Raw genomic sequence first — 56,172 nt, 5'->3', positions numbered from 1 at the left:
GATAGCAAGAGACTTAAAGAGGCAAAAGATGATCCTCCAGTATGCTAATAAGCGTAAAGAATTATTAGCTGCAGGAGACCGTGAAGGCCTCGCTAAACTACCAAGAAATGCTAGTCCAACACGATGGAAAAACCGTTGTGCTAAGACTGGTCGACCTCGAAGTTATATGCGCAAATTCGGTCTAAGCCGTATTGCCTTTAGAGAAGAGGCGGCTGAGGCAAGAATACCAGGAATAAAAAAAGCCAGCTGGTAATAATTAAAAAAAGAGTAAATTAAAGAGAGATATCATGACAGATCCAATCGCAGACATGCTCACAAGAATAAGGAATGCACTTGCTGTAAACAAGCAAAGCGTTACTATTCCATATAGCAAATTAAAAAATACAATCTTACAGCAATTTTTAAATCACGGTTTCGTCCTAGGTGTCGAAATTCAAGGTGAAGGAATTCAAAAACAAATTGTCGTTACTCTGCAGTCAGAAACTCAAGCTCCTCGTATCACATCTCTCTCTCGCATATCTCGTCCTGGTCAACGTGTTTATGCAAAGTCTACAAAAATTCCAAAGTCAAAGTCTGGACGTGGTGTAGTTTTAGTCTCTACTTCTAAGGGTATCGTCTCTGATTCTGAGGCTAGAAGCCAAAAACTAGGCGGTGAGTTAATCTGTCAAATTTATTAATCATTAACAAAAAAAGAAAGGAGAAAGTCGTATGAGTAGAATCGGAAAAATGCCAATCGAAATGCCAGGTGGTGTCAGTGCCTCTTTGGAAGGTCGTACTTTAACTGTCAAAGGCCCAAAGGGTGAGCAGAGTATGGAAGTGCCTCCACTTTCTTCTGTAAAAGTTGATGGTCAAATGATCCAAGTCGAGCGAGCCAATGATGAAAAAATGCAAAAAGCTCAACACGGTTTAACTCGTTCTTTAATTAATAATTTAGTTATTGGAGTTACAGAAGGATTCTCAAAAGAACTCGAAGTAAATGGTGTTGGTTTTAAAATCCGATTGGAGGGTAAAGATTTAGTCATGAGCCTTGGCTTTTCCCATGAAATACGCTATACTATACCTGAAGACGTAGATGTCAAAATCGAAAAGATGGACATCACAGTAAGTGGAATTAATAAGCAAAGAGTTGGGCGAATTGCAGCAGAAATCCGCGAGTTTAAAAAGCCAGAGCCATACAAAGGTAAAGGTATAAAGTACAAAACTGAAAGAGTTGTCAGAAAAGCAGGCAAATCAGGTAAATAATTCAGGTAAGTAGTTCAAATGAATAAAGAAGTAAAAAAGAAGGTCCATAACCTAGAACAAAGAAAGGCTCGAATTAGAAGTCGAGTTTCTGGCACTTCAGAAAAGCCTCGTCTATCTTTAACAATTTCTAATCTTCATATCTCTGCTCAAGTTATTGATGACTCTACTTCAAAAACTCTTGCTTCAGCTAGCACAGTAGGTAAAAAATCATCTGGATCACTTGCTGAAAAAGCCAAAAAGATTGGCGAAGAAATTGCAAAAACTGCGTCATCTAAAAAAGTTACTGAAGTTGTCTTCGATCGAAATGGAAAAAAATACCATGGTCGAGTTAAAGCTTTTGCAGATGCAGCTAGAAAAGGTGGACTAAAATTCTAGATTTATATATTTAAGCTTATGACAGAAGTAACAAACGCCACAAAAGTAATCGAAAAAGAAGCTCAGGATTTTTCTGAGGACAAAGAAGTACTTATTAACGTAAATCGTGTAACTCGTGTAGTTAAAGGTGGAAGACGCTTCCGTATGCAGGCCCTTGTTGTAGTAGGCAATGGTGATGACATGGTTGGTATTGGTATTGGAAAGGCGGGTGATGTACCAACTGCAGCTGCAAAAGCTGCAAAAGCTGCTCGCAAGAACATGATGAAGATCCAATTAAGCAATAAAAACCAATCAATCCCACACGAAGTTACTGCTAAAAAAGCAGGAGCTCAGATTTTATTAAAGCCAGCCTCACTTGGTACTGGATTAATTGCCGGTGGTACAGTACGTGCTGTTCTTTCTGTAACTGGGATTAATAACATTCTCTCAAAATCATTAGGATCATCAAATAAAATTAACTGTGCTTACGCAACTGTTGATGCCTTAACTCAATTAGTTCCACAAGAAGAATGGCAAACTACTAAAAAGAAGTAAATAATAACATTATGAAGATTCATGAACTAAACTTAACAGCTAAAAAAGATCGCAAAAGAGTTGGTCGTGGTATTTCTGCTGGTGGTGGTAAAACTGCCGGACGTGGCACAAAAGGTCAAAAAGCTAGAACTGGTAAAAAACTTCGACTTAACTTTGAAGGAGGTCAAACTCCATGGATTCAAAAAGTTCCTAAAAACAAAGGATTCAACTCAAAGAGATTAAGACCACAAGTTGTATATACTTCCGACCTAAATAATTTCACAGGTTCAGTTGATAACTTTAAATTATTCGAAGCTGGATTAATTACAACTCCATATAACAACGTCAAAGTCATCAAAAAAGGTGAACTTACAAAAAAAGTAGAGCTTAAAGTCCAAAAAATTACAGCTGGAGCTCAAAAAGATCTCGAGGTAGCCGGAGGTAAATTCACCTTCACTGAACTCACAAGTAAAAACCAGTAATTTTACTAACTATCCTATAGGGAATTATAATAGGATAGTTAGTTTTACTCCACTTCACCTCTTTACTTTACAGGGTGCGGTTAAAAAAGATAAACTAAAGAGATCTAATGGAAAATCGATTTTTAATATTTAAATCTCTCAAGAGCAAAGAGATGCGTAGAAGTATCTTAGCAGTCCTTGGTATTTTTGTTATCTACAGATTCTTAGCGCACGTTCCGATTCCTTTAGCCGAGACATCTCAGCTGAAGCAACTAGTAGAGGGTCTACTTCAGAACCAAGAAAGTCTAGGATTCTTAAATGTGCTATCAGGTGGTGCTCTAGCAAGCTTCTCAATTATGCTACTTGGTCTTGGGCCGTACATTAATGCCTCAATTATCATGCAGATTCTGACCAAAGCTATCCCTAGCCTAGAAGAGAGACAAAAGGAGGGTGAGCACGCCAGGCGCAGAATAAACCAGTATACAAGAATGCTTTCTGTTCCACTCGCAGCAGTACAATCAGTCGGAATTTTAATTATTCTTCGACAACAGTCTGTAGCCAGTAGCCTAGGAATAGATATCGCTTCTAATGCCAGCGCAAACCAGTGGGTGTTAATGATACTCTCACTTACTGCCGGTTCAGTTCTCTTAATGTGGCTAGGTGAGATAATTACCGAAAAGGGTATAGGGAATGGCATAAGCTTAGTGATTTTCGCTGGGGTTGCCTCGAGCCTACCCACAACCGCTGTAACTCTATGGAATACAGTAAGAGGTCAAGCTGCTGACCACATTGACTTGATCGGGAGAACACTGCCTATAAGTTTAAATGGCTTATTAACAGTTTCAGCAATAGTCGGTTTTATAATTTTCTTAACCTATTGGGTTGTTAAACTTAACGAAGCTCAACGTATAGTTACAGTCCATTATGCAAAAAGAGTTCGTGGTTCCCGCGAATACGGAGGTATTACAACAATAATTCCCTTAAAAGTAATAGTTGCAGGAGTGATACCTATTATTTTTGCCTTCTCGGTTTTACAAGGTCTTCAGCTAGTAGGAGGAGTTCTAAAAAATGTCTCAAGTGAAACTTTAAGTAGTATAGGTCAAAATCTATCTACTTGGTTTGCGGGTGGGCAGCTTTCGAGCTCTGTGCCTACAACTAACATATATATAGCAGTCTACTTCACTTTAATTATGTTCTTTACCTACTTCTATACAAGATTCATTTTTGACCCACATGAGATATCTGAACAGCTTCAGCAACAAGGAGGCTTTATTGAAGGGGTTAAGCCAGGTGAGAATACGGAAAGGTATCTAAATAAGATCATGCAAAGGTTAAACTTAACCGGAGCAATATCAATCGGTGTTTTAGCTGTTATTCCGTTAATAGCAGAAAGATTCATAGATTCTAGAGCATTAAGTTTTGGTGGAACAAGCTTAATTATTACTGTGTCAGTCGCGCTTGAGACATTGCGCCAAGTTCGCTCTAAAGCTCTAATGTACAGTTATGATATACAAGATCAAAATCTAGAGAAATCTTTAGCCGGAGAAAATGAGGAAGAGAGCAGAAAGAGTAGATTAAAAGATATTAAATTAAGCTTAATCAAGTCATCCAAATCAAAAAAGCGTAGTAAAGTTAACAATAAATCACCAAAATAAGGCTTTTACAGGGTTAAGGACTTACAAATTTGTTCAAAGTAGTATATAATTCATCTGTAGTTTAAATAAATGTCTAGCAGTAAACAAGTAATCCAGGTCAAGGGTGTTATAGAGGAGGCTCTCCCTGGCATTAAGTTTAGAGTTAGACTTGAAAACGATCTAACCATTGTAGCTCAAATTTCCGGAAAAATGCGCAAAGGTCGTATTAGACTGGTACGAGGAGATGAGGTTAGTGTAGAGCTTAGCCCTTACGATCTAACTAAGGGGCGCATAGTCTACAGAAAAAACTAAGAGTAAATATAAATTAATACAAGTAATTTATCCCATGAAGGTTAGAACCGGAGTCAAAAAGATCTGCGCAAACTGCCAAATTATCCGACGTAATGGTAAAGTTGCCGTTATTTGCTCGAGTAAAAAGAAACACAAGCAAATCCAAGGTTAATTAAATAATTAGATTTTATTAAAATATGGCAAGAATCGAAGGAGTAGCAATACCAGACAATAAAAAAATTCTTTACAGTCTAACTTATGTGCACGGAATTGGGTTGACTAGTTCTAGAAAGATTTTAGAAGCAGCTGGAGTTGACCCTGAAGTAAGAGTTAAAGATATCGATGAAGCAAGTCTTAATAAAGTCCGAGATGTCATTAGTCAAGCCTATGTAACTGAAGGTGAACTTAAAAGAATGGTTGCTGCGAACATTAAACGCCTAAAAGATATTGGTGCTTACCGTGGCCAAAGACATAAGTTAGGACTCCCATCAAAAGGCCAAAGGACTAGAACTAATGCTAGAACTCGTCGTGGCAAAAGACTCGCAGTAGGTGGAGCTCAAAAGAAATAGTTAAATAAATAATTAGATAAATAGATTTATGGCAACTCCAGCAGCTACAACAACAAAAAAGAAGAAATCCAAAAGGACCGTCTCAAAAGGCGTTCTTTGTGTAAAAGCAACTTATAATAATACTATTGTTACTGTCACTGATGAGGCCGGGAATGTGTTAACTTCTGCAAGCGCTGGATCCTGTGGATTTAGAGGAGCTCGTAAAAATACAGCTTATGCTGCTCAAGTTGCGGCAGAAAAAGCACTAAATGGAGCATCACAAACTTTTGGACTTAAATCAGTTGTCGCTAAAGTCTCTGGAGTAGGTCAAGGTCGAGATTCTGCACTCCGAGCTGCTATGGGAGCAGGTATTGATATTGTCTCAATCAGTGATGTAACTGCTCTCAGATTCGGCGGTTGCCGTCCTCGAAAGGCTCCGGTAAAGTAGTAAAGATTTTTATAAAATAGATTATGGCAAGAGATAATACACCAGTCGGAAAACAAAGTCGTCGCGAAGGAGTCGCCCTTCATCCAAAAGCTCATAAGCTATTGGTAAAGAAACCTTATGTTCCAGGCCAACACGGGAGAAATAGTCGCGCAAGACTTAGTGAATACGGAACTCAGCTACGTGAGAAACAAAAGATCCGAAGAACTTACGGACTACTTGAAAAACAATTTAGAAATATAATTACTGAAGCTCAAAAATCAAAAGGACAAACTGGTGAATCAATTTTAAAGCTTTTAGAGCTCCGAGCTGACAACATAGTGTATCGAGCTGGGTTTGCTAACTCTCGCCGATCTGCTCGACAATTAGTGAACCACGGACACTTTTTATTAGATGGAAAAAAAGTAGATATCCCATCAATCAGACTAAAAGAAGGACAAGTATTAGAAGTATCAACTAAAGCCAAATCTAACTCTTATTTCAAAGAACTCCTCAACAATCCTACTGCGGGCTCTCCACCAAAGTGGCTCAAAGTAGATGCTAAGGGGCTGAAGATCTCGGTCTTAGCAATGCCATCGAGAGATGACGTAACCGAAGACTTTAACGAGCAGGCAGTGGTGGAGTTCTACTCACGTTAAGTTTAAGGTCAAGTTAAGATTAAGAAAAAGAGCAGATAGCAAAAGGAAGTTAAAAAATAATATATGAGCAAATTAATCATTCCAGCAGTAAAAAGCATTAAATCAGAAAACAAAAATTCATCAACTATTACTATTGCTCCTTTGCAAGGTGGATACGGTAGAACTTTAGCTAATAGCATCAGAAGAGTTCTTCTTTCATCAATTCCTGGCGCTGGTGCAACAGGATTTAGAATCGAAGGAGTTAGTAACGAGTTTAGTACTATCGATGGAGTACTAGAAGATGTCGTTGAGATTACTCTTGCTCTAAAGCAACTACGTGTAGCAGTAACATCTGATGAGCCAATAATTCTAGCTCTTAATAAAAAAGGTAAGGGAGAAGTTTCTGCTGCTGACTTTGCCAAGGTTGCCGGAGTCGAGATTGTAAATCCAGAATTAGTTATCTGTAATCTAACTGACAGCAAATCTACAATTTCTCTAGAGCTACAAGTTGAACAGGGAGCTGACTACATTAGAGCTTCTGAACAAAAAAATCTACCTGCAAACATGATTCCTTTAGATACTGTCTTTAGCCCAGTTTCTCGTGTTAGATACACAGTTCGCGACACTCGTGAAGGTCAAAATACTGATCTAGATGAAGTCAGTATTGTTATCGATACAGACGGAAGTGTGTCTGCTGAAACAGCCTTTGAGTCAGCTTGCGGAATTCTAATGCAACAGTACCAAATTCTAGCAGGTAAGTCTGCTGATGCTTTTGACCTCAGTGAGCAGATTAAAGAGGACACTCTATCTCCTGCTAGCGACGAAGAAAACGAGCACTTAACAAAGAGTATCGAAGATATCGATCTAAAGGCTCGTACTATGAAAGCTCTACAAGATGCCGGTGTACAAACTGTTGCTGATCTGTTACAATATAGCGATAGCGATCTATTAGCTCTTAGCGGGTTCGGAAAAGGCGCTCTAGACGAAGTAAAAGAAGTCTTAAGCGGACTAGGATTCTAATTCTCAAAAAATAGTAACTAAAAATAATAATTAAGTAGATATGGCCAACGCATTCAAAGGAAGAAAATTTGGTAGAAAGCGCGATCAGCGTGCCGCTCTTCTTGCTGGCCTTTCTACTCAGCTTATTCTTAACCACTCTATTAAGACTACTCTTGGCAAGGCTAAAGAGCTCCGACCTCATGTCGAAAAGCTAGTAACTCTTGCTAAAAAGAATACTCTTGCCTCTCGTCGTTTAGTTATCTCCCGTTTAGATAACAATGTTGAGGCAGCTCACTACTTAGTTGATGTAATCGTTCCTTCAGTCTCAGAAAGAAACAGCGGTTACTTAAGAATCACTAGAGAAGAAAACAGAAGAGGCGACAATGCCGAGATGGCCAGAATCAGTTTTGCAGATGAGATTAAAGAAGTCGTAACTCCAACTCCAGCTAAAAAAGAAGTCAAAAAGCCTGCAGTTGCAGCAAAGACTTCATCTAAAAAAGCCCCATCTAAAAAGAAAGTGAGTACTAAGTAAATATTATGGCAGCTCAAGTACAAAAAAAGCAGAAAAGATCAATTAAGACTTTTGTCCAAAATCCTAATGACGTCACAAGAGATTGGTATATCGTTGATGCATCAGAAATTAGCCTTGGACGTTTAGCTACAATAGTTGCCAAAACCTTAAGTGGTAAAAATAAAGTAACATACACTCCTCATGTTGATGGTGGTGACAACGTAGTAGTAATAAATGCGAGAAATTTAAAAGTTACTGGAGCAAAGCTGAACAATAAACGATATTATAATTATTCTGGATATCCAGGAGGTCTTCGCGAGCAAACTCTTGCTCAGGTTCTAGAAAAAGATCCATCTAAGGCTATCCAAAACGCCGTTTATGGCATGCTTCCTAAAAATAAATTAAGGCCAGCTATGATGCAAAGACTTCGCATTTACCCAGGTATGGAGCACAAACAAGAGGCTCAAAAACCAACTAAACTAAAGTTAAAATAAAGCAGGATAGGGTAAAATAATCATATGGCAACAGCAAAACAATATTATTACGGACTAGGTAGGCGCAAAAGCTCAACTGCTACTTCTCGTCTTTATGCTAAAGGTAAAGGAGATATGACAGTAAATGGTCAACCCGCTCTTGAGTATTTTGACGGTAATGAATATATTTTCTCTCGTCTTCAAAAACCATTTGCTACTATCTCTGCCGAGGGTCAATTCGATGTTACTATTTTAACTAAAGGTGGCGGTCATAGTTCACAAGCTGATGCAATCATCTTAGCTGTTTCTAGATCTTTAGCTGAGTTTAATGAAGATTACCGATCAACTCTTAAGCGCTCTGGTCTTGTTAAGCGTGATCCTCGTGAAAAAGAGCGTAAGAAGCCGGGTCTTAAAAGAGCTCGCCGAGCAGAGCAGTTCTCTAAGCGTTAAGATCTTATCTATGCCCTACTTGTAGTATCGCTGGAAAAGAATGTCCGGTTAAATGGGGCTTAATGTCTTTAAGGAACGGTATCCCTGTTGAAGAAGTTGAGCAATCAGAGAGAGGTAGACAGTTTGCTTCGGATCCAGAGTTACGCAGGAGACTGGCTGATTTAGTTGAGCACCTTATAAATATAGGCGATTGCATCAAAGGTCCAGATATCGATCCTGCCGGAGAGGATGCGCACCATGTTCTGTGTCAGCACGAACTCTTGAGCGAGATAACAGACGTTACAGATACCGCGTTTGACATCTTGATAGCTATCACAGAGAATCCTACCGAGGCATAGTAGGGTCTAGCTGTGTTAAAATAGTAGTATTAAGGTGTATTTATACTCCTTGAAGCGAAAAGATTAACTTTCGTGATCTGATACATATCCACCCAGTTATCCTGAAATTCCACATCCTATAATTTACATTCAACAAAACTCCTGATATTCTACAAATTCCCATTTCTGTTTTAGATCCGATCCTAAATCTCCCGATGAAAGGGGAGTCTAAACCATACAAACAAATGGAACCAATAACATTATTACTCGCAGTTGCTGGAGCATCTTTTGGCTATGCGGGTTCTCAGTATTTAACAAAACAAAGAGCCTCTAGCGCAGATAAAAAAGCTTTAGAAAAACTCGACCAAGCAGAAAAAGAAGCTGAAGAATTAAAGCTTCAAGCAGAAAAAGAAGCTGTCAAAGTAAAAGAACAAGCCCAAAAAGAAGTTCAAGAAAATCAGAAGGAGCTTAAAGATTTACAGAAGAGACTGCAAGAGCGCGAGAGTTCTTTAGATAAAAAACTCGAAGATCTTGATAAAAGAAATCAGGACTTAAGAAAGTCCGAAGAAGACTTGGTAGTTCTAAAAGAGGAGATTAAACAAATTAGAGTTCGCCAGCAAGAAAAGCTGGAGGGAATCGCTAAGCTTAGTAAAAAAGAGGCCGAATCTCAGCTCTTCCAAATGGTAGAAAAAGATATCTCAGCAGACCTTGTGAACTTAATATCTAAACTCCAAAAAGAAGCTGTACTGACTGCTGAAGGTAGGGCTCAAGAATCTATCTTGGCTGCCATGGAGCGCATAGCTGGTGATGTCACGGCAGAAAGAACCGTGACGACAATAAAGATTGATGATGACCAAGTTAAGGGCAGAATCATTGGAAAAGAGGGTAGAAACATCCAGGCTCTTCAAAAAGCTACTGGAGTAGATATTCTCATGGATGAATCTCCCGGCTATATTGTTCTCTCTTCATTTGATCCAATTAGACGTCAGGTTGCCAGAGTGGCTCTAGAAAACTTAATTAAAGATGGACGCATTCAACCAGCTAAGATTGAAGAGGCAGTACAAAAGGCCGAGAAGAATATTAATAAGGATATTATGCTCGCAGCAGAGGATGCTTGTAGAGAAGTTGGTTTGGCAGGTTTACCTCCAGAGATTATGAAGCATCTTGGAGAACTTAAGTTTAGAACCTCATACGGACAAAACGTCCTTAAGCACTCAACCGAAATGGCACATATTGCCTCTATCATCGCAGAAGAAGTAGGCGCAGATGTCCGCATTACAAAAACTGCTGCTTTACTCCACGATTTAGGTAAAGCATTATCACACAAGATTGAAGGGAAGCACCATCATATTTCTGGAGAACTTTTGCGTAAGTTCGGGATGGGAGAGGAAATTGCCCATGCGGCCGAGGCTCATCACGAAGATATCGATGCAACAACTCCAGAGGCTATGGTCGTAAGAGTGGTAGACTCACTATCTGCTGCCCGTCCTGGAGCTCGCAATATCTCTGCTGAGAACTTCTCCCAAAGAATGAAAGAACTCGAAAACATTGCCAACGGTTTTAAAGGTGTAGATAAAGCCTACGCGATAACTGCAGGACGCGAAGTTAGAGTAATTGTAGAAAGCAAAATTGTTGATGACTTAACTGCAATCAAGCTCGCTAAAGAGATAGCTAATAAAATTGAAAGCACTATGAGTTACCCTGGTACAATTAAGGTAAATGTAGTCCGCGAAACTCGCGCAGTAGAATACGCTAAGTAAACATGTCAAAAGAAAAGATCGTATACGAAGGTAAGACTTTCTGGATAGTCCAGACGCTAAGCCCAGATGGGACTGAGACTTGGGAGACTGCTCGTCGGACTCCTGGCGTTAGGCTAATTATTAAAAATCCAGACGGCACCTATAAGCTTAGTAGAGAATTCCGCCATGAACATCAAAGCGAAGGCTACAGACTCCCCGGCGGGAAAGTATTCAGAACTCTAAAAGAGTATTCTCTATTCTTAGAGTCTGGCAATAGCTTAGAGGATGAAATTAAACGGTCAGTTATCCAAGAGGCAGAAGAAGAGTTGGGGGTTTTGAACCCTAAACAAACTAAGTTGATAGAAAAAGCCGTACTTGGCGCTACTGTAGAGTGGGACTTATATGTCTTTGAGGTGTCAGATTTTCAAGTTGGTAAGCAGAATTTGCATGGTTCAGAGATTGTAAAGCCAGTAGATTTAACTAAAGAGCAAATTCTAGAAGCTATTGATACCGGAGAGTTCAACGAAGATAGAATAGTCCCCGTACTTATGCGCTATCTCAAAAACAACTAGTTGGTAGCTCAGTTTTTTGCTAGGTTATTGTCTAATTTTGAACCTATATGTATAATCCTTGATTAAACAGATAGTCATGTAGGATTTATCCTAGCTTCGAACTACTTAAACCATTTAACAAGTTCGGAGCTTTTATGTTTGCTTACAAAAGATTATCAAATCTTACCAAAAGATTACTTTTTTTAAGTTTTTCTCTACTGCTAGTCAGTTCATCATTCCAGAAAACTACTAATGCAACCAGCGCTTATAATCAATATAACGGTCGTTTTGTGTGGTATAGTGCAGATATAAATGACCCTGAGTCAGATCTTTGGACCTCAAACTTTGACGGGACAAACCCAAGAAAGCTTACTGATGATGATCGACACGATGGTAACCCCCAATGGCATCCAAGTGGAACAAAAGTGATCTTTGATAGCCCAAGCCCAGATCAAGCCGGTAACAGCACCGCTCACTCACTTTACACAACAAACAGTGATGGAACAGGTAGACAGCTGCTTATGGACAATACGAGTAGCGCACTCGGTACAAGCATCTGTACGGATAACGACAACAGATGTCCTTTATTTGACGCGTCGTTTAGCCCTGACGGAACAAAAGTAGCATTTCTTATGCTAGATGGAGATGTAGGGTCAGAAATTGTTACTGCTGATTATAATTTAGCCAATAATCAGGTTAGTAACTTAAGTATTCTGGCACTAGCTGGTAGCGGAGAACCATACTGGAACCACGATAGTACAAAGATAGTATTTACTGATGGCGGTACAAGTGGAAGCGGAGATAGTGTAGTTAAAGTTTATGAGGTAACTAGCAAGCAACTCATCTGGCAGTCCCCTCAAAGTAATTTTGGTGCATCTCCCCAATTTGGACCCCACCCAGACAAGGACTTAGTTGCTGTAAGCGCGGGTAGTGGAGCAGTTCTATTTATTTTTGATATATCTCAACCAGCCCCTACACAGATGCCAGCCCCCTTTAAAAGCTTCACCACTACTAACCCATCATGGACGTGGTCGCCAAACGGTAAGAAATTAGCAGTTGGGAACAGCTCTGGAAATGAAATAACTATTATTGATTACGAAACTAAAGAAACTAACGTCTTTAAGATTGAAGGATATCCAGCAAAATCAATAGCAGAGCTAGACTGGACTTTTGGTACAGCCGAAGAAGTTAACCTTCCAGATGTCTACGTTGAGTGCCATACTAAGGTTGGGCAACCCTGTACAATCAATAATATTCCAGAGATGTGCAAGAGTAAGCTATTAACTAACCCAGTAAGGGGTACATCAACTCTTGATGAAGCTGGTAAAAGAATTGTCTATACCCCCACGCAAAATAGTGATAAAGAAGAGAACTATGTCTTCTTAAGAGAAGATGACCTAGGTAATAGTGCTAAATGTTTTGTAAAGATAACTTTTGATAAGCCAACAGTCGGCATACCTGCAACTGGAGTTACGGCCGGGTTTATTACCCTGCTAGTTGCCGGAGGCATATTCTCTACATTCTACCTAATAAAATCTAGAAGGCGTTCTAGCCACAATACGGGTGACAAATAAACTACTGTTGCAACTACCGAAGCTTGTTTTAGTGCTATAATTAAAGCTTAAGCTTTAATATCTAAATTATGAATCCTTTGGGTGGGGCATCAATAGTAGGCAATCAACAAAGAGACGAACAGCGTTTCCGCGAGGGTGACGAGGCTGCCACTAAGCGCCGTGCGAGTCTTCTTGGCTATCAGTATCTAGATACTCGTGGCTATAAACTGCCTAATGGTCCATCCAAAGACATCCTAACAGTGTCAGAGATGTATAAAGACTATATCACTATTCTTTCTGGTGATGTAGGCACATATACTTTTGCTATTACTAATCGAACTCCTCAGAGTGTTATTAGTACTTTGAAGAGTCGTTTTCAAGATCACCGTATTGTAATTAATATGATTTCAGAATCTGGTTGGCGAGAGCTAATGCAGGTTTATGATCCACCAAAAGTTATTAATTACGAAGACATTGATATTAGTAACTACGGTTCTAGTGATAATATGATGCAGGTCTCTAAAACCCTGCAAGAAGTTAATAGTGATGATCTTCTAAGCTACATAATTAACCAAGCCTATAAGCTCTCAGCGTCTGATATCCACTTCGAAAATGCTCGAGATTTTGTAAGAGTACGATTCCGTATTGATGGCATGCTGCATGTTATCGCAGTATTAACCCACCAAAAGTACTATCATGTGCAACAGAGTATTGCAGTTAGGGCAGGCATCTCTTCAAGCTCAAACGATGCTCAAACTAGTCACCTTTCAGAGAGAGTCACTTCTCCAGAAGGTCAAGAAGACATTCTAAACATGCGTATAGAAACGGTTCCTACTGTTTATGGCCAGGATGCAGTCCTGCGTCTTTTTAACTTTGATGTCGACTTACTCGACCTGGATAAGCTTGGTCTCGACTCAAGGGAGCGTGCACCAATTGATAACGTTATATCTCACCCTCACGGAATGGTCCTAGTAGTAGGCCCAACTGGGTCTGGTAAGACAACCACGCTGTACTCTGTGTTGATGAGGCTTAATACTCCAGAGAAGAAATTAATGACCCTGGAAGACCCTGTCGAATACGGCCTAGATGGGATGAGTCAAATCCCGGTAGACACAAGAAGTGGTGATAGCTTTGCCAGTAAGCTTAGGGCAGTCTTACGCCTTGACCCTGATGTCATTATGGTCGGTGAGATCCGTGACGAGGACACTGCCCATACTGCCCTACAAGCATCCATCACTGGGCATCTAGTATTATCAACTTTCCACGCTTCCTCAGCTTCAGCTGCTATGAGCAGAATGCTAGGTCTTGTGGGAAGAAACCCTATATTTGCTTCTGCAGTAAAGCTAATAATTTCTCAGCGCTTAGTAAGAAGTTTGGATCCCGCTACTCGCACTCCTTATCAGCCAGAGCCTAATATAATAAAACACTTCCAAGAGCATTTAAAAGATTTGCCAGCAGACATTAAGCCAGCTCAAGATCTTAATAACTTTCAATTGTATAAACCAGGTAAATCAGAAGAAAATCCTTTTGGCTATAAAGGCAGGACCTCGATCATAGAGGAGCTAACTATCGGTGACGAAATAAGAGCTTTGTTAAACGAAGAAGTATTACCAACATCCCAGCAGCTTGAAGATGCCGCGAAGAGGCAAGGGATGATAACCATGTATCAAGCTGGACTCTTAAAATGCCTTGCCGGCGAGACAACTATTGAAGAGATTAATAGAGTAATTTAATTGTTGTATTAAATTACTCTATTATGATTATTATACTTAGCTAGATATTGTTAGTCTAAAGATTATTAGCATCAACACATATCTCAACTAATCTATTACTGTAGCCCCACTCGTTGTCGTACCAAGCAACAACTTTAACCAGGTCTCCATCAACTACGTCAGTAAGGGGTAGGTCGACAATGGCTGAATGGCTATTCCCAATAAAATCACTAGAAACTAGCTCCTCATCTGTAGTTGTAACAATTCCTTGCCATCTAGCTTGACTAGCCGCTTTTATAAGTGTCTCGTTAACTTCTTCTTTAGTAACTTTCTTTTTAGTAATTAAAGTTAAGTCAATTAAACTTACTACTGGATTCGGAACTCTGATGCTTAAGCCATTAAATAATCCATTAGTCTCTGGCATTGCGGCCCCGACTGCTTTTGATGCTCCAGTAGAAGTCGGAACAATATTTTCACTAGCAGCTCTTGATTCTCTTAAATCTTTTTTAGCACCATCTTGTAGACTCTGCGAGTTGGTATAACTATGAACAGTAGTCATCATTGACTTCTTAACTCCAAAAGCATCTTCTAAAATCTTTAAGACGGGAGCGACGCAGTTAGTAGTGCAGCTGCCATTTGAGATAACCACATCATCTTTTCTAAGATCACCATCGTTAACTCCTAGTATGACAGTCTTAGCTCCCTCACCTTTGCAGGGAGCAGAAATAATAACTTTTTTGGCCCCAGCTTTTAAATGAGATTTTGCTTTTTTGGGCTCTGTAAAAAAGCCAGTGCTTTCTATAACGATATCAACTTCAAGCTTCTTCCAAGGTAAATTATTAGGGTCTTTTTCGCTATAAACCGGAATCTTTAAACCATCTACAATAATCTCTTTTTCGCCAGCTTCAATAGTTTTGTACCAACTATAGTTATGATAAGTCGAGTCGTGCTTTAGCAAATGAGCTAGAGCATTAGGATCTCCAAGATCATTAATAGCAACTATCTCAATATCGCTCCTTCGATGAGCAATTTTAAAAGCCGTTCTACCAATTCGGCCAAATCCGTTAATAGCAATTCGAGTCTTCATCTATTCCCACCAATCAGATAAATCTTATACACCCTTAAGTATAACGCTTAAGCTGATAAGTTATCAAGCGAGAGATTAATAAAGGTACTAGAGGTATGGTCTATGATCAGATAGCTTTAAGTTAGTATTTTTATCTTTAATATCTACTGGTTGTTCTGATGCTGTGAGGCCGAGAGGGCATCCTATTTCCATATTTGGCTGAAACTTAAGCTGTGACATACTTACTGAATGGCCACAACCTTCTGCAATACAACTATTAGGGGTAAGTGAGTTAACTCCATTGTTTCTTATACTTAGTGCTAAACATTTAGTTGCTGCGTGCTCTAATCTTTCTCTATGGTACTGTGACACAGCTTCTTCATAATCCCAACTAGTAGCGAATTCCCCTTTTTTTGGGACAGGTCTACTTATAATAGCGTGTTCATTATCTCCTATATCTTGTACTACACCAGGTGCCTTTATGTATGGATAGAATTCTTGGTTACTCATAATACTATTATTATATCATATTAGTATTATATTATGCAAGTAGAGTTACTTATTGTTCCAGCGTTCGATGCTCTCAGCAATTATTTTTTTTGCTTCTTCAGCATCTCCGTAACCTAAAACTTTTGTTGTACCTGGTTTCTTTAGGTCTTTATAGTGGTTAAAATGGAATTCAACCTCCTTCTTCCATTGTTCACCAAGATCATCAAGAGATTCTAACCTCTTATTCTCAGTTCTATCATCACTTGCTACACAAATAATCTTGTAGTCCATCTCTCCATCGTCTTCGAAGTTAAGTACTCCTAGAATCTTAACTTCCATAACAGCACCAGTTGGGACAGGTTCTACTGTGACAACTAAAGTATCAAGGGCATCTCCGTCCTCATCAAGGGTCTTTGGGATAAAACCATAGTTGGCTGGTTTAGGAAAAATACTCGGCTCAACTCTATCCACAAAGAAGCACCCTCTCTCAGCTTCGTACTCAAGCTTTAAAACACTACCTTTAGGAATCTCGATAACAGTATTAACGATACCATTTTGATAATCTCCAGTTTCTAAAATATCGTGGAAATTCATTATTTTAGTTCACTTCCTCTTTTGGCTCCTCAACTTTTTCTACTGGCTTCTCTGGCAGAGTATTTACAGCGGTGTGATCGAACTTAGTGGCGCTCTTGAGACGAGTATTCTTACCAGCGCGCTCACGCATATAAGTTAGGTAGTTTCTTCTAACTTTTTGACGTCTAACAACCTCTACTTTTTCTACACTAGGAGCATTTAGCATAAAGCCTTTTTCGACCCAGACTCCACTAGCGAGTTTTCTTACTAGAATTGAGTTTGCAATTCCATTCTTGTTTCTAACTCGAATAACTAGACCTTCAAAAACCTGGACACGCTCTTTTGAGCCTTCTTTAATCCTTTGGCTGACCCTAACAACGTCACCAGTTCTAACATCCACAACAGCATGTTTTTTAAATTTATTGGCAACTTCTAATACTTTTTGGTTCATCTTCTTAACTCTTCTTTTTTATATAAGATATTTATTTTTTTATTATCCTTTAGCAAGCTCAGGACTTTTAAAAAACTTTGTTTCTTGATTATACCAATAATCTCTACCCTGTTGCAACCCATGGGTGACAAGTATTAAACTATATAGTAATAACGTGGAGAAAAAATCTATTTTGGTGGGCAAAAAAAATAATACAAATCAGTCTGAAACTTCTTTAGGATCTAAAAGAGTAGTATCTTCTGATCCTATTGAAGCTCTAATATTAAACTTAATTAGTACATCCCAAAAAGCTGATGCCTCTTCTATTCATATCTATTCAAACAATAAATCATACGGCTGCTTTTTTGAGATATCCAGTAAGCTACAACCAACAGGCAAAAACTTTAATAATAATATTCTAGAAGAATTACTAGATTTTATTAAAACCTCATCTAATCTAGAAAAATCAGACTTAAACCCAGTCCAAACTGCTAGTTTAAGTATTGATAGTCAAAAATTAAATTTAACTTACATTCAAAACATTGAAGACGGTAATTCCCATTTAATTATCAACTTAAGCTCTAACTCATCTCATAAAACCCTAGAGGATAGCGGTTTTTGGGGTAAATCATTAGAAGATCTTGAAGAAGTACTAGATTATAGAAAAGGAATTATTTTAATAGACTCAAAAGATTCGTATAATCTTAGAGTTTTAATAAACTCATGTCTAAACTATTTAAAACAACAAAACAATATCGCATCAGTAAGTTTTGATTCTAGTTATATGAATCTACCCGAGGTTAAAAATCACGATAGAATATTTACAAAAGTTAGTTCTTTAACTAAAAAGTTTATAGAGCAAGTAATAACTTCTAACCCTCGGGTAGTTTGCTTAGTCGATGTACTCACAAAAGATACTCTAGAAATTGCACATGAGCTTTCTGTATCTGGAAAATTAGTAGTTATAGCTATGTCAGAGGGATCAGTCGCTGGATCTCTAAAAAGAGTAATAAACTTAATTCCTGAAGATGTAAAAAATGAATTTTTACTTGAGTTAAAAACGGTAGCATCTATTTCACCAATCCAGACAATTGCCAGCTCAAATGGGAATCATCAGCTAGACAATAGTATAATCTCTCAATTAGAAAACTTTTTTGGCTTAGAATTACCAGAGTCTTGGAAGATAATATACTCACATGCTGGTATCAAAAGTCCAGAAGAGTTATTACATCTAGAACTCCCAGTAGTATCAGAATATGGCGGAGTGACGAATTTAGTTGAAGTACTTAAACTAAACGATTACCTCAAAAGAACTTTTGCCAGAAACACTAATCTCTCAGCTGAGACATTAAATCGTCTTGCTCTACAGTCCGGAATGATGAGCAAAAGAGAAGATGGGCTAATAAAAGCACTCAGAAAAGAAGTTGATCTATCTGACGTAATCGATATTTGTAAGTAAAAACTCTCTAGCTAGAGAGTCTTTACTTATTATCGCTTAGGAGCTTCGTTACGACCTAAGTTCTTTTTGGTCTCTAAGTACCAGGTCATTTTTCTAAGAACGGGGTTATATTTACGTAGCCTAAGTTTTTCAGTTACATTCGGTCCTTTAGTAGTGTAGTAATGTCGGTGTCCGCTTTCTTCACAGACTAAACCAACAATCTTTCTTTTACTAGACTTCTTACCTTTACTCTTCTTTGCCATCTTTAATAATTTTTTAAGCTTTAATACTCTATTATAACAGATCAGAAGCCCATTTTCTACTACTTCTATAAAAATTCAAATTGGAGCCGCCTACGAGGATTGAACTCGTGACCTCATCCTTACCATGGATGCGCTCTACCACTGAGCTAAGGCGGCAAATAAGGGGCTATTTTTAGCTGATTATAACAAAAATGATAGCTTATTATTTAATGATTAGTTTGACTGCAGATGAAATATGACCAGAGAACTTAGTTTCAGGCAGCTCCTCAAGATTAAAATATCTAGCTTCTGCCACCTCTTCTGTCTGTATTATTGAACTCTCATCAACTTCGTTAATTAAAAAAATATGTCTGATATTTTCACTGTCTGGAATATTAGCAGATACGTAGTTAACAATCATTTCTCGAGTGGGTTTAAATCCAAGCTCCTCTTCAATCTCTCTTTCAAAAGCTTCAAATATTGTCTCAGCCTCATGTATTTTTCCACCTGGGAGCTTCCAGTTGATATCATCAACTTCTTGCACTAACAAAACCTCACTTGAGTTATTCCTTAAAGAAACAACTCTTACAACGTCAAGTTCAGGAGTATTAACTATCTTGTTCAATTCGTGAGAATTCATAAATGCTATGCTTTAAACTTTCCCATAAAATAGCTCTAAGAACTTAAACACAACATAGGCCGGCCAAACTAGTGCCTTAAATATGCCCGAAATTACATCACCAAAACTTGTTGCTGCTTGCATAAAATAAACAAGAGCACCGATTACACCTAGTCCGTAAACTGCTCCACTAGAGCCACTACTTGCTTTTGCCATAATTAAAGTATAATCCTTTTTATTTTAGTTATTTCAAACTGAATGGAGGATACTCGTCAGTTGTTAATAAAAAGGCATAGGCATTTACGCGCATTATCCACCGTCCTACCCCCACTACATAATCAAATAAACCCCTAGGGTATCTACCGGTAAATAGTATTACAAACCAGGCAATTAAGGTTGAGAAGAATACACCGATTAATAAAAATATTAAAACTACGTAATGCGGAATAGCCAATAACCACTTAACTAAGGGTAACCAGCGATTTAATTCTTTTTCAACATTAGGATAGTCTACATCTAAATATACTGACTGGTTTTCATCTGTAGAGGGATACTTATCTGTAAGTAAAAGCAAATAAGCGCCAACTCTTGCCATAAACCTATTTAGCTCCAGTGCAAAGTTATACCACCACTTAGGGTATTTCTGTCGAAAGACTATCATAAGAGCGGTTGCGGCCGATAACCCCCCAGCAATACTACCCCCACTAGTGGTCATTTGCTTACCTGCCTCATTTACAAAGACTTCTCTGCCTGAAGAAGTTAAAATAGATAAAAGGATTAAAATTGGTACACTCCACAATATTCTAAAGAAGGTTGTAAATCTATCTAATTGAACTGGATAGTCAATATTAAACTTAACAGGATATTTTTTCGCTTTTCATAAATCATCTCCTTTAACATGTATTCTTATGAACTTATCATACACTTAGATTGTTATTTATAACGCCTACCCTTCAACTGCACTCTCAAATCCACCATAGGCCATTTTACTCATCTCAAAAGGGCTTACAAAATCACTCTTAACTTTGTAGGCTTCATCCATCTCGGCCAATACTTTTTTATTTATCTCATCTCTTTGTGCCTTTGATTCAAAAACGATAAAAGAAAACCATACGTCATCATCGTCTCCAGCTCCTGCCATTTCTTTAAAAGAGCGTGATTTTTCTGTACCCATCTCTTGCTGTCCCAAATCATCGCCAATACACTCAAAATAGTGGAGAGCCCCATGCTTCATCCAAGATTCTCGACCTTCCTCTGCCATCTTCTTATACTCTTTTCTTTTATCTTTAGGGACAACTAATACGAAACCATCAACATACTTAGACATAAAAACCTTTCTAGCTTAATAACCTAACTAGAGTTAATACTAACAGAAAAGTAATAGAAGTCGTTTAACAGTATTCGATACAATATCTATAACTCTACAAAATATACTTAAACTTGTTGTATGGGTTATTCAAGGTGGTAGTTTTATAGTGCCAAATTCAAAAAGCAAATATACAATTATCCAGAATATTATCTATTAAGATGCTTGCTTAAGCAGGCTGAGGGACTTCACTGTGGTTGGGAAATTTAACGGTAATCAAGTTGCCGGCAGTAACCGCGCATTCTTCTGCGGCCACGAACTTAAATTCTTCTGCTTCTGCGTCAAACCACACATCTACCCTTAAGCCTTTACTCATTAGACTCAGAGTGCCGCCAAGTCCCTGTACTGCCGTGGTCACTGCATGCACGACCATAGGTCCACTATAGTCGGGAGCTACTTCCCGGTCTCTCCTACCTATCGGTTCACCGAGTATTCTGTACCTATCTGTAGATAAAGCTTCGATCATGGCTTGCGGATCATCATACTTTTCGCCATCTTCCCAAACGGCAGCCTCTAAATGTCCCGCTTCCTCTTGGTCTAGTACTATGCGCACTGCAGTAACTGCAGTTCTTGCAGAACGATCAATCCCCGCTCTAAGAATTAGCTCGCTGAATATAGAAGAACTTAGTCTCATTGCGTGTGGTCCTAGGTAGCTTGAGACCACGCCTTTGAAATGTTCGCTATCAGTAAAGTCTCTATTGCTCTGTCTCATTGCAAGCTGCACGTCAGAGAGATCGTAGCCCATAGGCATAAAATGCCTAGCTTCAATAATTCCCTCTCTGCCATGTGGGTGGTTTGTAATTCTGACCAGCTTATCTCCATCAACCTCATCAAGCAAAGGGAATCCAACTGATCTTAGATCCGCTACTGCTGCTTCAGGTACTTCTGCTCTTCCGCTCATCATAAGTTGATAATACCACTAAGGCGGTAAAAAAACACCTCGGAAGGCGTTTATATATTATGCAATAAATTGGTGCAATACTACTCATTATTTTTACACGAGATCAGAGAAGAAATGGCTTTATGGAGAATACTCCTAGCTGTACCCTACAGGGAGTACTTAATTAATAAGGGGAGTGTAGAGACTTACATACATAACAGATCCCTATGCTAAGATTTAGTTATGTTAACCAAACCACAAGCTAACTATTTAAAGACTATCCCAGAAGACAGGTTGGTCCATATCAAACCTTATACTGAAGAGTTACAAAGAGTAGCAGATCAGATAATCTCTGCCATCAAAGCCATCTCCGAAGATATAGACATAAGGCTAATGGGGGCTACTGGACTTGGTATATCTGGTCAGGGTGACTTAGACATGTATATGCTCCATCCTAAAGAAGACTTCAATATGTATCTAGATAGACTGATAGAGTTATTTGGAGAACCAACCCATAAACACGAAGATAACGTTGAGTGGATGTTTGAAAGAGAGGGTGTTGAGGTAGAGCTTTATCTAACTGACCCTTCTACTCCTTCCATGGCTGAGCAGATAAGAGTATTCGAACTGCTCAAGAATAATAGTGAATTAAAAGATGAATACGAAAAGCTAAAGTCAGATGCAAACGGCAAGCCTTTCAGGGAATACCAAGCCGCTAAGTATGAGTTTTATAACAAGATATTAGCCTAAACCTTAGGCTCGAACTTGTTCCTACTCCAGTTCCATAATGCTGGGTGAACCCGAGAAGGATTAATCGCCGTATCTTTTAACAATTCTTTCCAGGTAGCCTCAACCTGTTTAGAGTTCGCGCCTGGCGCAACTATCCCTAGAACGACACTTCCCTGCAAAACGTGCGTGTCTGGGATTATCGATATCTCTTGTGGGCTAGAAAGCTCTACATCTGTATATTGGGATAATATATACGGCCAATAGTTTGAAAGTTTTGGTCCACTCAAGTACGGAAAGCGCTTCTTATGAGTAACTTGTAATAGTTCGATTAGCTTACCAGCATCTCCTTCTGCTTCCTTTAGTATGTCTCGTGGATCATCATTGTAATGTTCATGAAGTGTTCGAGCGATAGTGGTCCATATTAGGACGTGTTTATTGGGCTGCAACCCCAGACGATGCTTCAAAAGGTCATCTCTTACTTTTTCAATTGGCGTGACAGCTAACTTCTCAGGAAAGAATAAGTATCTAGTGGACTCATCTTCCCAAGTCTTTAAGGCTGCTGCCCACATGGCTGGTGAATTACGTTGAAAGTTTATGCAAACCGGTAACGTAAAATACAAATAATTTTCTCGGCTATCGATTGGTACATCAGGATGGACTTCATGTTGAGACAATACTGGGATAGCTCCACCTTCATAGTATTCTAGGAGTTTCTTTACTTTAGTAAGCGACATATAAGGATTATCATAACAGACCCCTGTGTTAATATCTTATTAATAATAACCCTAAATTCCATCTTTGAAGATCCTTCACAAGTAAACTACGAAGTAGAATTGATCGATGGTCCAGCATTGGCAGTAAGACCCTTGGTCAATGAAGATATTGAGATGCTAGGAGAGTTCTTAGCCAACCTTTCTAGTGATACTAGAGAATTCAGTACTTTTGATACTTATGACGAAGTGATGGCAAAGGAGCTGTGCGATGCCATAAATAAATATGACAAACTAAGACTAGTGGTAGAATCGGACCAAGAGACCGTAGGACTTCTTGAGTTTAGTTTTGGTCTTCCAGGAGGAGATTTAACACGATTTAAAGAAGCTGGGTACGAGTTAACCGAAGAAAGAGATTGTAGGTTTGGTATAACTCTTTCTGATAAGTATCAGGACCTTGGTCTAGGAGGAAAGTTAATGCCAATCATCAAAGACGTTGCTAAAAAGTTTGGCAAGGAAAGAATTATTCTCTGGGGAGGAGTATTCGAAAGTAACAAAAGGGCAGTTCACTACTATGAGAAGCATGGCTTCAAGCGGGTTACTACTAGCTCGGATGATGACGGCAAAGTAAGAGTAGATATTGATCCTGAATATAAAAAAAGACCCCTGGGCCTCAGATAAATAAGCATAAGCAGACTGGTGTAACTCTACAGAATGTACTTAAACTTTTTGTGTGGGTGATTGAGGGCGGTAGTTTTACGATACACGACATCGGAAAGAGCCGAGTAGATATAAACAAGGTTATCTACTAGCTAAATGTTGCTGGACCTAACGCATCCGTGTAAAGCCATTTTCATCAACCCAGAGCTTAGCCCTGCCTCACGAACTTCCACCGTGGTACTCACCATGACCTATTCAACGAATACAGCTGAGGCAGCTGTCATGCCTGTACCACAAGCAGTGTTTCACCATCCTCGTTCCATGTTCTGGATGATATTGTTCTGGTCAACACTTGGACAAAACTCAACATTCGTCTTATTTGGGAAGTTATCTACTTCAACCTTAGGTCGAAGTTGTAACTAGCGCTGACTCTAAGTCATCCACAAACGTCACCGCATGTGGGTTGCCAACATTTGCAGTGAAACTTCTCACACGTGGATATTTATCGGCTTATCAGAAACTGCTACTTTGCCAGCCTGCGCCTCGACCAGATTCTTCGTCGCTATCATCGCAGCGAACCTCAATTGTCCCGCATCAGTCTGAACAACAAAACTAGCTTTATTAACAAGTCCTTCAGGCCCTGGCAAACTTTGCAAGACACCGTAGCCCATTGCCGCACATCTCGGCTGGCGAACCATCAGTATTCAGTATTGCGTTCTCACAGCACTAGAATTGATTGTGTTGCGACAAGAAGACCGTCAGCAGGCTTTTCACCGTAACCACGACAGAGGTTGATAAACCTCCTGTTCTGTAGGCGAAAGTGGCCCAGAACCACCACAAATGTGTTTCCCAGTCCTTCCATTTTGCCAGCTCTGTTTTCACTCCTCAATAGCAGAAAATCCACCCGAAAAAGGTGCAAGTTTATACTGTTATGCAATAAATTGGTGCAGGATAGTTGACGTATTTCAAACATCTGCAATTGAACAATTTGATAATCAAAAGTTAATAAATCTGGCGAAGGTGTTTAATCTATCTGCTGATTTGATCTAAATCGTTGCTGCCCTAAGACGAGGAGGATATAATAACACTCATGAGTACGGTTCAGAACAATGAAGAAGCTATTCAACTTTTTCACGATATGGAATTATTAGGTGGTACAGAAGAGCCTAACGGTTTTGACAGAAGCGCTGCTGTAGCGAAGTTCAAGTTGTACGTGAAAGATCTAGAGGAAAAGACAGGGCAAGAGTTTAATACCGATACTGGAGGAGAAGTACAGGATGCCAGTTTCCATTCACAGGTATATTTTTATAACCCATACGCATGGTTGAAGTTTAGCAGCTACGGAAATATGGTATGTCTTTTTGAGACTGAAGATGGATTAGATAAGTCACTGCGCTCCATAATTTTAGAGCTTCTAGACGAACATGGTTATAAATATGTGCCGCAAGAATATGTTGAGCTAGAGTATGATGGTGACAATCCAGGTGTGAGTGGATTTAGAGATTGGTCATATAGATTTTTTGACTGGATTTAAGGACTTAGATTTACTTCAAACAAAAAGAGACCGTTTGGTCTCTAATGTTTGAAAATCTATATTGGTGCGGGTACCGGGACTCTAACCCGGGACCTCTTCCTTGGCAAGGAAGCGCTCTAACAGCTGAGCTACACCCGCATAGCAAAAAGAACTTGGTGGCGCCACCTGGACTTGAACCAGGGACACAAGGCTCTTCAGGCCTCTGCTCTACCAACTGAGCTATAGCGCCTCATCAAGTTCTAACCCTTAAGATTATACCAAAAGCTATGTTAGACTTAAAATTACCATGATTGCACTACTCGAGGGAAAGGTCGTAAAGAAAGATATTGACTCACTTGTCTTATTTAACGATGGAGTTGGCTATAAGATCTTCTCGACAGAAGCTCAAATAAATCAACTTAATTTAGAAGATGGTGTTAAACTTTGGATTCACGAAAACATCAAAGAAGATAAACACGATTTATTTGGATTTGCGGATGTAGCAGAATTAGAACTTTTTGAAAAACTTTTAAGTGTAAACGGAGCCGGCCCCAAGGCCGCTCTTGCTGTTTTAAATATCGGTAGCATATCTGATCTTAAAACTGCTCTTGTTAATTCTAATGCTAAATATATTCAACAAGCTTCTGGTGTAGGCAAAAAACTGGCCGAAAGATTAATCTTAGAGCTTTCTGGAAGGCTAAGCGACACAGCTCTTATCGATAATGCAGGTAAAGCCAGCTCTCATGAAGATGACGAAGCTTATCAAGCTTTAATCTCACTTGGTTACTCACCAAAAGATGCTGCTAAAGCTATAGAAGGAATTGATCTAAGCTTAAGCGCCGAAGAGAGAATTAAGATAGCTCTACAGAACTGATATCTATTACAAATATCTTATCCCATGAATATTTGTTTCTTTATAATCTAAAGTATCCGCCATATCTGGATGCATTTCAGAGAAGGATTCATGTGGCACAGGGTATCCGTCTCCAAAATATCTGCTTAATACTATTCCGAGAACCACCCTTTGGTCGGTAATTGACCTTACGCTACTTACCATTTCTTTAACGCATGCATTTGCATAACTTCCGTGCACAACTATAAGTTTAGGGCACAGTGTTTCAATATGCTCACTCAGTGATTCATGTGATGAATGGTCATACGGTTCGCCGGAGCCTTTTTTAGTAGGAATACATAACCTTTCAGGTGTCGAAAACAAATCTGTATACTCTTTATCAGTATCTGGGTGTTTTGGATCTCCCATATAGGGATTGTAAGCTAAAACACCAAATTGAGCTGCTTTCATTTTCTCTTTTATACTTTTTAAGTACGCTAGATAAAATGGGTTAGTATTCTCATCAATTTCTTTGTTTCTGACACGATTTAAAAAGTCTGGATGCACAAAAATGTCAGCTTTTTCATCCTCTGCCATAGGCTACCTTATCTTAAATACTCTATAATCCTCACCTTGTAGGATCTCTCGACCGTTTAGCTCAACACTTCTTATGCGTGGGTTGTCTAGTACAGTGCCCAGCTCGATTCTAGTATCAACGTCTTTTCTCTTAAGGATCGTTATGTCGCCATAGGTGGTATGTTGAGCCAAGTAAGCAGGCTTTTGGTAGGCCATCGCGTTAGCCAGGCCCGCTACAAATCCACCTACACATCCGTTAAAGTAACTACCACTTACAACTATTCTTTGCGGGTTAGATCTTTGTATGATGTCCCATAGCTTTTCACATTGAGCGGAGTTTGCGAGCGAGCCATCTCCCTGGGCGGTCATAACCTTCATGTCGTCTTCGAATTTTCCCCAGAATACACCGTTCTTAGGGCTACTCGGCACTAGGCCTAGGACATCGTGCAACAGAACTGCTCGGTTATTATCATCGGCTTCATCGATCAAGCCTAGAAGTCGGTTTTCGTAACGCGATACAATTGCTGGTATCTCGTCCTCTGCTCTAAGTCGGAAGAAATCAGGATGTAAGAGTATGTTTAGTTTATCAATCGATGTATTCGGCATACTAATATAATTCTAACATATATAGGTACAGCCAGTCAATATAAGAAGAGTTTAGAGTATAATAAAACCCATATGAAACTTTATTCTTGGAATGTTAATGGGATTCGGGCCGGGCTTACCAAAGGCACTTTTTTGAAGTTCATTGAAGAGCACCAACCAGATATTTTATGCTTGCAAGAGACTAAAGCCTCACAAGATCAAGTTGAGATTGATTTACCAGATTACTTTGAGGTTTGGAACTCCGCAAAGAAGAAGGGGTATTCTGGTACAGCAATTTTCTCTAAAACAGAACCACTTAACGTTATCTTAAATTTTCCAGATGAAATATTAAAGAAGTACCCAGAGTTAATCGATGGATATGGGCATACAAATGAAGAAGGCAGGGTTACTGTTGCTGAGTTTGAAGAGTTTTTTGTCGCCACTGTCTACACACCAAACTCAAAGGGAGATTTAACTCGTCTAGAACTGAGACGTAAGTCTTGGGATCCAGCGTTCTTAGAGTATATGCAAATGTTAGAAAAAAAGAAGCCTGTTTTATTTTGTGGAGACCTAAATGTTGCCCATGAAGAGATAGATTTAGCTAATCCAAAACCAAATGTCGGTAAACACGGATTCACAAACGAAGAGCGTGAAGGCTTTTCAGAATTCTTAGCTGCAGGATTTGTAGATACTCTACGTCACTTTAATCCAGAAACACCAGAACTTTACACATGGTGGACACATTGGCAAAATGCTCGAGCCCGCAACGTTGGTTGGCGCATAGATTACTGGCTAATCTCAAAATCATTTTTACCTAAACTAAAAGATGCAAAAATTCATCCAGATGTAATGGGCTCAGACCACTGTCCCGTCTCAATCGAAATAGAAGATTAATATGCCTGGCCTACATCCACTTGATACCACTAACTTAAGCTCAAAATTAAGTTGGGAGAAGCCAGAAAGAAAAGATCAAGCAGGATCGATAGTTATTCTGGGGGGCGTAAGCTTAAAGCTAAAAGAGGTTGATACGATATTTAAGTCAGCTAATAAAGCTGGAATTGGTAACATACAAACTTTAGTCCCAGAATCTCTTGCAAGAGTTTTTAAAAGAGAGGAGCAATTACTCACAGGGTTGATCTTTGATAATTACTATGGCTTAACAGATGTAGGTCAAAAATTGCTACTAGAAGAGTTAGCAATGTCGGATGGATTAATCTTAGCTGATATCGGTAGTAGCTCTGCAACTGAGTATAAACTTGCCCTAGCTATTTCAAAAACATATAAACCAGTCGTAATAACAGATTCTGCAATAAACTTAGTACTACATTATCCTGATGAGATCTTAAACAATGAAAAAATATCTTTAGTAATAAACTTTAAAAATCTGCAAAAAATAATAAAAATTTCAGATGTTAAGTTGACTAAACCTCTCTTATCCAGCTCTTCTTTTAACCAAATAACTGAAGTATTATCAATATTAGATAAACATATTCAGGCAAATATTGTATTGCATGATGAAAATAGAATAATAGCTACCGAAGATAACTTTTATTATTCTCAAAAAACTAACGAATTAAGCTTAGAAGTCGCTGCGCTACTTTTGTGCTGGCAGATTTGGACCCCAAGATTTAAGTTATTAGAACAGCTATACGGAGTAGGCATTAATCAATAAAGCAACATTGATTGTGAATTGCTAGTTTTGATATAACTTCTTCTTTTGACCCTTTATCTGATTAAATAGATCAAAAGCATCTGTGAAGCCGCTGACATAGGTCTGCTGATTAACATCAGGCTGAACCGACCCTGACCTATACATTACTTTTAGACTTGGCACATAAAGAGCAGCGGCAGGTACATCCTCTTTCCATCTTTTTACAAATCTCTCTAGCCTTACATTTCTTTCTGCTGGATTAAGTTTAGATCTAGCTACATCAAGATCGGCGTCATTTGCCGGCGATTTATAATTACTGAAGTTTAAACCTTTAGGGTTGGCCGCATCACTCGACCAGTAAGCATAAGGTTCGGTCGCTTGATTAAGTGATATACCATACACAAGAATGTCGTATCCTTTATTAACAAAATAATTAGACTGCAAATCACTTGATTTAGCTTTTATGATCTCAAGGCTAACTCCAATTTCCTTCCAAGTTTTTGCAAGCTCGTCAACGACTCTAGAGTATTCATCTGAGTCGCCAGTAACAAGATTAAGCCTAAGGGGCTGCCCATCTTTAATAAATTGATTTGAGTTTGTGTCAAGAGTATATCCGGCTTCTGCTATAAGTTTTTTTGCTTCCTCAATATTAATGACAGGCTGTTCAGTATCACCTACTTCTAAAATTGGGGAATAAAGTGGTTTAACTCCACTATTTAAAATACTCAATGATTTTCTATTAATATATCCCGAAAGAGCTCTGCGCAATTTTATGTCCGATAAATAGGGGCTTTTTAAGTTAAAAAAACTAAATACACCAGAACTTAATTTTATTTCAGCTTCTTCTGAATCCTCATTCTTATTAATTTGATTCCCGCTACCGATATACATCTCGATTGAGCCATTATTAAAGGCAGAGTTTAGGTCTTCTCGAGTATTAAAAACTCTAAAAGTTAGTTTTGCTTGAGCAGAATTATCATAGTAGCTCATATTGGGTACTAAACTTACTTGCTGAAAACTTCCGGGTCCATTAATACCCAATGTCGTTTTTGCACTTGATGTTACATCTCCAGCGATTTCAAAGGAACCACTCCCCACGGGGATCTTATTGTAATTTACGGTTGATATCTTATCGCTGTCTACTCATTCAAAAATATGTTTGGGAGCGATCCTGATTTTTGTTAGCAAGTCATCTAAACCACTCACCACTCTAGGGCTAGTGATCTCAAAATTTTTGTTATCAAGAGCAACAACATCAACACCATTGAGAGAATCTCTAAGACTGCTATTTACTCTAATATCTTTAAGCTTAGTAAAAGTAAAAACAATATCGTCAGCAACAATACTCTTTTTGTCATGCCATTTTATATTATCTTTTAGTCTAACTCTAATCTTCTTGCCAGAATCCTCAATAGAATAGCTTTTTGCTAAATCTCCTTTCAGCTTTCCTTCTTGGTCGTACTTTAAAATAGAGCTGTAAATTAATCTGCCAACTGCGGATTCTGCAGGAGTACTTAGTGTCAACGGGTTCAAATTAATTTGTTCGTTCGGATCTTCTATGCCAGCAATAACTTCTCCCCCGCCAACAAATCCTGTGAACCTTCCAGCAGAATTAAGTTTAGAGTAACTTAATAAGCCAAGTACTAAAACAATTAAAAATTTTGCGCTCCAAGAAAATACTAATTTTCTAGCCCTTAGATTCTTAATCGAGTCAGCTTTGCCTACAATATGTCTTCTCGTAGATGTTAGACTTCTTCTATGTATATTCTTGTGTGCTTTATCAACACTTTTTTTAAAGTCAAAATTTTGTGCTAAATTCTTCGGTTTTTGTAACTTTATCTTCATTTTATAAATAGAGAAGTTATGCCATTAAGTTTAAGCTTTTTTGCGAGCTTTAAGCAAGGAAGCTCCTTAAAGGAATACTTTTTAACCCAACAAAATACTTAACATTATGCTACTAACAAATATGACAGCGACAATTATTGTAATTTGGAAGATGTTTTTCTCTACCCCGCGCCTAGCTGTATAGAGTTCACCAGATCCTCCAAAGCCGGCTCCAAGGCTCGCTCCACGAGTTTGCACTAAGATTAAGATAATCATTATAATAGCACTGGCAATTATTGTAATCTCAAATATATTCATAAATTAAGTCTATAATTCTTAAACAATTTTATCATATTTAAGAAGTCACCTCGACCGTATTTAAACAGAGCGTAAAGATCGAGAGAATTAAGAGTGAACTTTACCCTCTTGTTTTATCTTTATGTTTTCTTCCGATGCCAACATTCCCGCACTTTATACACTTAAAACCTTTTTTTTGACAATCAATACAAATAACCTGAAGCTCATTACAATCGGTCGCTTTACAATTTATTTGCTCACTCGTCTTTTTTCCGCATGATTTGCATTCAGCAATGTCATCTGCAAAGTCTAACTTCATTCTATTATCAAAGGTAAAGCATTTACCATTCCAAAATCCTTTGTCTCCAAACTGCTGCCCATACTTTACTATTCCTCCCTCAAGGTGATAAACCTCTTCAAATCCTTTGTCTTTCATATAAGCACTTAAGTACTCGCATCTTACGTCTCCAGTACAATAAGTTAAAACCGGCTTATCTTTCGGGATATCATCTAAATGCTCTTTAATCTCTCTAAATGCATTAATCTTAGGAGCAATTAAATTTTTTGATCCTGCCTTAAATACACCAATTTCACTTTCGTAAACATTTCTTGCATCAAGAAGAGTCACATCTGGATGATTTTCTAAATACTCATGCCATTGCTGGGGACTTAAGCCTTTACTTTTGTTATAAACATCAAACTCTTTTTCGGGATCTAGTGTTACCAACTCTTTTCTAACTTTTACACTAAGCTTAGGGAAGTCATCACCAGTTCCCTCACTCCACTTAAACTGAGTATCTCTAAACTTAGAGCTCTTCTTCATGGCTTTTACATAGAGTTTACAGGCTTCTAAACTTCCGCCAAGAGTTCCATTAATTCCGTGAGGAGCTACTATTATTCTCCCCTTTAAATCTAAATTTTCACAAAGTGTTTTTTGCCAAAGCAGTACAGATTCCGGATCTTCAACCGGAACAAACTTATAATAGAGAAGAACTTTGTATTCTCCTTTTTTATTTTTTTGTTGAGACATAATCTTATAACCTTATTTTAGCAAAAATTATGTACTATCTCGAGCTAAACTTAACTTTTACTAAGAGTATGTGTTACAATATCTTAATATGTCAAAAAGAACTTTCCAACCAAAAAGAAAAAAAGCTAAGCGTAAATTCGGTTTCCGAAAAAGAATGTCTACAGCTGGTGGACGTGCAGTCTTAAAAGCTCGCCGTCTAAAAGGTCGCAAAAAACTCAGCTACTAATATCTCTAATCTGTTAGACTAGAGTTGAATGGTACAAAAACAATTAAGATTCAAGAGTTGGGACGGTTTTATACAGATCGTCTTAAAAAAAGGCTTACCAGCAAGGAGTGAGTCATTTAGCCTTAGAACTTTGCCCAGTGAACACGATTTTATTCAATCACGCTATAAAAAACTAGTTAATACCCGACCTAAGCTTAATTCTGAAATGAAGCTAGCTCCTAAGTTTGCAGTTGTTGTGAGCAAAAAAGTCTCCAAATCAGCTGTAGTGCGTAACCGAATTAGAAGACGTGTATTTGAGTGGATTAGAATTAACCAATCCGATTTTAAAGATGATCAGTTGACGATGGTTTTTGTACATACGGATACGGTTGCAAAAATAAGTTATAAAGAACTGGATTCACAGCTTAATGAATTATTTAAAAAAGCTAAACTATATAACTAGATAAAAGACTAGTCAAATAACTGGAAAACATATCCTGCTTATGCCATAATCATATGGTATAAATCAGTGGAATATAAGCTGCTGAGGCTAGAGGGTAGATGGCCTAGCCAAAAATAATATTAGATACAAAAAGCTAAGCATGAATCCGGTTGGCCCACAAAGCAATCAAACAAACACAAGCCAAAGCAACCAGGGTGGTAATAACTCTGGCGGAGGTCTAAAGGGAGTATTTAATCCACAAAAAAAAGGTCCAAGCGACATTGATAGTTACTTAGCTGATCACGAGGCCCAATTCGATAAAGCAGTAAAAGATAAGTCTAATCGGTATAGCTCTCAAAACTTACTGAAGTTCGCAGAGATTAGAGACGGTTTAGTTATTATGAACGATGGCAGTTTTCGTGCCGTAGTTAAAGCCAAGTCAATAAATTACGATCTAATGAGCATTGCTGAACAAGAGTCAGTCGAGTATGCTTATCAATCTTTCTTGAACTCACTATATTTTAATGTCCAGATTTTAGTTAGATCTAGAAAAATCGACATGGGCCCATACCTCGAAAAACTCGCTAAAATTAGAGGAGAGACAGACAATATGCTCTTAGGGTTATTAATGGAAGATTATATTTACTTTATTTCGAATCTTGTTTCGCAAACGAACATTATGAGTAAAGAGTTCTATGTAGTTGTGCCTTTAGTCCCTGGAGAAGATGACAGAACTAAAGATAAAAATGTTACAGCAACCGCATTTTCTAAACTATTTAAAAAAGAATCCCACGGGCCAATTAGAATGGACGAAGAGAAGCTGGAGAAATCGAAAGTTGAGCTTAGAAATCGTGTACAAGGAGTTGTTAATGGATTACTCCAAATGGGAGTTACTGCTGCCCCATTAAGTACTTCTGAGCTAATCGAGTTATTTTACAATTATTACAACCCTGATACTGCCACACGACAAACACTGCTTGATATGGAAAGCTTAAGTAGCCCAGTCGTCTCAAAAGGAGAAGGCTCAGCACGCCAAGTGCATCTCGAGAAAGCAAGCGAACAATGAAATAAATAGAGTTATGGCATTATTTAATAAAAATCAAGAACGGAATGACCCAATCGACATTGCTCAACAGCAAAGAATAAGAGAACAACAAGAAGTTGAAGCAGCTTTTTTAAGAGGAATTACCGAACTTAGAGATTTCGTGGCTCCAAGCAGCCTAGAGTTCTCCTCTAGTGAATTTAAGCTTGGTACTTATTTTGCCAGAACGATGTACGTCTTTGGCTATCCTAGACAAATTTTTACCGGCTGGTTGTCTCCGATAGTTAATATAGACGAAGAACTTGATCTAAGTATGTTTATATATCCCGTTGCAAGTCAGATCGTATTAGAAAACTTAAGAAAAAAAGTCACACAACTCGAAGCTGGGATTATGATTGACCAAGAAAAAGGTCGAACGCGTGATCCGGGCAAGCAAGCAGCAATCTCAGATGCTGAGCAACTTCGGGACGCTCTTCAAGTTGGCGAAGAGCGCTTTTTCCGTTTTGGTTTATATCTAACGATTTACGGCAAAAGTTTAGAAGAACTAGATTTTATACAGCATAAGGTTGAGACAATCTTAGGCCAACAATTAGTTTACTCAAAAGTTGCAAGCTCCCAAATGGAGGCTGGCTTTAACTCATCACTTCCTCAAAACACTGATGATTTACAAGTAAGACGCAACATGAATACCGGAGCACTCTCTACCAGCTTCCCATTCACCTCTGCCGATCTTACCCAAGAAAACGGAATCTTGTATGGAATTAATATGCATAATAACGGTCTAGTTATCTTTGATAGATTCTCATTAGAAAATGCCAATATGGTAGTCTTTGCAAAATCAGGAGCAGGTAAATCCTTCGCTGTAAAACTCGAAGCCCTTAGAAGCATGATGATGGGAACGGAAGTAGTTATTATCGATCCGGAGAACGAGTATCAAAAGCTAGCCGAGGCTGTAGGCGGTACATATATCCGCTTAAGCCTAAGTTCTACTACTAGAATTAATCCTTTTGATTTACCAAGAGTCGTTGATGTAGAAGAAGCCGATAACGCCCTAAGGGCAAACTTAATCATGCTTCACGGATTATTTAGATTGATGATGGGTGGGCAAGTTAACCCAGTAATGGAAGCAGATCTAGACCAAGCTTTAATTGATACTTACGCTCGTGCAGGTATAACTGCAGATCCACTAACTCACCAATCTCGGCCTCCAACCATATCAGATCTCTACGAGACGCTTGCTCATATGCAAGGTACTGGTCCGGCTATGGCCCAAATGATTCGTAAATACATTACAGGTACATTTGCAGGGATCTTCTCCCAACAGAGCAATATTGATATTAATAATAACTTAGTCGTATTTAATATTAGAGACTTAGAAGAAGAATTACGTCCGGTAGCGATGTATATTGTCTTGAACCACATCTGGAACAAAACTAAGAGCGATAAAAAGAGAAGAAACTTAATTGTTGATGAAGCTTGGCAGTTGTTAAAATATAAAGATTCTGCAGACTTTATGTTCTCTTTGGCAAAAAGAGCCCGTAAGTATTACTTAGGCTTAACTACCGTAACTCAGGATGTTGAGGATATGATGACCGATCAAGCTGGTCGTGCTATTGTCTCTAACGCATCGATGCAACTACTTCTTAAACAGTCTACATCTGCAGTAGATATCCTTCAGCAGGTCTTCAAGCTAACTGACGAAGAGAAGAAAAGGTTAACACAGTTCCCTGTCGGTCAAGGTTTACTGTTTGCTGGCTCCAACCATGTACATGTAAAGGTAGAGGCTAGCCCAACAGAGACTGAGATTATTACAACTGATCCAGCACAGCTTGCCAAAGCAAAAGAAATATCTGCTATGGCAGATGCATCATATCAGCTTCAGCAAGATAACCCAGAACAAAGGTTTGAGGCTGTTAATAGTAATGCTTCAATACAATCTCCAAACCAAGGAGTTTCACCTCAAAACTAAAATTAATAGAGTCAATTTATTAGATGGCTAAACAACAGACTAATAACCGTAACCTACCTGGTGTAAAACCTAAGAGACCAATGCCATTTACCAATGCGCCAGATGGTGACACTTCTATAACCCCAAAAGAATTGGCCGAATTAGATCAAATGGAAGCTGGCTTAAGAGATGGCGTTCTCGCAGTTAAAGATCTAGCCGAAGCCGAATCTAGTAGCTCTAATGTTAATCCTGTTGATGATTTTTATAATGATAATTTTGGTACAGCAAAACAAACAAGTCCAAGCACTAAACAATCAGGCTTTAGGCCGACAATAGGTTCATCGTCGCAAGAAGCGGATGGAGAATCAAGTAAAAAAAAGAGTACTAAAACAAAAACTATCTCGAGTAATTCAGAAGCGCAAAAATTAAGTGATACCATCGATAAATATAATCAACAGTGGATTAAAGATATCGGAGAAAGGATTGATCAAGTAGAAAGTCAGAAAGTTAGTAGACTTAATATTCGTGGTAGAGCAAGAAAGCGAGTTAGAATGCTGGCTCTCGGTGCAGTTTTTGCTATAGCTGTGGCAGTGCCAATAGGAATACTTGGGGTTATTCCTCATGCAATGCAAAGTTGGATACAAAACAAAGTTTCTGCCTATACCGAACGTGCTGTCGATAAGATGGGCCAAAAAGTCCTCTATTCTTATATGAAGAATAGGGTAGCTGTAGAAAAATGTAAAACCGCTTATAATCTTGCCGGAAATGTCGCCGGAATCAATGCATGTAGGCCTAGAATCGAAGAAAGAGACACTCGTTTATCTCAGCTTTTTAACGACTGGCAAGCCGCCAAAATAGAAGATTCTCTCTCTAGAAATGGTGTTAATGTTGAGTATGATTACTCACAAAGAGATTCTGGTAGACCCTATAAGGTCACAATAAACAGGCCAGAATCTGAAGGCGGAAATTTTCAAGCGTCTGGAAAATTTGGTGTCCCAGACTTAGACACTGCAGAGTTTGTTGGCAGAAGGGAGGCATCTTTAATTATAAGAAAGGAGATGAAAGCATCACTTAAAAACGACACTAAGTGGCATCAGTACTTAAAGCGAAGGAACTTAAAAGCGGGCTATTTAAGAGATCTTGGCTTACCCGGCCGAGTCTTTACTCCACAAAAAGTTGCTAAAAAGCTTGACGACATAACAGCGCTAAAGAAAACGGCAACTTCTGATTTTAGAAAATACCTAACTAAATTTGTAGTAAATAAAGGTAATGCGAGGGTCGGTTTGCTTCTTGAGATACTGCTAAGTGGAGAATCTTCAAGGGCAAGTCCTAGTAACCTAATTAAAGAGAATAGGGCGATCGCAGCTGCTGCTGATAGATTGGGCGTTGAAAAAGTAACTGAACTTTTAGATAAATATGGTGGTAAAAGCCTTCAAGAGATTGAAGTACAGATCGTCAAAGATCTAATTAATAAGCTAAATGAGACTTTAGCAGAAAAATTCGGAGAAACTGCAACAAAAGCGATCCCTGTAATTGGTTGGGTTATGTTAGCTCTGACTGTACTGGATGCCTTAGATCTTGCAACAGACGGAACACTGCAGCACTTTATTAGCTCGCAGAACGCTCAATCGATGCTTGATGTTGCAAATCTTTTAGATACAACAATTAGTGAAGAAAAAAGAAGTTATGTAGATCTTCAGTCAGCTGGAGATATGAGACTAAGTTTAATTAATGGACTTGGTAGTAGCAGATTATTTGCAGATATGGTCGGCTACAAGTCAATAAACGGAAAAAAGCCTGCAGGGTATAACTGTAAGCCTAATATATCCATCTCTGATCCTGCGAGTCTTGGCTCCGGAATCGAAGAGATTTTTTCTAAGGGGGATCCATCAAATTTAAAACAAGTTGGTATGGCGGACGACCAAAATACTTGCGAAAATCACAGAGTAGATTACGATCCCTTAAACCCATTAAGTTCATTATTCTCATTCGTACAGAACGGCGCGGGAGCATACCAGGGCTTAAGTACTTACACTAGCGGATGTATTCTATCTTTAGTTGCAAGCGGAGGAATTAATAGTCAACCAGACCTTCCATTTTGTCCAAGTCTTCAAGAAACATATCACGGTGCTCAAGGTGGATTCTCAAGATTAATTAGCTTGTTAAGCTTAGATAGAGTTGCTAATTTTATAGCAGAGATTCCGCCTATAAAAGCACTTATGCAAAATGTTACAGGCTGGATATCAAACGGCCTCACTATTTTGATCACGGGGCAAAGCTTAGCTGGACCAGAGTTACTACAAGGCGGATTAAAAACTGACACAAAATCGGGTGCAAGAATGGTTGATGCTTGGATCGGTGGAGGCGAAGTACAACAATCTGCTTTTGCCAAGGGAGTCGGAGACGGCGGGGGTCTTGGTGGTATACCTCTTACTCCAGATCAAGCAGCAAGCCTTAACCAATCTATAGCTGCCGAAAGGCGGGAGGAGTTAGCTTCAAGTTCATTCTTTGATAGGATGTTCGATATATCTCATTCGGATACTTTAGCTTCAGGATTCATCGGTATGGCTGTAACTGAAGGTGGATATAATAACTTTATAAATCCATTTAATAACATAGCACTTGCATTTAGCGGGGGGTCAAAAACTGCATTTGCAGATTCTAACTCAGATACATGTACCCAAGAAAATAAAAAAGGCCAGGCTATTACAGACTTTGGGGTTATTTGCTATGGCATACCAGATTCATATATTGATGGACTTACGGAAGAGCAGATTCAAGACCTGTCTGATGCAGAAAGATGCGAAGATCAGACTTCTGCTATTGATGCCAAAAGAAAGGCTGCTGAGGACGGAACCGATCCTAATTTGAAAGATCCAGATGGGTCAGGTACATCTACTGAGATAGACGGCTGCAGGCTACTTTGCACGGTTACGGATACAATGGGTACAAACTTCAGAATAGATGACAAAATATGTGGATTCGAGAACTTTGATACAACCAGTTCAGATAACGGTGGTACATCAGATGTTAATGATCAGCCTCTCGAAGGTGCTCTTGGCAAGTGTGAGTCTGTAGCGGTTACGAGACCAAATTCTGGCAAGCCAAAAAACGATATAGAAGTGCAGGTTGTTCCGGGCACTTCAATTGATATACGTGCTGAGTACTGTACTAATGTAGATAACATGGTTAAAGCTGCCGCTGCAGATGGTGTTAAGCTGGACGGTAATGCATTTAGGTCCTACGATGAGCAAGTAGACTTAAGACGAAGAAATTGTGGATCTTCTAATTACGCAATAATTGAAAGACCTCCAGGAGAATGCAGCCCACCAACAGCTCGACCAGGAACTTCAAATCATGAAGGGGGAGTCGCTATTGACTTTAAGGGCTGTAGTACTAGGCAAACTTCTTGCTACAAATGGTTAGCGGGAAACGCTGCTAAATATGGATTTAAGAACTACCCTAAAGAAGCTTGGCATTGGTCAATAAATGGAAGATAGCACTATGATGATAAAAAAAATACTTAAGTTCCCGCTATTATTCGCACTGCTAGTAGTAGCCATACTACCTGAGATGTCAGTGTATGCAGCTACAAAAAACGAAAAAAATGACATACTTAGGAGCTCGGAATGGACAAATGCAGACGGTGAGAGTATTTGCGTATCTAATAATAACGGCAATCAAATAGATTCAGGGGACAAAACAGTTGTACTTGACCCCGGCCATGATGGGACTAATGGTGAGTCAATCGATCCCGCCAGCGGCCTTCTTACTACTACAACAACAAACAATACTGGAGCCAATGGAGGGGAAAGAGCAATTGTATTTAGAGTAGCGACAAAAGCAAAATCTCTTTTAGAACAAAAAGGATATTCAGTGCTGCTTACAAAACAAACCGAGACAGATACAGTAAGCCATCAGGATCGTGCAAAAATTGCGAATGATGCCAGCGCGGATTTAGCAGTGAGCATACATACAATGGGCACTGATACAAATTGGGGCGAAGTTGGAGAGATATACCCTCAACGAGTCGGACTTTACAGAGAAAAGCCAAACGGAGAAAAAGTAGCCTTTTCTTTGAATGATATTGCCTTAAAAAGCCAGCTTTACTCAGAAGTATTTAAGAATGAAAGAAACAAAACTGAAAATAACAAAGTTGTAGTAAAGGATAACGATTTTAATAGCAGGACAGATGAAGGTAAATCGGGTGGTAATATATCGAATGTCCAATTACTCTCAAAAGTACCATGGGTATATTTAGAAGCAGGACAGAATAATATATCAGAAGATGACTATGCAAACTCAATAGTTAACGCAACACTCGCATCTATACCTATAAATACACAGAGCAATCCAACCGATGCTCAGAATAACATCAATAATAACGACTCGAATAATACAACCACTCCAGCTCCTGGGCAATCAAATCCATATTACGAGATTGTCTATCCTACTGCTTTAAATAATTTCTCAAATGAGCAGCTCTCGGGTGCCATTAATAAATTAATATCTGAGAAAGAAAAAGAAAAAAACTCCACCTCACCTTTTAGCGGGCTTGGGTCCTCTTTTATTGAAGGAGGTAAGGCTTCAAATATAAATCCATTTTTAGCTATAGCACACTTAAGCGTAGAGAATAACTTTGCAATGAACAATGATAATCCAAAAGCTTGGCACTTAATACCTGGTAGTAACAATGCCTTTGGAAGAACGGCAACTTCACAACAACCGCATGTCCTCTCTTCAGGAGGGAGGCTAGTTTACGCTTGGTCGTCATGGCAAGATAGCCTCTCAGGAGAAGACAGTTGGTTTGTTTATACTCGGCGAAAAATTGATAATGGTAGTTGGCCTGGAAACCTCAGAGACTACATATATGCTTATGCTCCGCCTGTAGAAAATAATACAGAGCAATATTTCAGTGACGTAAAAAACATGATTAATAAGCTTGCTGGTTATGCCGGGGATGAAAATATTGAGAGTTATGCAGACTATTCATCGAGTGGTGGATTAGGTGATTGCAATTCATCTGGATCCGGAGGCACAGTGGTTCAGATCGCTGAGGCAGAAGTAGGTAGAAAAGAAGAAGGATCATCAAATTGTGGTGATGAAATCGAAAAATATTTTAGCGAAACAAATCAATCTTGTGGCATTCCTTGGTGCGCAGTTTTTGTAAACTGGGTATTTAAAGAGGCTGGGCAGCCTATTGGTGGGGGCGCCCTAGCCAAAGGAGTAGGTCAGTGGTTCGAAGATAATAAATTCTTTTTTTCGTGGAAAGAGCAATTTAGGCCTCAGCCTGGGGACATATTCGTTAAAGGCAGAGGCAGTTCTGGTGCGCAACTGGACGGAGGCATTGGCCATATAGGTATTGTTGTTGCTGTAAACGGATACCAGATATCTACTGTTGAAGGTAACTCAAGTAACTCAGTTAGCAAAAGAACATATCAAGACTACAGGGCCATACCAAGTTTAGTCGGTTTTGGTAGATATGTAGACGCATCAACTGTACAGCCAGAAAACGATTTTAACCCTTTAACAGATGCTCCTACAGAACAAGATAGTGGAGTAACTGAAGACTAATTAATAAATGATAATATATATACATGATCAAGCTTAATAGTACTTACAAAAAGATATACATATCAATGGGTCTATTACTCACACTAGTATTAGTCATTTTCTACATTAATATGTCATCGAAACCTAGACTTACAGGATCGACCCCAAATGATGGAGATATAGCTGAGTTCTCGGCCATTAGACTTAACTTTAATAAAGTTATTACAAACAAAGATGAAGTTATCAAAGAAATTAAAATTGAACCCTTGGTAAATATAGATGTGCTAGTAGACGAAAAACAAATAATAATTGTACCACTTGAATACTTTAATAAATCTGCAAAATATAATATTTTAATACCTAATCTAAAATTTGGAGAAAAAGAAATAAATAATTTTGTATTTAACTTTACCGTTTTGGATGAACCAAATAATAACTCTTCAGATGCAAATATTGATGAGAGTGATTTTATACAAAAAAAGTATCCAGGTTTAGTCAAACTTGCTTCAGAGAATAATGAGCACTACAAAATTAGTTATGAGTTGGGGGATACGCTAATAATATCCATCAATCTTCTTGATATAAAAAAAATTGATGAAGAGTTGCCAGATTATTTAAAAAAGCTCGATAAATATAATGCAGAAGTAAAAGAAAAGATAACTAAAGCAGGAATAAATCTTGATGAAGTTGTTTTGTCTTATCCTAATGAGCTCCAAAGAAGTAGGTATATTTCCAGTCAAGAAGACCAACTTGATGGTGATGGAGGTGTTTATCCTTATTCCGATTAATATTAATTCAAATAGAATTTTTCTTATCACTCCACGCCGCTCATAATAACCTGAGCATCTTTAAAGAATGCTAATAACTCCTGCCTTCTTGTAGAGTCGAGCTCGCTCATTACATCATCAAGTAATATCAAAGGAGTTATCCCAAAACTATCTCTTAGATGTTCAAACTCATATAATTTTAGGCTGAGGACTATAGTTCTTATTTCTCCCCGACTAGCTCCAGTACTCGCACTCTGACCATTAAGCTTAATCTCCCAATCATCCCTATGAGGTCCTCTTCTTGTAAAGCCAGCATGTATATCAACTTCAATATCTGCCTCAAGCTTATTAAAGAGCTCACTACTCAATTTGGCAGAACTTTCTTTTTCGAAACTTGGTAAATACTCTAAGGATACTAAATCCTTTTTCTTACTAATCTTTCTGTAATCATTCTGGAGTTTTTCGTTTAATTCTTTTAAATACCTTCTTCTTGCCAGTACAATAGGTGCAGCTAGCTCACTTAGCTTAACATGCCAAATAAATAGATCTTCTTTTTTTGCCTCGTTCCTCTTAATGAGTTTTAGTAATTTATTTCTTTGAGAAATTACTCGTTTATAATCAGCAATATTCTTAGAGTATTCAAAGTCCAAAAAAGAAATTCGCTCATCTAGATAACTTCTTCTTAAGTCAGGACCTTCGGTTACTATTCTCATTTGATCGGGTTCAAAAACTACTACGGGTAAAAGATGTTTGCTGGCGATTCTGTTAGTATCATCAATCTCTAGTTTCTTAGATATTCTACCCTCATCATTTAAGCTTAGCTTTAATATTCTTTTTTCTTTTCTACCATCTAGATCTAAATTTGCTTCTATTCTTGCCCACTTTGCACCCTTCTTTATAAGTTCAAGATCTCTTCTTAATCTAAAACTAGAGCCCCCGCAGATTAGATGAATCGCCTCTAGTATGTTAGTTTTACCAATTCCATTTGGTCCTATAATCATTTCTAAACTATCATTAGGTCTAAAAACTTTATCAGGATAGTTTCTGAAGTTAACTAATCTTAAATTTTCTAAAATCATTTCTTTAAATTCTACTAAAAATAATTCTCTACTAACAGTTAGTGGTAGGAGTTTTTGTGTTAGAATTAGCTATATAAACATAAGCACTAAACTTATTTAAACTTTTAAATGCCAAGTCTAAACGTTACAAAATTAATGCCCAACCTTAAACTTGAGGAGACCAAGCGAGTAAAGATTCTAGCGACAGTTGGTCCAGCTACTCTATCAGAAGAAAAAATTAAGGGCATGATCGAATCAGGTACAGATGGTTTTCGACTTAACTTTAGTCATGGTTCTCATTCAGAAAAACTAAAAGCCATTAAGCTCATTAGAGAGGCTTCTAAAAAAAGAGGTAAGCCAGTTGCAATCGTCCAAGATCTACACGGCCCTAAAATAGCACTCAGTCAGTTCGAAGGACAGGGAGTTTCTCTCGATGAGGGCTCTATTTGGGAGTTAAAATTTGATGCCGAATTAAGCCTAATAGGTAAAGTCTTACCAGTAGAGTTTGATCTTTCTAAGACTGCCCAAACTGGTCAACCGGTATATATAGCAGATGGAAGGATGAAAGGGGAAATAATTGCAGTTGATCCAGAGAAGAAAAGTATTCAAGTAAAAATAATTAATGGTGGAGTTGTCTTATCGGGCAAAGGATTAAACTTACCAGAAACAGATTTTACGGGACATATTATTACCGAAAAAGATATCAAAGATGTAAAGTTTGGAGCTGACAAAGGATTTGATTATGTTGCGTTAAGCTTTGTCCAAACAGCCGATGATGTTAGGTATTTTAAAAATCTTCTTAAACAGTTAGGTTCAGATTCAAAAGTTATTGCAAAAGTAGAAACAAAGAAAGCTGTAGAGAATCTCGAAGAAATAATTATAGAATGCGATGGAGCGATGGTAGCAAGAGGTGACCTAGCGACAGAGGTTGGACCAGAAAGCGTACCAGTCCTTCAAAGAAGAATAATTGGGCTATGCATACAGAATCATAAGTTTTCTATTGTTGCTACTCAGATGCTCGCAAGCATGACGGCTTCACCAGAACCCACAAGGGCAGAAGTTAGTGACGTAGCAACTGCAGTAGTTATTGGTACAGACTGTGTGATGCTCTCTGAAGAGACAGCAATAGGCTCATATCCACTTGAGTCAATTGCAACGATGAAGAGGATTATCCTTCATACTCAAAAACATAACAATGTAAAAGCAGTATTTAAAAGCGCACCTCATCAAGAAACTATTGCCGAAGCGATTGCGTCAACTGTCATCGGTCTTGCTAATATTGTGGGAGCGGTAGCTATTGTAGTAGAAACATCAACAGGCAAAAGCGCAATTAATGTAGCTAGTCATAGACCAGAAAGAACCATTATTGCTGTAACTCAAAACTCATCAACCGCACAACAGCTGGCAATAGTTTACGGTGTAAAAAGTTTTGTCAGACCAGTAGACAAATCTGCTTCAACTAAATTAACCAATTGGTTGAACAGAGGGGGAGTTTTGAGCTCTGGAGATGTAGTTGTAACGGCAAGCGGGCATTACCCTGGCAAAGTTGGAGGCACAGACACAATTAAAGTTAGAGTCATCTAATATGAATTTAGTTCAGCAAGTTGATATTACAGCAAAAAGTCGAATAATACTAAGATGCGATTTAAATTTACCACAAAATAATAGAGGTGAGTTTACTGACTTTTTTCGCCTAGAATCATCACTTCCAACAATTGAATATCTTAAAGAATCCGGAGCTACTATTTTTATTACATCTCATTTAGGTAGCCCTGAAGGTAAGGTTAACCAAAAGCTATCACTTAAGTATCTTACAGGTATACTTAGTGATCAACTAAACAAAAAAGTTAAGTTTATCTCAGACCCCTTTGATACAAATGAAGGATTAGAAAAACAAAAAGGTATATTTTTGATTGAGAACCTAAGATTCTGGCCAGAAGAAGAGGCTTCTGACCTTGAGTTCGCCATGAACTTAGTTAAAGTAACAGGTGCTGAATTTTTTGTTCAAGATGCCTTTGGTGCAATCCACCGCGATCACGCCAGTATCACAAAGTTACCCAAAGTTCTTCCGTCTGCAGCTGGATTCTTACTCCAAAAAGAAATTTCATCACTCCAAAATATAGAAGAAACTAATTTAGTTCTGTTAGTTGGAGGAGCTAAAGTCGAGAGCAAACTGCCTGTTATATCAAATTTTCTAAACACAGCAGATTCTGTACTTACAGGAGGAGTGGTAGCAAATACATTTTTAAAAGCTTTAGAAAAGAATATAGCCGCGAGTTTATTTGATGATAACTGTTTAAGTTTAGCTAATCAGATTGCCAATAAATCAGAGTATACAGAAACTAAGATACTACTACCGGAGGATTACATTTGTGCAAAATCTCCTGATGAACTACTCGCTCATGAATTTGATGACACAAATATAAAACCTGACCAGATGATTCTAGATATTGGACAAAGTACAATTGATAAATACAGAGAAGAAATTGATAATGCAGAGGTTATTCTTTGGGCAGGAACTCTTGGCTTTGCCGAAAAACCTCCATTTTCTAAAGGATCTAAAAGTATCTTAGATTATTTAATAGAGTCAAAAAAAAATAGAGATCTAAAAATAATCATTGGTGGAGGGGATACTGTAGATTTCGTTAAAGATAACTTAAATCAACAGGCCTTAGAGCTAATTGATCATTTATCTACTGGGGGAGGTGCAAGTTTATTAATGCTAAGTGGGGAAGAATTACCTGGTATAAAAGCACTAGAAACCTCACCGGATCAGTTTGATAATGAATTTTCACAAGAAAATACTTACAATACTGATGAGAACGATCGAATTGTAAAGTTGTCGGGTAATTCTCCCACCTTAATTGCTAACCTTAAATCACACTTTAGTTTAGAGGAGTCAGTAGAGTGGTTTCAGCAATTTATTACATCAGAGAGTTTAGTTAATTCTAATATTAAGCTTTGTGTAGCTCCTTCTAACATCTCTCTCGGGGAGTTTAGACATATAATTGAAAGCTCTAATTTAAAGAGAAAACCGGACCTCTACTCACAAAATATTTCTCACGAAGACGAAGGCTCAGATACAGGAGAAATCGCAGCTACTCAAATAAAAAATCTAGCAGAAGGTACGATTATCGGTCACAGCGAGAGAAGAATCAAACACGAAGAAGATGATCAAATAGTTTTTGAAAAAGTAATAAAAGCCATAGATAATAATTTAAAGGTAATTTTATGTGTTGGAGGCAAAAGCAAAGATGAACTAAACCATCAACGCGAAGTATATAAACAACTCAAAAGTGTTTTTGATAATCTTAACTCGCAGCAAACTGACTTAATAATAGTAGCTTACGAACCAGTTTTTTCTATTGGAACTGGTAAGGTGCCCTCAGGTGAGTTTTTACTCAATCAACTTAAGTCAATCAAAGATTTTTTAAGTGATCAAAGGTCTGTTAACAAAATATTATATGGTGGAAGTGTTACTCCTGATAATGCAAGGCAGATTCTAAAATTAGGATTTAACGGGCTATTGGTCGGTTCCGCAAGCTTAAATGTTAAATCTTTGGAAGATATTGGCAATAATATTAGTGCTTAAGCTATACTATTATTAGATAATAAAACTTATATTACTCCAGGTGGGACTAAAAAGTGAGTGAAATCGATTTTGCAGAGATAGAAAAAGCTATGGCTGAGCTTGTTAGTAAGGCTCAAGGTGAAGATCGTACTCAAAAGCTGCATGTAGCGGCTCAAAAAAGATCAGAAACAGCAAAAAGAGCTGAGGTTGCACAAGAGCAAGGCGACATAGCTACAAAAAGGATCATTGTCGCAAGTAACAATATAAGATCAAATCCAGCTAGAAGATTTCCAGCTCCTCCTAAACTTAATAATCCACATGCTCATCTTCAGACTTCTGGTAGGGTTATGGACTTTAAGCCTCCATCACCAACTCCTTTTCTTTCATCAAATTCAACCAATATTTCTCCATTAAATAATGATATAACCCCTATTATTCATCCCGAGCCACGGCTAGAAAATTTGAGTAATAATCTGGATAAAACTATTGGTGACTTAAGTGATGATTATTTAATAAAGCAAGTCTCAATCAATGAAGATGAATCACCCAGGGAAGATACTGATACTGATGGGGGTATATATTCAAAAAAAGAATCTGTTCAAAATCAAAATCAAAACATATCGACAAGCTTAGAAGACATCACTGGTCCATCTCCAGTAATGAGCATTAACCAAGAACCTACCATGGCTGAGCAAAATAACGGTTATATAAGTGACGAAGCTTTAAACACTCAAAATAGACCGGAAGATAAACTTTTAGAAGCAGACGAACTAACCGAAGAGGTTGGTAAAGTACACAAGATATATGGGCAAAAATTGCCCAAAAGTTATATATATAGTACAAAAAAGACAAACTCAGAAGCTAAGCTTAAGCAAAAAAATCAAAAGCAAAATAAAATTAAAACTAAAATAAGTCGTGGATTTAGTTTCTATTTTGTAATTTTAATGGTAGTCGCCGCCATAAGCGTTTGGGGTATTGCCATATATTTATACTTTGTATACTAGAAATCAGTTAGGTCTCGTTTGCTTTGGATATCAAATTCACGCTTCTTTTTAGCTTGTCTTTTATCGTACTCTTTTTTGCCCTTACCAGTTGAAGCTCTAAGCTTAATATATCTCGAGTTATTAATGACTTCCGTCGGGACGACAGTACGACCAGAGTTTTTGGCAGATTGAATTTCTTTTAGATCTTTTTTAGTGGCCAATAGTTTAATTGGCTCATTACTGGTTAGATTTTCTTTTTTATCAGATGATGTTTTAGGCAAAGTTAACTTTGCATTAATTAACCATAGCTCTCTATCTTTTATATTTACAAAACTGCCGGTTAAGCTCAGGTGGTTATTTCTAATTGCTCTTACTTGACGGCCATTTAAGACCATACCAAATTTAAAACCTTCTTCAAGAGAATAGTCATAGCTAGCTCGACGGTTTTTAATCGAGCCATTTATATTCTTTTTTTTAGTTTTAGTGCTCTTTTTACTCACCCCTTAATTTTACCACTCAGGAGCAATTATTGATGACTTATTATATTAATAATCATGCTTGTTGGTAACCTGGCTTTGGCTCAACTCGAATAGAATGATATTCTGGATGGTCTTTCCATGCATTTATATCGAAAGCATATAACGCTTGCTGACCGTTACGTGATCTTTCCATAATGCTAATACTTTCCGGGTTCATCATACCTAGTCTGACGAAGTGATAGACTAAACCCTCAGGACTGTTCGGATCACTAGCTAAAAAGGTTATGGCATCTGGGGCAATCAGCTCCCACTGATCTGGAAAGTCTTTCTTTCAAATATCCTATAGTAAACGCGACATCTCCACCATCAAACATAATATATCTTATCCACATATAGTATAATTAAGGTGATGAGTAGTGCAAGTATAGATCAAATTTCCAAAGAAGAGATTATTAAGCTCGCTAAGCTTTCTTCTTTAGAACTTACCGCAGAAGAAATAGATAAATATCAACAAGAAGTTAGTGCTATTCTTACGATGATAGGAAAGCTACAAGAAATTGACGCAGAGGGAGTTGAGCCAACTTATCAAGTTTCAGGAAATAAAAATGTAACTCGAGAAGATGTTATAGACAATGGTTTAGTAGGCTCTAAGGAGCTTCTTGACCTTGCTCCAGAGACCTTTAAAAGTCAGATTAAAGTAAAAAAAGTATTATAAATTATGATATCCATTGCTGATCTGAAAGAAGAATTAAAAAATGGCAAAAAGCCAATCGATTTAGTAGAAGAAGCTATTGCTAGACTTAAAAATTCTAATCAGTTTAACTCGACAATCTCAGATATGTTTGAGATAGCAAAAAAGAGAGCTAAAGATCTAGAAGATTCTAACAAAAAAGGCAGGCTCTATGGTATTCCTTTTATTGCAAAGGATAACTTATTAATTGAAGGCACTATAACTACGGCAGCTTCTAATATTTTAGGTAACTTCTTAGCCCCTTATACCGCAACAGCTATAAAAAAGTTAGAGGATGAAGGAGCTATATGTATCGCTAAAGCTAACTTGGACTCTTTTGGGCATGGCTCTAGTACTGAGAAATCTGACTTCACTAAAACCCTTAATCCACATGATATAAAAAGAGTCCCAGGTGGCTCATCAGGAGGCTCAGCAGCTTCTGTCGGTTTAGGTATTGTCCCATTTTCTGTTTGTACTGATACCGGAGGCTCAATCCGCCAGCCAGCCAGCTTTACCGGAACCTATGGTTTTAAGCCTAGCTATGGGCGTGTTTCAAGATGTGGCGCAATCTCTATGGCTTCTTCTACAGATACGGTCGGCGTCATCTCTTCAAATACAAAAGACCTTGCAGAAGTAGTAGATATTATAAGCGGTATAGATCCGAAAGACTCTACAACTATTTATAAAACTGAGAGTTTAAGTCTAGAAGAATTTGATAATGCTAATAAATACAAAGTAGCTGTTATTAAAGAGCTTATGGCTGAAGGCATTGATAAAGAAGTTAAAGATGCACTTCAAAACTCGCTAAAAAAATTAAAAGATAGTGGAGTAGAGATAGAGGAAATTTCAATCCCAGAAATTGAATACGCATTAGCTGCTTATTACATAATAGTTCCTGCAGAAATATCATCCAATCTAGCTCGATATGATGGAATAAGATATGGCCACTCAACCGATAAGTCGGCTAAGCTTAACGAAATATATGAGAAGAGCCGACGAGAAGGTTTTAACGCAGAAAATAAAAGAAGAATACTCATTGGGACTTACGTTCTATCCTCCGGCTATTACGACGCATATTATAAAAAAGCCCAACAGGTAAGGACACTTCTTATAAACGCATTTGATAAGGCATTTAAAAGATATGATGTGCTTCTCGGTCCAGTTGTTCCAACAACAGCATTTAAGTTTGGCGAGTCAGAAGATCCAATAAAGATGTACTTAGGAGACATCATGACTGTTGCGCCGAGCCTAATAGGTTCACCGGCTTCATCTATTCCTGTAGCTCTTGGTGCAGAATCGAATATGCCGGTTGGTTTGCAGGTAATTGGTAAACACGGTGACGATAAAAAAGTACTAGAATTCTCAGAAATAGTAGAGGAGACAATCAAATGATTCTATCAGATAAAGATATAAAAAGAGCTATTGAAAGTGGCTACATTTCAGTCTCTCCATATGACGAAAAAAACCTTCAACCTGCATCTTATGATCTCCATTTAGATAAGCATTTTTTAGTCTTCGATACAAAAAAGAACTCTGTAATCGATCCAAAAAAACCTGTTGACAATTTAATGAGACCAATCGAAATCTCAGAAAATGAGCCATTCGTCCTCCATCCAGGAGAATTTGCCCTAGGCTTAATTTTAGAAGAGACTGGAGTCGGAGACGACTATGTTGGCAGACTAGAGGGCAAAAGCTCAGTAGGAAGACTTGGTGTATTAATACATGTGACAGCAGGTTTCCTAGACCCAGGAAATAAACTAAAAATGACTTTAGAATTACACAACACTGCAGAAATACCAGTTCTACTTTATTACAAAATGCCTATAGCACAAATCGCTTTTGAAAAAATCTCATCAGCCGCAGAAGAACCTTATGGTTCTAATAAGCTTACTTCTAAATACTCTGGAGATACTAAACCTGTTGCTTCACAAATGTGGAAGAACTATAACCAAGAAACAGGAGAGTGGAAATAATGTTAGATCCAAAAATTGCTGACAAATATGAGATGACTATTGGTATCGAATGCCATGTTCAGCTTAAAACGAAGACCAAATTGTTTGCCCCAGTTGATAACGATGCAAGAGATGCTATGCCAAATACTACAGTTTCAGAAATATGTTTTGGTTTACCTGGTACACTGCCAGTTTTAAATAAAGAAGCAGTTCATTTAGCAATTAAAGCAGGACATGCATTAAATTCTAAGGTTAACTTATTTTCTAAGTTTGATAGAAAACATTATTTTTATCCAGATTTACCTATGGGATATCAAATCTCACAGTTTGAACAGCCAATAATTGGCTCCGGTGAAGTAGAAGTATGCTTAAGATCTGGAGAAAAAATCAAAGTGGGCATAGAGAGAGCTCACCTAGAAGCAGATGCTGGTAAACTAACTCATCCAACCGGAGAAAATTATTCCCTGGTAGACTTAAATAGAGCAGGCACTCCACTTATCGAGATAGTATCAGAGCCTGACATTCACTCTGCTGAAGCAGCTAAAGCCTACGCAAGAGAACTCAATTTAAGAATGAGGTATGCAGATGTCTCTGACGCTAATCTCTATTATGGAAACATGCGTTTTGATGTTAATATATCTATTGCTCCAAAAGGATCTAAAAGACTCGGCACACGGGCAGAAATTAAAAATCTTAACTCATTCAGGGCAGTAGAAAACTGTATAAATTTCGAGTTTGAACGGCAGGTAGAAATTATAGAAAAAGGTGAAGAAATTGTACAAGAGACTCGTGGGTGGAACGATGCAGAGAATAAAACTTTCTCACAAAGGTCAAAAGAAGATGCACACGACTACAGATACATGCCCGAACCAGACATCCCTCCTGTTGTATTAACTCAAGAGTATATTGACGAAGTAAAAGATGAGCTTCCGACTATGCCATCAAAGATCAGAGAATTATTGTCTACTTTAGGTTTAAATCATTCTCAAATGGAGACTATAGTAGAATCACCAAACCTTGCTAAAGTTTTGATCGAAGCAAAAGAACTTGGTGTAGATGTTAGTCATCAAAAAAGAATTGCTAATTGGCTTCAGATATTCTCTAGCTCAACTTCAGAAGATCAAGATGACTCAAATGAAGATAATGATATTAAGTTTAATCCAAAAAGCTTAGTTACTTTAAGTAATATGGTAGAAGAAGGAAAGCTGAATTCTACCGCGGCCAAAGAGATACTAAACCACTTAGCAAAAAAGGACCAAGATCCAGAAGAGCTAGCATCTGAGCTAAACTTAATTCAAATTAATAATGACGAAGAGTTAGAAAAAATAGTAGAGCAAGTAATGCAAGACAATCCAAAACCGGTTCAAGATCTAAAAAACGGAGAGGAAAAAGCCATCGGATTCTTAGTCGGTCAAATAATGAAGCTAAGTTCAGGAAAAGCTAACCCATCAACTGCTCAGAAAATAATAAGATCAAAACTATAAAGTGAGAGAATTTGTTTCAGAGTCTAGTGCTATAATTAGAAATTGCTATGGAGTTACATCTCTTGTCTCATTTGGGTTAGCTACAGAACTTGGAAGATTGAGTGACATGCTGGTAAAGGGAGCAGTGTTATGTGCCGCAATATCTTTAGTTTCTGAAGGCGTACATGACTTAACGAGAACTGATGAGTAGGTTTAATACCACTATCTTCCCAAAGCTTATAAAGATAAGCCACTAGTTACTTTGTTGTAGTTCGGAAATTGTTTTCTAAATAATGTGTAGACTAAGTTAACTCTTCCACCATAGTCTCCAAACCTTTCTCCATTACAGAAGGTATACCACCGATCAAACTTCTGATCGGACCCATCGTTAAGCTGAAATCGGTAGCTTTTTTGAGTAGGGCAAGCCTCTCGCCATCCTAGACCACTCTTGTCTTCTCTAGGCTTAGTAAAGTCATATCTTTCCAAAGCCTTTAAGAAAGTTTTATATGCTTCGATATTATTGTCTAAACCTTCACTTTTATCTTCGATATTTTGGTACCCTCTTAATACTCTAATTGTTCTATTATTAGCACTAATTGTCATTGATATAGAGTAATGTTTTTCATCTGCGGTGACTCCTCGTTCGACATATGCAGTTACTGAACTGTTTTCAGCATTACTGACTAAATCAAACGATTCCTCTTCTTCAATCTGAGAGCTCTTTGTTGTCTGACTTGGCTTATTATTTGATCGAGAAATTCTAATTGCTATAAGTCCTACCAATAGGATTGTAAGTAGCACAACAATCGCTACAATAACTCCCACCGTATTCTCTTTTGTGGAGTTTTTTATTTTTGACTTAATTTTTCCTGCCATATTATATGCCGATTGACTATTATTTTAACAGATTAAATTTATCAATCAAATATTATCTTAATATCTATTGCTACCCCAAGTGTAATTATAGTAAGCTTAAGCTTAAATAAGTTAAACTAAATTTCCCAAAAATAATATGGCTAAATCAGATAACGATCTAAAAGAATATCTCCAAGTAGATGAAGCTCAATCTAATGGTCAAAATTTAAATGAAGATGAGGTTGTCGAAGATCAAACAAATCTACCAAACTCGAAAAATAATTCAGGTTCTTCTAAATCATCAAAAATAAAGGATAAGCTTCATTTTTGGAGCGACTGGTCAAAAAAGAAAAAACTTTATGTTTTTGGAGGCGGCGGAGTCGGTGTTCTAATTACCGTTATTCTACTCTTGTTCTTTGTTGTTCAACCCGCTAAAGCAAACTCCTACATAAAAAACTCTTGGCATGACCTTGTAAGTTCAAGCTCCATAATTAACCGAGAGGTCGAATCAGAAGTCAACCTGGAGGGTACTAGAGATTTGACAAAAGAGCTTTACTCATTTAACGAAAAGTTAAATTCAACAAGCTTTAATGCAGATTCAAAAAGCTCGTTAGTATATAAGTCTTCAATAACTAATGAATACTCTGATTTAACAAAAGAAATGGCAATATACTTTTCAGACTCAGCAACAGTACTTGCTAAGACCGACTCTGATATTTCTTCTATTAGTGAAGATGACTTATCAAAATTAAACTCACAAGGAGAAGATTTAAAATCCAAAGTATACCAATTTAGATTGCAGAGAAATCTTCAAGAAGAAATAAGTCCTAATCTTTTTGATCTCGATACCTATATAGAACAAGTTAAGTCTAAGAAGGAAGAAATAGAAAAAGAAAAGAAGGAAGAAGAACAGAAAAAGAAAGACGAAGAAGTAGCAGCAAAAGCCAAAGAAGCTGCAGATAAAGCTAGTGTAGAATCTGTCGGAAACTCTTACTATAAAGCGTATATTAACGGTAATGAGGCTGGAGTAAAGGCTACTCTTTCTAAGGGTTATCAAGGAGAATATGATTACGCATCTTTGACTCCTTCAAGAAGAACTAATTTCTACCCGAAGAGCTACAGAATAGTTACAGTAGAGAAAGATGGCGACAACTATAAGTTAACATCCAGTGTAACTTATATATCAGTTTATCCAGACTCAAATGGAAATAACGTTGAAAGTATACAGCCAGTTACAGAAATCTACAGAGTAGTTTATTCAACAGATACAGGATCTTGGAAGATAGATGGTCGGGCTGAAAGCTAAAAAAATGACTACGAGAAGGTCAATAAAAAAAAGGAGATCAAGCTTAGCCTACGATGTAGTTTGTATCGGCAGACCAGTTCAGGATAATGTACTAAGCGGAGATGTTTTTAAGCCATATTGCTCACATGGAGTATGTCGTCAGAACATACAGATAGGCGAAAAATTAGCTATTGATGACGTCGACACTTTTTATGGAGGTAATGCGTTAAACGCTTCCTTAACTTTTGCAAGGCAGAATCTATCCGTTGGACTATTGACTCAAGTTGGGACAGATTCGAGATCTAATGATCTTTTAAGCTTAATGATCTCAGAGAATGTAGATAATAATCTAATCTATTCTAGCGATGATGTTAAGATCGGCCATAGTACTATTCTGCTTAGTAAAGACGGAGAAAGAACGATACTAGCTTATCCTGGATCAGAAATTAATCACCAGATTCTACTTTCGACATTAGAAGATGTGGAAACAAGATGGCTGTATATATCTTCTCTCAATTCTTTAGACCTTTTAGAGGGCGCTTTTAGGTACGCCAAAGTTAATCAGGTAAGGGTTGCATTTAACCCTGGAGGCATAGAACTAGACAATCCTGCAGAGACTAAGCTATTGCTACAAGAATCAGATGTTGATGTTTTAATACTAAATAAACAGGAGGCATCAATATTGTTTGGCGAGGCTTCTGCAGTAGATCTTGCAAGACACGGTTGTAACTTTGTTAAAATATGCATTGTAACAGACGGACCAAATGGAGCTCATGCTCATGATGGTCAAATCGGGTATTACCAACCTATATCTGACGATGTCGAAGTAATTGATAGAACTGGGGCGGGTGATGCTTTTGCATCTGGAGTTGTCTCATATTTAGCCTTGGGAAACGATCTTGAGAGTGCATTAGAATTTGGCTCAAAAAACTCAACATCTGTTGTTCAGCACCTTGGTCCTCATGAGGGGATTATCAGGTTAAGGACATATCCTACCTAGTCGGTATCCTAAATCCAAATGTACTTCCTTGACCTTCAATGCTATTAAAAATAATATGCCCATGATGTCCAAGTATGACTTTCTTGGCTAAGTATAATCCTAGACCAGTTCCGTCGGGTCTCATTTTTTGAGCATTACTTGCTCTATACATTTTTGCAAATAGTTTGTGCTGATCTTCTTTTGGTACTCCGATTCCGCTATCTCTTACCTCGAATACAATCCCCTGACTAGTCTTCTTCAGTGTTACGTTAACCTCACCATCAGAGGGAGTATAGTAGAGGGCATTATCAATTAGATTCATCATAACTTGTCTTATCTTAGACTCGTCAGCTTGAATATTTGGGATCTTTTCATCAATTGTAACCCTAAGCTTAACATCCTTGGACTTAAACTGTGCTGTAAGTCCCTCAACCTCACTTTTTAGCAATGTTTTTAAGTTAGTGTCAGACTTCTCGATGCTAAACTTACCACTCTTCAATCGAGATACTGTTAAGAAGTCGTTAATTAAATATGATAACTTTTTAGTGCTTTCTTCAATAATCTTTGCAAACTTCTGCTGATTCTTATTTAGCTTACCAGCATCTCCAGAATTTAAAATTGAAGCATACCCGTTAATTGCACTTATTGGAGTCCTCATTTGATGTGATGCAATTGATAAGAAGTCATCTTTTAGTTCATCGGCTAAGATTAGTTTTTTATTTTGATCCCTCAATTTTCCAGTTGCCAAATCTACTTTGTGTTGGAGCTCTAAGTTAAACAATTTAATTTCTTCGAATCTCATTGCATTCTGCAGTCCTACCACCAATTCTTTAGAGATAATTCTAAGCGCATCAAGATCTTGGGCATTATAACTTTCTCCACTTCTTTTTGGCCCTAAATACATAGCTTTAAAATCGCC

At 38.0% G+C, this 56,172-nt stretch carries 67 protein-coding genes and 3 tRNA genes (2 of these 70 cut by a window edge); 45 read left to right on the top strand and 25 right to left on the bottom strand.

The genetic code is table 11. From position 1 onward, the window contains the following. The 21 genes from rpsN to tadA all read left to right on the top strand — a co-directional run. Positions 1-253: the 3' portion of a 30S ribosomal protein S14 gene (gene rpsN, locus H6799_03895; protein USN97476.1), read on the top strand. The gene continues 17 nt to the left of window position 1, outside the view; 253 of the gene's 270 nt are visible here — the last part of the coding sequence; the start codon falls outside the window, past its left edge; the stop codon is at positions 251-253. Positions 254-287: 34 nt separating this feature from the next. After that, positions 288-677 (top strand): 30S ribosomal protein S8, encoded by a 390-nt coding sequence (gene rpsH / locus H6799_03890; GenBank protein USN97475.1) that lies wholly within the window; start codon positions 288-290, stop codon positions 675-677. Between the two features lie 31 nt (positions 678-708). Beyond that, complete coding sequence (rplF, locus tag H6799_03885; protein ID USN97474.1) at positions 709-1,242, top strand: 50S ribosomal protein L6; 534 nt, start codon at positions 709-711, stop codon at positions 1,240-1,242. 18 nt (positions 1,243-1,260) lie between these two features. Beyond that, positions 1,261-1,617 carry a 50S ribosomal protein L18 gene (locus H6799_03880; GenBank protein USN97473.1) on the top strand — a complete coding sequence of 119 codons (357 nt, stop codon included), beginning with the start codon at positions 1,261-1,263 and terminating at the stop codon, positions 1,615-1,617. Positions 1,618-1,635: 18 nt separating this feature from the next. After that, on the top strand, positions 1,636-2,151 hold the full coding sequence (rpsE, locus tag H6799_03875) for a 30S ribosomal protein S5 (GenBank protein USN97472.1): 516 nt from the start codon (positions 1,636-1,638) through the stop codon (positions 2,149-2,151). An 11-nt stretch (positions 2,152-2,162) separates the two neighbouring features. Then, on the top strand, positions 2,163-2,612 hold the full coding sequence (rplO, locus tag H6799_03870; GenBank protein ID USN97471.1) for a 50S ribosomal protein L15: 450 nt from the start codon (positions 2,163-2,165) through the stop codon (positions 2,610-2,612). Positions 2,613-2,719: 107 nt separating this feature from the next. Continuing rightward, positions 2,720-4,246, top strand: a complete 1,527-nt coding sequence (secY, locus tag H6799_03865; protein USN97470.1) for a preprotein translocase subunit SecY — start codon at positions 2,720-2,722, stop codon at positions 4,244-4,246. 69 nt (positions 4,247-4,315) lie between these two features. After that, positions 4,316-4,537 carry a translation initiation factor IF-1 gene (gene infA / locus H6799_03860; GenBank protein USN97469.1) on the top strand — a complete coding sequence of 74 codons (222 nt, stop codon included), beginning with the start codon at positions 4,316-4,318 and terminating at the stop codon, positions 4,535-4,537. A 34-nt stretch (positions 4,538-4,571) separates the two neighbouring features. After that, entirely contained in the window at positions 4,572-4,688 is a 117-nt protein-coding gene (rpmJ, locus tag H6799_03855) for a 50S ribosomal protein L36 (protein ID USN97468.1), read from the top strand. A 25-nt stretch (positions 4,689-4,713) separates the two neighbouring features. After that, positions 4,714-5,085: a 30S ribosomal protein S13 gene (gene rpsM / locus H6799_03850; GenBank protein USN97467.1), complete on the top strand. Its 372-nt coding sequence runs from the start codon at positions 4,714-4,716 to the stop codon at positions 5,083-5,085. A gap of 28 nt (positions 5,086-5,113) precedes the next feature. Next, positions 5,114-5,512, top strand: coding sequence for a 30S ribosomal protein S11 (gene rpsK / locus H6799_03845; protein ID USN97466.1), 399 nt, complete (start codon positions 5,114-5,116; stop codon positions 5,510-5,512). A gap of 23 nt (positions 5,513-5,535) precedes the next feature. Then, complete coding sequence (gene rpsD / locus H6799_03840) at positions 5,536-6,147, top strand: 30S ribosomal protein S4 (GenBank protein ID USN97465.1); 612 nt, start codon at positions 5,536-5,538, stop codon at positions 6,145-6,147. Positions 6,148-6,210: 63 nt separating this feature from the next. Continuing rightward, entirely contained in the window at positions 6,211-7,146 is a 936-nt protein-coding gene (locus H6799_03835; GenBank protein USN97464.1) for a DNA-directed RNA polymerase subunit alpha, read from the top strand. A gap of 40 nt (positions 7,147-7,186) precedes the next feature. Beyond that, the gene (rplQ, locus tag H6799_03830; protein USN97463.1) at positions 7,187-7,657 is read left to right on the top strand and encodes a 50S ribosomal protein L17; all 471 of its coding nucleotides are present in this window, start codon (positions 7,187-7,189) and stop codon (positions 7,655-7,657) included. A 41-nt stretch (positions 7,658-7,698) separates the two neighbouring features. Beyond that, on the top strand, positions 7,699-8,130 hold the full coding sequence (rplM, locus tag H6799_03825; GenBank protein USN97858.1) for a 50S ribosomal protein L13: 432 nt from the start codon (positions 7,699-7,701) through the stop codon (positions 8,128-8,130). Positions 8,131-8,154: 24 nt separating this feature from the next. Continuing rightward, positions 8,155-8,559, top strand: a complete 405-nt coding sequence (rpsI, locus tag H6799_03820; protein ID USN97462.1) for a 30S ribosomal protein S9 — start codon at positions 8,155-8,157, stop codon at positions 8,557-8,559. A gap of 62 nt (positions 8,560-8,621) precedes the next feature. Then, positions 8,622-8,897, top strand: a complete 276-nt coding sequence (locus H6799_03815; protein ID USN97461.1) for a hypothetical protein — start codon at positions 8,622-8,624, stop codon at positions 8,895-8,897. A gap of 224 nt (positions 8,898-9,121) precedes the next feature. Beyond that, positions 9,122-10,636 carry a ribonuclease Y gene (gene rny / locus H6799_03810; GenBank protein ID USN97460.1) on the top strand — a complete coding sequence of 505 codons (1,515 nt, stop codon included), beginning with the start codon at positions 9,122-9,124 and terminating at the stop codon, positions 10,634-10,636. A gap of 2 nt (positions 10,637-10,638) precedes the next feature. Then, complete coding sequence (locus H6799_03805) at positions 10,639-11,187, top strand: hypothetical protein (protein ID USN97459.1); 549 nt, start codon at positions 10,639-10,641, stop codon at positions 11,185-11,187. A gap of 134 nt (positions 11,188-11,321) precedes the next feature. Then, on the top strand, positions 11,322-12,740 hold the full coding sequence (locus H6799_03800) for a hypothetical protein (protein ID USN97458.1): 1,419 nt from the start codon (positions 11,322-11,324) through the stop codon (positions 12,738-12,740). Between the two features lie 68 nt (positions 12,741-12,808). Further along, complete coding sequence (gene tadA, locus H6799_03795) at positions 12,809-14,452, top strand: Flp pilus assembly complex ATPase component TadA (protein ID USN97457.1); 1,644 nt, start codon at positions 12,809-12,811, stop codon at positions 14,450-14,452. Between the two features lie 55 nt (positions 14,453-14,507). Here tadA and gap read toward each other — a convergent pair whose 3' ends face one another. From gap to rplS, 4 genes are all read right to left on the bottom strand, one after another. Further along, positions 14,508-15,518 (bottom strand): type I glyceraldehyde-3-phosphate dehydrogenase, encoded by a 1,011-nt coding sequence (gap, locus tag H6799_03790; GenBank protein USN97456.1) that lies wholly within the window; start codon positions 15,516-15,518, stop codon positions 14,508-14,510. 87 nt (positions 15,519-15,605) lie between these two features. Further along, complete coding sequence (locus tag H6799_03785; protein USN97455.1) at positions 15,606-16,007, bottom strand: hypothetical protein; 402 nt, start codon at positions 16,005-16,007, stop codon at positions 15,606-15,608. A 45-nt stretch (positions 16,008-16,052) separates the two neighbouring features. After that, a complete protein-coding gene (locus H6799_03780; protein ID USN97857.1) occupies positions 16,053-16,583 on the bottom strand; it encodes an inorganic diphosphatase in 531 nt (176 codons plus the stop codon). A 1-nt stretch (position 16,584) separates the two neighbouring features. Continuing rightward, positions 16,585-17,010 (bottom strand): 50S ribosomal protein L19, encoded by a 426-nt coding sequence (rplS, locus tag H6799_03775; protein USN97454.1) that lies wholly within the window; start codon positions 17,008-17,010, stop codon positions 16,585-16,587. 175 nt (positions 17,011-17,185) lie between these two features. Here rplS and H6799_03770 point away from each other — a divergent pair, with 175 nt between their 5' ends. Beyond that, the gene (locus H6799_03770; protein USN97453.1) at positions 17,186-18,448 is read left to right on the top strand and encodes a hypothetical protein; all 1,263 of its coding nucleotides are present in this window, start codon (positions 17,186-17,188) and stop codon (positions 18,446-18,448) included. A 29-nt stretch (positions 18,449-18,477) separates the two neighbouring features. Here the strand turns inward: H6799_03770 and rpmG are convergent, their stop codons facing one another. The 7 genes from rpmG to H6799_03735 form a co-directional block, all read right to left on the bottom strand. After that, positions 18,478-18,690, bottom strand: a complete 213-nt coding sequence (gene rpmG, locus H6799_03765; GenBank protein USN97452.1) for a 50S ribosomal protein L33 — start codon at positions 18,688-18,690, stop codon at positions 18,478-18,480. 81 nt (positions 18,691-18,771) lie between these two features. Beyond that, positions 18,772-18,846: transfer RNA gene (locus tag H6799_03760), tRNA-Thr, on the bottom strand. 46 nt (positions 18,847-18,892) lie between these two features. Then, positions 18,893-19,309 (bottom strand): NUDIX domain-containing protein, encoded by a 417-nt coding sequence (locus H6799_03755; protein ID USN97451.1) that lies wholly within the window; start codon positions 19,307-19,309, stop codon positions 18,893-18,895. A 12-nt stretch (positions 19,310-19,321) separates the two neighbouring features. Then, positions 19,322-19,504: a hypothetical protein gene (locus H6799_03750; protein USN97450.1), complete on the bottom strand. Its 183-nt coding sequence runs from the start codon at positions 19,502-19,504 to the stop codon at positions 19,322-19,324. A 28-nt stretch (positions 19,505-19,532) separates the two neighbouring features. Further along, positions 19,533-20,135, bottom strand: a complete 603-nt coding sequence (locus tag H6799_03745) for a DUF4389 domain-containing protein (protein USN97856.1) — start codon at positions 20,133-20,135, stop codon at positions 19,533-19,535. Between the two features lie 99 nt (positions 20,136-20,234). Then, the gene (locus H6799_03740) at positions 20,235-20,615 is read right to left on the bottom strand and encodes a DUF1428 domain-containing protein (protein USN97449.1); all 381 of its coding nucleotides are present in this window, start codon (positions 20,613-20,615) and stop codon (positions 20,235-20,237) included. A gap of 208 nt (positions 20,616-20,823) precedes the next feature. Beyond that, complete coding sequence (locus H6799_03735) at positions 20,824-21,558, bottom strand: hypothetical protein (protein USN97448.1); 735 nt, start codon at positions 21,556-21,558, stop codon at positions 20,824-20,826. A 219-nt stretch (positions 21,559-21,777) separates the two neighbouring features. Between H6799_03735 and H6799_03730 the strand changes: the two genes are divergently transcribed. Further along, positions 21,778-22,284, top strand: coding sequence for a GrpB family protein (locus H6799_03730; GenBank protein USN97447.1), 507 nt, complete (start codon positions 21,778-21,780; stop codon positions 22,282-22,284). Here H6799_03730 and H6799_03725 read toward each other — a convergent pair. After that, positions 22,281-22,997, bottom strand: a complete 717-nt coding sequence (locus H6799_03725) for a hypothetical protein (protein ID USN97446.1) — start codon at positions 22,995-22,997, stop codon at positions 22,281-22,283. The two genes, H6799_03730 and H6799_03725, sit on opposite strands and share 4 nt — an antisense overlap. A 99-nt stretch (positions 22,998-23,096) precedes the next feature. Here H6799_03725 and H6799_03720 point away from each other — a divergent pair, with 99 nt between their 5' ends. Then, a complete protein-coding gene (locus H6799_03720) occupies positions 23,097-23,654 on the top strand; it encodes a GNAT family N-acetyltransferase (protein USN97445.1) in 558 nt (185 codons plus the stop codon). 467 nt (positions 23,655-24,121) lie between these two features. Here H6799_03720 and H6799_03715 read toward each other — a convergent pair whose 3' ends face one another. Beyond that, positions 24,122-24,331, bottom strand: coding sequence for a hypothetical protein (locus H6799_03715; protein USN97444.1), 210 nt, complete (start codon positions 24,329-24,331; stop codon positions 24,122-24,124). A gap of 392 nt (positions 24,332-24,723) precedes the next feature. Between H6799_03715 and H6799_03710 the strand changes: the two genes are divergently transcribed. Beyond that, on the top strand, positions 24,724-25,167 hold the full coding sequence (locus H6799_03710) for a hypothetical protein (GenBank protein USN97443.1): 444 nt from the start codon (positions 24,724-24,726) through the stop codon (positions 25,165-25,167). 62 nt (positions 25,168-25,229) lie between these two features. Here H6799_03710 and H6799_03705 read toward each other — a convergent pair. Together H6799_03705 and H6799_03700 are read right to left on the bottom strand one after the other, a co-directional pair. Beyond that, positions 25,230-25,305 (bottom strand) — tRNA-Gly (locus tag H6799_03705). A gap of 15 nt (positions 25,306-25,320) precedes the next feature. Then, positions 25,321-25,396, bottom strand: a tRNA-Phe gene (locus tag H6799_03700). A gap of 57 nt (positions 25,397-25,453) precedes the next feature. Between H6799_03700 and ruvA the strand changes: the two genes are divergently transcribed. Further along, positions 25,454-26,020 (top strand): Holliday junction branch migration protein RuvA, encoded by a 567-nt coding sequence (gene ruvA, locus H6799_03695; GenBank protein USN97442.1) that lies wholly within the window; start codon positions 25,454-25,456, stop codon positions 26,018-26,020. A gap of 6 nt (positions 26,021-26,026) precedes the next feature. Here ruvA and H6799_03690 read toward each other — a convergent pair whose 3' ends face one another. Together H6799_03690 and H6799_03685 are read right to left on the bottom strand one after the other, a co-directional pair. Then, positions 26,027-26,575, bottom strand: a complete 549-nt coding sequence (locus tag H6799_03690) for a hypothetical protein (GenBank protein ID USN97441.1) — start codon at positions 26,573-26,575, stop codon at positions 26,027-26,029. Between the two features lie 3 nt (positions 26,576-26,578). Further along, positions 26,579-27,160, bottom strand: coding sequence for a hypothetical protein (locus tag H6799_03685; protein ID USN97440.1), 582 nt, complete (start codon positions 27,158-27,160; stop codon positions 26,579-26,581). Between the two features lie 72 nt (positions 27,161-27,232). On the opposite strand from H6799_03685, the gene xth reads away from it, so the two are divergent. Together xth and H6799_03675 are read left to right on the top strand one after the other, a co-directional pair. Then, on the top strand, positions 27,233-28,033 hold the full coding sequence (xth, locus tag H6799_03680; protein USN97439.1) for an exodeoxyribonuclease III: 801 nt from the start codon (positions 27,233-27,235) through the stop codon (positions 28,031-28,033). A 1-nt stretch (position 28,034) separates the two neighbouring features. Next, positions 28,035-28,811, top strand: a complete 777-nt coding sequence (locus H6799_03675) for a hypothetical protein (protein ID USN97438.1) — start codon at positions 28,035-28,037, stop codon at positions 28,809-28,811. Positions 28,812-28,832: 21 nt separating this feature from the next. Here H6799_03675 and H6799_03670 read toward each other — a convergent pair whose 3' ends face one another. The 4 genes from H6799_03670 to H6799_03655 all read right to left on the bottom strand — a co-directional run bounded on the left by H6799_03670 (position 28,833) and on the right by H6799_03655 (position 31,941). Further along, complete coding sequence (locus H6799_03670; protein USN97437.1) at positions 28,833-29,888, bottom strand: hypothetical protein; 1,056 nt, start codon at positions 29,886-29,888, stop codon at positions 28,833-28,835. 45 nt (positions 29,889-29,933) lie between these two features. Continuing rightward, the gene (locus H6799_03665; GenBank protein ID USN97436.1) at positions 29,934-30,635 is read right to left on the bottom strand and encodes a hypothetical protein; all 702 of its coding nucleotides are present in this window, start codon (positions 30,633-30,635) and stop codon (positions 29,934-29,936) included. An 81-nt stretch (positions 30,636-30,716) separates the two neighbouring features. After that, positions 30,717-30,932, bottom strand: a complete 216-nt coding sequence (gene secG, locus H6799_03660; protein ID USN97435.1) for a preprotein translocase subunit SecG — start codon at positions 30,930-30,932, stop codon at positions 30,717-30,719. A 100-nt stretch (positions 30,933-31,032) separates the two neighbouring features. Beyond that, the gene (locus tag H6799_03655) at positions 31,033-31,941 is read right to left on the bottom strand and encodes a rhodanese-related sulfurtransferase (protein USN97434.1); all 909 of its coding nucleotides are present in this window, start codon (positions 31,939-31,941) and stop codon (positions 31,033-31,035) included. A gap of 88 nt (positions 31,942-32,029) precedes the next feature. Between H6799_03655 and rpmH the strand changes: the two genes are divergently transcribed. The 7 genes from rpmH to H6799_03620 all read left to right on the top strand — a co-directional run bounded on the left by rpmH (position 32,030) and on the right by H6799_03620 (position 41,919). Next, the gene (rpmH, locus tag H6799_03650; protein USN97433.1) at positions 32,030-32,167 is read left to right on the top strand and encodes a 50S ribosomal protein L34; all 138 of its coding nucleotides are present in this window, start codon (positions 32,030-32,032) and stop codon (positions 32,165-32,167) included. Between the two features lie 28 nt (positions 32,168-32,195). Then, positions 32,196-32,609, top strand: coding sequence for a ribonuclease P protein component (gene rnpA / locus H6799_03645; GenBank protein ID USN97432.1), 414 nt, complete (start codon positions 32,196-32,198; stop codon positions 32,607-32,609). Positions 32,610-32,748: 139 nt separating this feature from the next. Continuing rightward, on the top strand, positions 32,749-33,654 hold the full coding sequence (locus H6799_03640) for a hypothetical protein (protein ID USN97431.1): 906 nt from the start codon (positions 32,749-32,751) through the stop codon (positions 33,652-33,654). A 13-nt stretch (positions 33,655-33,667) separates the two neighbouring features. After that, complete coding sequence (locus H6799_03635; GenBank protein ID USN97430.1) at positions 33,668-35,599, top strand: DUF87 domain-containing protein; 1,932 nt, start codon at positions 33,668-33,670, stop codon at positions 35,597-35,599. 23 nt (positions 35,600-35,622) lie between these two features. Further along, positions 35,623-39,078 (top strand): D-alanyl-D-alanine carboxypeptidase family protein, encoded by a 3,456-nt coding sequence (locus H6799_03630; protein USN97429.1) that lies wholly within the window; start codon positions 35,623-35,625, stop codon positions 39,076-39,078. A 4-nt stretch (positions 39,079-39,082) separates the two neighbouring features. Then, complete coding sequence (locus H6799_03625; protein ID USN97428.1) at positions 39,083-41,152, top strand: N-acetylmuramoyl-L-alanine amidase; 2,070 nt, start codon at positions 39,083-39,085, stop codon at positions 41,150-41,152. Positions 41,153-41,262: 110 nt separating this feature from the next. After that, positions 41,263-41,919 carry a hypothetical protein gene (locus H6799_03620; protein USN97427.1) on the top strand — a complete coding sequence of 219 codons (657 nt, stop codon included), beginning with the start codon at positions 41,263-41,265 and terminating at the stop codon, positions 41,917-41,919. Positions 41,920-41,945: 26 nt separating this feature from the next. Here the strand turns inward: H6799_03620 and recF are convergent, their stop codons facing one another. Beyond that, positions 41,946-42,977: a DNA replication and repair protein RecF gene (recF, locus tag H6799_03615; GenBank protein USN97426.1), complete on the bottom strand. Its 1,032-nt coding sequence runs from the start codon at positions 42,975-42,977 to the stop codon at positions 41,946-41,948. Between the two features lie 135 nt (positions 42,978-43,112). Here recF and pyk point away from each other — a divergent pair, with 135 nt between their 5' ends. From pyk to H6799_03600, 3 genes are read left to right on the top strand one after another with little or no spacing between them, the layout of a single operon-like run. Further along, complete coding sequence (pyk, locus tag H6799_03610) at positions 43,113-44,540, top strand: pyruvate kinase (protein ID USN97425.1); 1,428 nt, start codon at positions 43,113-43,115, stop codon at positions 44,538-44,540. A gap of 1 nt (position 44,541) precedes the next feature. Next, complete coding sequence (gene pgk, locus H6799_03605; GenBank protein ID USN97424.1) at positions 44,542-46,548, top strand: phosphoglycerate kinase; 2,007 nt, start codon at positions 44,542-44,544, stop codon at positions 46,546-46,548. Positions 46,549-46,601: 53 nt separating this feature from the next. Further along, positions 46,602-47,531 carry a hypothetical protein gene (locus H6799_03600; protein USN97423.1) on the top strand — a complete coding sequence of 310 codons (930 nt, stop codon included), beginning with the start codon at positions 46,602-46,604 and terminating at the stop codon, positions 47,529-47,531. On the opposite strand, the gene H6799_03595 is transcribed toward H6799_03600, so the two are convergent. Continuing rightward, a complete protein-coding gene (locus H6799_03595) occupies positions 47,528-48,010 on the bottom strand; it encodes an SsrA-binding protein (GenBank protein USN97422.1) in 483 nt (160 codons plus the stop codon). The two genes, H6799_03600 and H6799_03595, sit on opposite strands and share 4 nt — an antisense overlap. Before the next feature lie 388 nt (positions 48,011-48,398). Between H6799_03595 and gatC the strand changes: the two genes are divergently transcribed. The 5 genes from gatC to H6799_03570 are packed head-to-tail and all read left to right on the top strand — an operon-like array spanning position 48,399 to position 52,345. Continuing rightward, entirely contained in the window at positions 48,399-48,704 is a 306-nt protein-coding gene (gatC, locus tag H6799_03590) for an Asp-tRNA(Asn)/Glu-tRNA(Gln) amidotransferase subunit GatC (protein ID USN97421.1), read from the top strand. Between the two features lie 3 nt (positions 48,705-48,707). Continuing rightward, positions 48,708-50,111 carry an Asp-tRNA(Asn)/Glu-tRNA(Gln) amidotransferase subunit GatA gene (gene gatA, locus H6799_03585; protein ID USN97420.1) on the top strand — a complete coding sequence of 468 codons (1,404 nt, stop codon included), beginning with the start codon at positions 48,708-48,710 and terminating at the stop codon, positions 50,109-50,111. Continuing rightward, a complete protein-coding gene (locus tag H6799_03580) occupies positions 50,108-50,692 on the top strand; it encodes a dCTP deaminase (GenBank protein USN97419.1) in 585 nt (194 codons plus the stop codon). Before gatA ends, H6799_03580 begins: the two co-directional genes overlap by 4 nt. Further along, positions 50,692-52,155: an Asp-tRNA(Asn)/Glu-tRNA(Gln) amidotransferase subunit GatB gene (gatB, locus tag H6799_03575; GenBank protein ID USN97418.1), complete on the top strand. Its 1,464-nt coding sequence runs from the start codon at positions 50,692-50,694 to the stop codon at positions 52,153-52,155. The genes H6799_03580 and gatB overlap by 1 nt, the downstream gene beginning before the upstream one ends. A 1-nt stretch (position 52,156) precedes the next feature. After that, positions 52,157-52,345 (top strand): hypothetical protein, encoded by a 189-nt coding sequence (locus H6799_03570; protein USN97417.1) that lies wholly within the window; start codon positions 52,157-52,159, stop codon positions 52,343-52,345. Between the two features lie 26 nt (positions 52,346-52,371). Here H6799_03570 and H6799_03565 read toward each other — a convergent pair whose 3' ends face one another. Then, positions 52,372-53,010, bottom strand: a complete 639-nt coding sequence (locus H6799_03565; protein USN97416.1) for a hypothetical protein — start codon at positions 53,008-53,010, stop codon at positions 52,372-52,374. 136 nt (positions 53,011-53,146) lie between these two features. Between H6799_03565 and H6799_03560 the strand changes: the two genes are divergently transcribed. Together H6799_03560 and H6799_03555 are read left to right on the top strand one after the other, a co-directional pair. Continuing rightward, positions 53,147-54,295, top strand: a complete 1,149-nt coding sequence (locus tag H6799_03560) for a hypothetical protein (GenBank protein ID USN97415.1) — start codon at positions 53,147-53,149, stop codon at positions 54,293-54,295. Further along, positions 54,276-55,274 carry a carbohydrate kinase family protein gene (locus tag H6799_03555; GenBank protein USN97414.1) on the top strand — a complete coding sequence of 333 codons (999 nt, stop codon included), beginning with the start codon at positions 54,276-54,278 and terminating at the stop codon, positions 55,272-55,274. The genes H6799_03560 and H6799_03555 overlap by 20 nt, the downstream gene beginning before the upstream one ends. Here H6799_03555 and H6799_03550 read toward each other — a convergent pair. Further along, positions 55,267-56,172 carry the final stretch of a HAMP domain-containing histidine kinase gene (locus H6799_03550; GenBank protein USN97413.1) on the bottom strand. 1,095 nt of this gene lie beyond the right edge of the window, so 906 of the gene's 2,001 nt are visible here — the last part of the coding sequence; the start codon falls outside the window, past its right edge; it ends in the stop codon at positions 55,267-55,269. The two genes, H6799_03555 and H6799_03550, sit on opposite strands and share 8 nt — an antisense overlap.

This window comes from Candidatus Nomurabacteria bacterium (assembly GCA_023898665.1).
Classification (GTDB): domain Bacteria; phylum Patescibacteriota; class Saccharimonadia; order Saccharimonadales; family HK-STAS-PATE-42; genus HK-STAS-PATE-42.
The sequence above is the reverse complement of the archived record's forward strand: the minus strand, read 5'-3'. Positions and strand labels throughout refer to the sequence as shown.

Excerpts from the sequence above, each read along its gene's own strand:
- rpsE (USN97472.1), top strand. The coding sequence starts at position 1,636 with ATGACAGAAGTAACAAACGCCACAAAAGTAATCGAAAAAGAAGCTCAG.
- rplS (USN97454.1), bottom strand. The coding sequence starts at position 17,010 with ATGAACCAAAAAGTATTAGAAGTTGCCAATAAATTTAAAAAACATGCT.
- H6799_03580 (USN97419.1), top strand. The coding sequence starts at position 50,108 with ATGATTCTATCAGATAAAGATATAAAAAGAGCTATTGAAAGTGGCTAC.
- H6799_03565 (USN97416.1), bottom strand. The coding sequence starts at position 53,010 with ATGGCAGGAAAAATTAAGTCAAAAATAAAAAACTCCACAAAAGAGAAT.
- recF (USN97426.1), bottom strand. The coding sequence starts at position 42,977 with ATGATTTTAGAAAATTTAAGATTAGTTAACTTCAGAAACTATCCTGAT.
- H6799_03640 (USN97431.1), top strand. The coding sequence starts at position 32,749 with ATGAATCCGGTTGGCCCACAAAGCAATCAAACAAACACAAGCCAAAGC.
- rpsD (USN97465.1), top strand. The coding sequence starts at position 5,536 with ATGGCAAGAGATAATACACCAGTCGGAAAACAAAGTCGTCGCGAAGGA.
- ruvA (USN97442.1), top strand. The coding sequence starts at position 25,454 with ATGATTGCACTACTCGAGGGAAAGGTCGTAAAGAAAGATATTGACTCA.
- pyk (USN97425.1), top strand. The coding sequence starts at position 43,113 with ATGCCCAACCTTAAACTTGAGGAGACCAAGCGAGTAAAGATTCTAGCG.
- rpsH (USN97475.1), top strand. The coding sequence starts at position 288 with ATGACAGATCCAATCGCAGACATGCTCACAAGAATAAGGAATGCACTT.
- secY (USN97470.1), top strand. The coding sequence starts at position 2,720 with ATGGAAAATCGATTTTTAATATTTAAATCTCTCAAGAGCAAAGAGATG.
- tadA (USN97457.1), top strand. The coding sequence starts at position 12,809 with ATGAATCCTTTGGGTGGGGCATCAATAGTAGGCAATCAACAAAGAGAC.
- H6799_03725 (USN97446.1), bottom strand. The coding sequence starts at position 22,997 with ATGTCGCTTACTAAAGTAAAGAAACTCCTAGAATACTATGAAGGTGGA.
- H6799_03665 (USN97436.1), bottom strand. The coding sequence starts at position 30,635 with ATGAAGATAAAGTTACAAAAACCGAAGAATTTAGCACAAAATTTTGAC.
- infA (USN97469.1), top strand. The coding sequence starts at position 4,316 with ATGTCTAGCAGTAAACAAGTAATCCAGGTCAAGGGTGTTATAGAGGAG.
- rny (USN97460.1), top strand. The coding sequence starts at position 9,122 with ATGGAACCAATAACATTATTACTCGCAGTTGCTGGAGCATCTTTTGGC.
- H6799_03805 (USN97459.1), top strand. The coding sequence starts at position 10,639 with ATGTCAAAAGAAAAGATCGTATACGAAGGTAAGACTTTCTGGATAGTC.
- H6799_03785 (USN97455.1), bottom strand. The coding sequence starts at position 16,007 with ATGAGTAACCAAGAATTCTATCCATACATAAAGGCACCTGGTGTAGTA.
- H6799_03735 (USN97448.1), bottom strand. The coding sequence starts at position 21,558 with ATGATGAGCGGAAGAGCAGAAGTACCTGAAGCAGCAGTAGCGGATCTA.
- H6799_03560 (USN97415.1), top strand. The coding sequence starts at position 53,147 with ATGGCTAAATCAGATAACGATCTAAAAGAATATCTCCAAGTAGATGAA.
- gatB (USN97418.1), top strand. The coding sequence starts at position 50,692 with ATGTTAGATCCAAAAATTGCTGACAAATATGAGATGACTATTGGTATC.
- rpmG (USN97452.1), bottom strand. The coding sequence starts at position 18,690 with ATGGCAAAGAAGAGTAAAGGTAAGAAGTCTAGTAAAAGAAAGATTGTT.
- gap (USN97456.1), bottom strand. The coding sequence starts at position 15,518 with ATGAAGACTCGAATTGCTATTAACGGATTTGGCCGAATTGGTAGAACG.
- gatA (USN97420.1), top strand. The coding sequence starts at position 48,708 with ATGATATCCATTGCTGATCTGAAAGAAGAATTAAAAAATGGCAAAAAG.
- gatC (USN97421.1), top strand. The coding sequence starts at position 48,399 with ATGAGTAGTGCAAGTATAGATCAAATTTCCAAAGAAGAGATTATTAAG.
- H6799_03815 (USN97461.1), top strand. The coding sequence starts at position 8,622 with ATGTCTTTAAGGAACGGTATCCCTGTTGAAGAAGTTGAGCAATCAGAG.
- H6799_03835 (USN97464.1), top strand. The coding sequence starts at position 6,211 with ATGAGCAAATTAATCATTCCAGCAGTAAAAAGCATTAAATCAGAAAAC.
- H6799_03880 (USN97473.1), top strand. The coding sequence starts at position 1,261 with ATGAATAAAGAAGTAAAAAAGAAGGTCCATAACCTAGAACAAAGAAAG.
- H6799_03730 (USN97447.1), top strand. The coding sequence starts at position 21,778 with ATGTTAACCAAACCACAAGCTAACTATTTAAAGACTATCCCAGAAGAC.
- rpsK (USN97466.1), top strand. The coding sequence starts at position 5,114 with ATGGCAACTCCAGCAGCTACAACAACAAAAAAGAAGAAATCCAAAAGG.
- H6799_03630 (USN97429.1), top strand. The coding sequence starts at position 35,623 with ATGGCTAAACAACAGACTAATAACCGTAACCTACCTGGTGTAAAACCT.
- H6799_03620 (USN97427.1), top strand. The coding sequence starts at position 41,263 with ATGTCATCGAAACCTAGACTTACAGGATCGACCCCAAATGATGGAGAT.
- rpmH (USN97433.1), top strand. The coding sequence starts at position 32,030 with ATGTCAAAAAGAACTTTCCAACCAAAAAGAAAAAAAGCTAAGCGTAAA.
- H6799_03690 (USN97441.1), bottom strand. The coding sequence starts at position 26,575 with ATGGCAGAGGATGAAAAAGCTGACATTTTTGTGCATCCAGACTTTTTA.
- H6799_03715 (USN97444.1), bottom strand. The coding sequence starts at position 24,331 with ATGGTTCGCCAGCCGAGATGTGCGGCAATGGGCTACGGTGTCTTGCAA.
- H6799_03675 (USN97438.1), top strand. The coding sequence starts at position 28,035 with ATGCCTGGCCTACATCCACTTGATACCACTAACTTAAGCTCAAAATTA.
- rnpA (USN97432.1), top strand. The coding sequence starts at position 32,196 with ATGGTACAAAAACAATTAAGATTCAAGAGTTGGGACGGTTTTATACAG.
- H6799_03750 (USN97450.1), bottom strand. The coding sequence starts at position 19,504 with ATGGCAAAAGCAAGTAGTGGCTCTAGTGGAGCAGTTTACGGACTAGGT.
- rplO (USN97471.1), top strand. The coding sequence starts at position 2,163 with ATGAAGATTCATGAACTAAACTTAACAGCTAAAAAAGATCGCAAAAGA.
- H6799_03740 (USN97449.1), bottom strand. The coding sequence starts at position 20,615 with ATGTCTAAGTATGTTGATGGTTTCGTATTAGTTGTCCCTAAAGATAAA.
- H6799_03685 (USN97440.1), bottom strand. The coding sequence starts at position 27,160 with ATGCCGAATACATCGATTGATAAACTAAACATACTCTTACATCCTGAT.
- H6799_03800 (USN97458.1), top strand. The coding sequence starts at position 11,322 with ATGTTTGCTTACAAAAGATTATCAAATCTTACCAAAAGATTACTTTTT.
- H6799_03555 (USN97414.1), top strand. The coding sequence starts at position 54,276 with ATGGTCGGGCTGAAAGCTAAAAAAATGACTACGAGAAGGTCAATAAAA.
- rpsM (USN97467.1), top strand. The coding sequence starts at position 4,714 with ATGGCAAGAATCGAAGGAGTAGCAATACCAGACAATAAAAAAATTCTT.
- H6799_03710 (USN97443.1), top strand. The coding sequence starts at position 24,724 with ATGAGTACGGTTCAGAACAATGAAGAAGCTATTCAACTTTTTCACGAT.
- rplF (USN97474.1), top strand. The coding sequence starts at position 709 with ATGAGTAGAATCGGAAAAATGCCAATCGAAATGCCAGGTGGTGTCAGT.
- secG (USN97435.1), bottom strand. The coding sequence starts at position 30,932 with ATGAATATATTTGAGATTACAATAATTGCCAGTGCTATTATAATGATT.
- rpmJ (USN97468.1), top strand. The coding sequence starts at position 4,572 with ATGAAGGTTAGAACCGGAGTCAAAAAGATCTGCGCAAACTGCCAAATT.
- rpsI (USN97462.1), top strand. The coding sequence starts at position 8,155 with ATGGCAACAGCAAAACAATATTATTACGGACTAGGTAGGCGCAAAAGC.
- xth (USN97439.1), top strand. The coding sequence starts at position 27,233 with ATGAAACTTTATTCTTGGAATGTTAATGGGATTCGGGCCGGGCTTACC.
- H6799_03655 (USN97434.1), bottom strand. The coding sequence starts at position 31,941 with ATGTCTCAACAAAAAAATAAAAAAGGAGAATACAAAGTTCTTCTCTAT.
- rplQ (USN97463.1), top strand. The coding sequence starts at position 7,187 with ATGGCCAACGCATTCAAAGGAAGAAAATTTGGTAGAAAGCGCGATCAG.
- H6799_03755 (USN97451.1), bottom strand. The coding sequence starts at position 19,309 with ATGAATTCTCACGAATTGAACAAGATAGTTAATACTCCTGAACTTGAC.
- pgk (USN97424.1), top strand. The coding sequence starts at position 44,542 with ATGAATTTAGTTCAGCAAGTTGATATTACAGCAAAAAGTCGAATAATA.
- H6799_03635 (USN97430.1), top strand. The coding sequence starts at position 33,668 with ATGGCATTATTTAATAAAAATCAAGAACGGAATGACCCAATCGACATT.
- H6799_03625 (USN97428.1), top strand. The coding sequence starts at position 39,083 with ATGATGATAAAAAAAATACTTAAGTTCCCGCTATTATTCGCACTGCTA.